Raw genomic sequence first — 56,092 nt, 5'->3', positions numbered from 1 at the left:
AGGTACGGCCTCGCCGGTGCCCGGACAGGGGCCGGTGATCACGAAGGCCGAGCCGTGCGCGTTGCTGACGCAGGACCACGCGAACGCGCTGGGCGTCACGTACCCCGGTGAGGAACGCGCCGCCAAGCCCGATCAGAAGACCCCCGCGGTCTGCCGGTTCCGGAAGCTGGAGGACGTCAGGAAGGCGTCGAACCTCGAGGTCTCGTTGAGCAAGGACCTGTCCTTGAACGAGTACATGAACGGCGCGCAGTCCGGCGAGAAGTTCGGGATCGGCGGTTTCACCTGGACGCGGTACGCCACCATCCTCGGCCCGGACTACTGCTCGCTGAGCACGGAACTCACCCCGGACTCCTTCGTGGAGATCGCCAGCGAGAGCCCCGATCACACCGAGGGCAACGCGTGCGACCTGGCCAAGGCGGCGGCCCCGGCCGTGGCGTCGAAGCTGCCGGGCGGACAGCAGGATCCGCAGATCACCGCTCCGCCCGGACAGAAGCCCGCCGAGCCGGGCGGGCCGCTCGTGACCACCGACCCGTGCGCCATGCTCAAGCCCGAGCAGACCGCCCAGTTGCGCCTCGGCCCGACCGGTGAGCCGATGAAGTCCAGTTCCGACCCGAACCAGACCGGCTGCGAGTGGGCCGACACGGACGGCGACAAGGGCGAAAAGGCCTTCGACCTGTGGTTCTACACGTCGAAGGCGATCGACGAGGCGCCATCGCTGATCACGCAGGGCGAACCGCAGGACTTCGACTCCGGCGACCGCAAGTGGAAGCTCTACACCGAGTCGGGCAGCAAGCTGTGCGCGGCCGGTCTCGCGATCACCGCGACGTCGACGGTGGCGATCATCGCGGGCAACCTCGACGACCCCGCGAAGGCGTGCGACGTCATCAAGGCCGCCGTGCCGCTGCTGAACGCGAACCTGCCGCCGTCCTCCTAGGAGCTCACCTCGTCGGCGATGTGCTTCGCGATCTCCAGCGCGCTGGTCGCCGCCGGCGAGGGCGCGTTGAGGACGTGCACCTGGTTCCGCGCGGTCTCGATCAGGAAGTCGTCGACGAGCGCGCCGTCCGGGCGCAGCGCCTGTGCCCGGACGCCGGAGCCGTGCCGCACGATGTCGTCCTCGGTGACGGCGGGAACGAGCCGCGCGAGGCTTTCGGCGAAGCGGCGGCGTGAGAACGACCGGCGGACCTCGTCGAGCCCCGTCGGGTACGCGTACTTGCGCGCGAGCCGCCAGACGCCGGGGAAGCGGGCGACCTCGGCGAGATCCTTCGCGGAGAAGTCGCGCCACGTGTAGCCCTCGCGGCGCAGCGCCAGCACGGCGTTGGGGCCGGCGTGCACGCTGCCGTCGAGCATGCGGGTCAGGTGCACGCCGAGGAACGGCAGCGACGCGTCCGGGACCGGGTAGATCAGGCCGCGCACCAGATGGCGGCGTTCGGGCTTGAGCTCGTAGTACTCGCCGCGGAACGGCACGATCCGCGCGCTCGGGGTGAGCCCGGCGAGCCGCGCGACGCGGTCCGCGTGCAGGCCCGCGCAGTTGACGAGCGCGTCCGCGTGGATCACCTCGTCGCCGGTCGCCACCTCGACGCCGCCGGTGCGGCCCGGGCGGATCCCCAGCGCGGACGTGCCGAGCCGGAGGTCGGCGTCGGACTCGTCGAGCAGCCGCACGAGCGCGGAGCAGACGGCGGGGAAGTCGATGATGCCGGTGGATTCCACGCGCAGCGCGGCGACGCACGAGACCTCGGGCTCGTACTCCCGGGCCTCGCTCGGCGTGATCAGCTTAGCCGGGACGCCGTTCGCTTCGGCCCGTTCGGCGAGCACCTTCAGCGCCGGGAGCTCCGCTTCGGAGGTGGCGACGACGAGTTTGCCGCACACCTCGACCGGCACCCCGTACTGCCGTGCGAAGTCCACAATGGACCGATTGCCCGCGGTGGACATCCTCGCCTTGAAGGATCCCGGCTTGTAGTAGAGCCCCGCGTGCACGACGTTCGAGTTGTGCCCCGTCTGGTGGGCCGCCCAGCGGTCCTCCTTTTCGAGCACCGTGACGTCCAGGCCTCTTCTGGTCAGTTCCCAGGCTGTGGCGAGACCGACGATCCCGCCCCCGATGACTACGACTGTGCGCACGATCGACCAGGTTACCCGGAGCGCTACCTGACAAGTGTCAGGTTGACTGGTAGCGTACCTGACCGATGTCAGGTAAGCGGTTGAGCAAGGACGAACGCCGGGAGCGGATCCTGGCCGCGGCGGCGCGGGTGTTCGCCGCGTCCGGGTACGACGCGGCGGGAATGCGCGAGGTCGCGACGGCGGCCGGGATCAGCACGCCCGTGCTCTACGACCATTTCCCGTCCAAGGCGGCGCTGTACGCGGGCCTGCTGGAGTCCGAAGTGGACAGTCTGCTGGCCGGCTGGGCCGGCCTGCCGCCGTCCGAGACCGCCGAAGAACTGCTGCGCGGCCGGGTGGCGGCGATCTTCGCCTGGATGGAGACGAATGAACGCGGCTGGCGGATGATCTTCGCCGAGACGCCGTCCGACGAGGGTGTCGCCGAGGTGCACCGGCGCGGGCAGGCCAGGGCGACCGGGCGGCTGACCGAGGTGTTCGCCCGGGTCCCCGGCCTGGCGCTGACCGCGGACCTGCCGCGCGACCGCGCGAACGAGGCTCTCGCCGAAGCGGCGAAGAGCGCACTGAACGCCATCGCCACCTGGTGGTGGAGCAACCGCGACATCCCGCGGGAGCAAGTCGTCGCGCTCACGACGGATCTGTTGTGGCGCGGTCTGGGGAATCTGATCCAGGAGGACGTATGAGCACCGAGACCACCGAGCGGTACCGCCGGGCCCTCGAGACCCGGGACGTCGAACTCGCGCTGAGCGGTTTCGCGCCGGACGTGATCGTGCATTCGCCGCTGACGAGCCGGGTCCGGTTCACCGGGCACGCGGAACTCAAGCCGCTGCTGGAAGTCGCCTACACGCATCTGCGCGACGTGCGGTTCCACACCGACACCGGCGACGCGACGACGCGGGTGGTCGTCTACACCGCGCGGATCGGCGCGGAGGAGATCGAAGAGGCGGCGGTGCTGAAAATCGGCGAGGACGGGCTCATCACCGAGGTGACCTTGTTCGTGCGGCCGCTGCCCGGCCTCGTCGCGCTGATGGACGCCTTCGGCCCGGACATCGCGCGCCGCAACGGGCGCGAGTTCGCGGCCAGGCTGCTGAGCCTGGCCGCGAAACCGTTGCTGGCCATGGTGCGGATGGGCGACCGTCGCGCGGTCCCGCTGGCCGGACCGAGGGGCTGAAGGACGCTTTCCCCGCATCTCATGCGGGGAAAGCGCCCTTCACCGCGTCCCATGCGGTGAAGGGCCCCTTCAGCCCGCCGGGACCGGAACCGGCGCGAGCTCCTCTTCAGGGTCTTCGAGCTCCTTCGGCACCCCGCGCAGCGTGAACAGCGCGCTCACCGCCAGCAGCGCCATCAACCCGGCCGAGCACAGCATCGTCACCTGCAACCCGTCGACGAACGCCAGTTTCGCACTGGCGAGCACCGAAGCTCCTTGATCGGGCGGTAGCTGCGCCGCGACCTGGACGGCGCCGCCGAGCGTGTCCGAGATCGCCCCGGCGGCCTCCGGTGGCACCCCCGCCGGGATGACGAGTTCGCGGCGATACAGCGCGCCGAGCGCACTGCCGAGGATCGCGATCCCCAGCGCCCCGCCGAGTTCGGTCGCCGTTTCGGAGATCGCCGACGCCGCGCCCGCCCTGGTCTTCGGCACGACGCCGAGCACCGTGTCCGTCGCGACGGCGAGGATCAGCGAAAGCCCGATCCCGAAGACGATCATCGCGAACAGCAGGTCCGGGTAGTCGATCGTCACGCCGATACCCGAGTACAGCGCGAACCCGGCCGCCGACGCCGCGCAGCCCAGCGCGATCGTGACCGCCCGTCCGAAGGCCTTGATCGCCAGCGGCGCGAGCACACCGCCGAGGATCGCGCCGCCCATCCCGGGCAGTCCGGCGAGCCCGGACTTCAGCGGAGACCAGCCGGCCACCAGCTGCAGGTATTGCGCGAACATCAGCGACACCGCGAGCTGCGCGAACATCGCCAGGATCGTGGTGCCGACGGTCGCCGAGAACGCGCGCCGCGCGAACAGCTTCAAGTCCATCAGCGGCTCGGCCAGCCTCGGCTGCCGCAAGACGAACGCCACCAGGCAGCCGAGCCCGAGCACGGCGGCGAGCGCGATGTCCCAATGCGCCCAGCCCTTGTACGCGATTTCCTTGATCGTGTAGACGATCCCGACCATGCCGACGAGGGACAGCAACACGCTGGGCACGTCGATCCGGCCCGGCGCCGGGTTCTTCGATTCGGGCAGGATCAGCGCGCCGGCGATCACCAAGACCAGCACCACCGGCACGTTGACCAGGAACACCGAACCCCACCAGAAGTGGTCGAGCAGGAAACCGCCGACGAGCGGGCCCATTCCGAAACCGAGGATCGTCAGCCCGCTCGAAACCCCGATCACCGCCGCGCGTTCCTTGCCGGTGAACACGTTCCGCACGATCGACAGCGTCGACGGCATCACCGTCGCGGCGGCGATCCCGAGCAGCGCGCGGGCGGCGATCAGGAGTTCCGACGTCGGCGCGTACGCCGTGATCACCGAAGCGACCCCGAACAGCGACGCCCCGATCAGCAGCAGTTTCTTCCGGCCGATCCGGTCGCCGACGTTCCCCATCGTGATCAGCAGCCCGGCGAGCGCGAAGCCGTACGCGTCGGCGATCCACAGCAGTTCCGTCGTCGACGGGTGCAACTGCTCCGAAAGCGACGGCAGCACCAGGTGCAGCACGGTCAGGTCGATCGCGATCAGCAGTTGCGCCAGGACGCAGACCGCGACGGTGCCGATCTTGCGGCCTTTGCCGATGGCGGTCACCTCGAAACGCCGAAGGTGAGTTCCGGTGAGTGCCGCGCGGTGCCGTTCTCACCGTCGCCCAGGTAGAACCGGGTGCTCATCGTGCGGGCCGCCGGATCGAGGACGCTGCGCCACAAGGTCCGCCACGGCGCGCCGGGCTCGATCGCGACGGACACCGCGTCGAGCGCGTCGCGCGGCTCGGCCACTTCCGCCTCCTTGGTGAGGGTGCGCAGCCGCTGGTAGGTGAGCATCGTCTCCGGCGTGTCCTCCGGCAGCGCGTCGAGGTCCGGGTGGCGGTGCAGCGGATGATTCGTGACGCACAGCGGCCCGTCGGCGACCTCGACGAAGTACTCGATGTCGTGCGCGCCGCGCTCGTAGACGAAGCCGCGCCCGGAGGCGTCGGCGACGATGTAGTGGCAGGGCGCGCCGTGCGCGTACTGCTTGGCGAGCATCAGCGCTTCCTTGGCCTCGTCGACGGTTTCGCACGTGTCGAGCAGGTACCGGCAGACCTGGGGCACCGACAGACCCGCCTGCGGACCGGGGTCGTGCTCCAGCGGTGTGGCCGCTTCGAGGTCGGCCATCAGCAGCGCGACGACGAGCCCGGCCTCGTTGACGCCCTCCATCGCACCGTCCACTGTGGACATCGAAAGTGACGTCGAGGCGATGCCGTCGTCGGGGATCGTGGTCAGGACGTACGGCCGCGACGCCATCGGCACGGTCCCGTCGTCGACGGGCTCCGCCCCCGCCATCACCGCGCCGAGCTGGCTCCAGCTCAAGGTGAAGAAGTCGTAGTTCCGGCCGAGCGTGCTCCCCGTCCACAGCGCCGAACAGCCCGATCCGGCGGGCAGGGCGGAGGCGTTGTCGAAGGAGACCGCCGCGTCGGCAGGGAGTCCGTAGGCCTCGGCGAACCCGGCCACGCGTTCGGCGTACTGCGGCCAGTTCCGCTCGAACCAGACACGCCGGGCCTTGGCCACGATCGGATCCGCGGGTGGCGGAGTCCAGTCCGAACGCTCCTTCGTTTCGACGCCGAGGGCGTGGCCGATCTCGGCCTGGGTGCCGCGCAGCGTCAGGTGCCGCACGGCCAGGAAGTCTTCGGGTGATCCCGCGAGGTAGGTCATGTCCGGGAGCGTGTCCGCCGCCGCTGACCGTCCGCGCACCACGCGCTGACGGCTTGTCATCCGAATGTCATGTGCCCCGCGCGAAAGTGCTCTCACCACGGCAAACGACAAGCGAGGGAAGCCATGCTGAGCAACAAGGTGTACATCATCGGCGGAGGAGTGTTGTGCGTCCTCTTCATCGCGCTCGCGATGGTCGAGTTCTCCACCGGCTACCCCGAGGACGGGGCCCAGGACCTGCTCTACGCCGCGCTGAGCGCCATCGCCGGCGGCGTGCTCTACGTCCTCGACCGCCGTCAGCGCGAGCGCCGCGCGGCCGAACGGCGTGACGCCCGATGAGGAACATCGACGGAGGTTTCCCCGCCACCGGAGACCAGGCCGCGCTCGACCGCCGCGAACAGGACGTGCGGAAGGGCAAGCTCGCGCTGGCGCTGACCGTCGTGGGCGGATTCGTCGCACTGATCGCCGGTTACAACGTCCTCGTCGACTTCACCCCGGGCTCGCTGGCGGTGACGCTGATCGCGCTGCCCGTCGCGGTCGGCGGCGGCGTGCTCACCAAACATCTGATGCGCAACGTCCGGTTCCGGGTGTACAAGCCGAACGCGGGCCTCGTCGGCGCCGCGAAGCTGACCGGGCTCCTGGTGGCCTTCTTCGGGCTCGCAGCCCTGCTCGGGTCGATCGGGGCGCCCGGTCCGCTGCGGATCGTCCTGATCGCGGGCGGCGTCGGCACCATCGCCTACGTGCGGTCGTTGCACGATCAGCAGTGGGTGCTCTTCGAACTGGACGCGGTGGGCGTGCGGGTCGAGCGGACGGTCGTGCCCTGGCGTGAGGTCACCCGGCTCACCACCGACCCGGTCGGTCCCGGGATGACCAGGCTCGGCGCGATCGGAGTCAACGCGGAACCGTTGTACGTCGCTGTCCAGGACAGCGAACTCGACCCGCGTCTGCTCACCGAGGCCATCGGCCGCTTCGCGCCGCAGGGGATCCGGCTGACCCGCGCTCAGGACTTCCTGGGCAACCCGGCCAGTTGAGCGGCGCCGCGCGTGGCGAGTCCCCGGCGATAGGCCCGGTCGAAGTCCTCGCCGAGCCGCTCGCGCGCGGTCGTCCGGAGCAGGGCGGCGTCCAGATCGACGGCGAACGGGGTGCCCCGGACGGTCACCGCGGCGCCGATCAGGACCGCCGCCCGCTCGGGGTCGCCCCGGAGCAGCGCGACCCCGGCGAGGCCTTCGACGGCGCAGGCCAAGGTGGTGCTGTCGTGCCACTGTTCCGCCGAAAGGAGCGCCTGCCGGTGCAGTTCTTCGGCCTGGTCGGCGTCGCCCTCGGCGGCCGCGACCCAGCCGAGTGAGATCCGCGCCCCGGAGCGGCCCCCCTCGGAGGTGAAAGAGCCACCTGAGCACTCCGAAAGCGCGAGTTCGCTCAGCGCGCGAGCCGTGGCCAGATCCCCTCCGTGCCGGGCGAGGGTGGCGAGGCCGACGTACCCGAACGCCCGGCTTTCCGGCATCCCGGCGCGGCGCGCTATCTCGACGGCGAGTTCGAAGTCCGCCCGCGCTCCCGCCGCGTCGCCGTGGAGCAGCTTGCTGGTGCCCCGGCGGCACAGAAGGTCCGCGTTGTCGTCGGACGCGCCGAGTTCCCGCATCAGCCGGAGCGCCTCGTCCATCAATTCCAGGGCTTCGGCCTGGCGGTTCGTCCAGATCAGGATCTGCGACAGGTGGTCGAGCGTCATCGAAAGGCCCCAGCGTTCCCCGATCGCGCGGAACGCGGCCTCCCCTTCCCGCAGAAGTCCTTCCGCCGTTTCGAGTTCGCCTTGCATCAGCATGCGCAGCCCGTAGCCGGTCGGCACCAGCGCGAGGCTCCAGGCGTCACTGTGCGCCAAGAGTGCCTGACCGCGTTTGAGCAGTTCGTCGTCGTCACCGGGCGGCCCGGTCACCACCCCCATCAGCATCAGGAGCGCCGGGTTCCTCGGCGCACTGACCATGTTCCGCACGAGGCTGTCCACCTCGGGAAAGTGACGGCCGAGGGCTTCGTGCTCGCGGAGTCCCGCGGCGGCGCTGAGCACGCAGAGCTGGTACTCCTCTTCGAGGCCGTCCGGCGGCTTCGGGCCGAGGTTCTTGATCACTTCCAGGCACAGCGTCGAACCTTCGAACCGGCGACCGCGCATCCACCAGTACGTCACCAGCGAGGCCGAAAGCCGGAGCGCGATCCGCGTGTCGGTTTCGGTGGCCCAGCGCAACGCGGCCAGGAGGTCGTCGTAGGCCGCGTCGAGCCGGTCGAGCCAGGCGAGCTGGTCGCCGGTGCGCAGGAGCGGGTCCGCTTCCTCGGCGAGGGCGAGGAAATGCTCGGCGTGCGCGCGCCGAAGCCGTTCCGTTTCACCGGCTTCGGCGAGCTTCTCGGCGAAGAACGCCCGGATGGTTTCGAGCATCCGGTACCGATCCCCGGTGCGTTCGACCAGCGATCTGTCCACAAGGGACGGAAGCAGGTCCTCGATGTCCGGGACGGCACAGACCGTTTCGGCGTCGGCGAGGGTCGTGCCGCCCGCGAAGACGGTCAACCGTCTGCCGAGCAGGCGTTCGTCGTCCTCCAGGAGATCCCAGCTCCATTCGACGACGCCGCGCAGTGTGCGATGCCTGCTCTCGGCGCCCCGGCTGCCCCGCGAAAGCAGCTTGAAGCGGTCGTCCAGCCGCGTGGCGATCTCGCCGACCGGCAGCGTCCGCACGCGCGCGGCGGCGAGCTCGATGGCCAGCGGGAGCCCGTCGAGCGCGGCGCACACCCGCTGGACGTCGCCCGCCGTCGTGTCGTCCACGGCGAACCCCGGATCGTTGGCCTGCGCGCGGTCGGCGAACAGCCGGACGGCGGCGAACTCCAGCGACCGGTCGGGCGGAGTGCCCGGCGGCGGCACGGCGAGCCTCGGCACGGGAGAGACGACCTCGCCGGTGATGCCCAGCGGCTCCCGGCTGGTGGCCAGCACACGCAGCGCCGCGGCCGCGCCGAGCAGCCGGGCGACCAGCTTCGCGGCGGCCTCGACCAGATGCTCGCAGTTGTCGAGCACCAGCAGCACCGCCCGGTCGGCGAGCGCGTCGATCAGGCGCTCCACCGGCGCGTTCTCCACGGTGACCGTCCCGAGCGGGACCGTCCGCAGGCCGAGCGCGGTCAGCACGGCGTGGGCGACGTCGGCGTCCTCGCTGTAGGGCGCGAGCTCGACGAAGACCGCCGGGAGGTCCGCCGCCGCCGCGGTCTCGACGGCCAGCCGGGTCTTGCCCGCGCCTCCGGGCCCGGTGAGCGTCACCAGCCGCGAGCGATCCAGCTGGCCGAGCACGTGCCGGAGGTCGCCTTCGCGGCCGATGAAGCTGGTGAGCTGCGCGGGGAGCGGCGCCGTCGTGGCCTTGACGGTCGGCGCCTCACCGCGGAGCACGGCGAGATGCGCGGCGGCGAGTTCCGGCCCGGGGTCCGCGCCGAGCTCGTCCGCCAGGACGCGGCGGGCGTCCTCGAACGCGGTGAGCGCGTCGGCCTGACGTCCGGCGGCGTGCAGCGCGCGGATCAGCAGCGCGCGGGGCCGCTCCCGCAGCGGCTGGTCGTCGATGACCTCGCGAAGCCCGGCGAGGACGTCTTCGTGTCTTCCGAGCTTGAGTTCGGCTTCGGCACGGTCTTCGATCGCCGACGTCTTCAGCTCGTTCAGCCTGGTGACCTGCGGATCGCGGAACGGCGCGTCGGTGATGTCCGCGAAAGCGGGTCCCCGCCAGAGACCGAGAGCGTCGCGAAGCAGTTCCGACGCCTTCGCGGCGTCTCCCGCCGCGAGAGCGCGTCGGCCTTCGGCGGCGAGCCGTTCGAAGCGGTGCACGTCGACGTCGCCAGGGTCCACGGCCAGCCGGTAACCCGCCGGGCTGAACTCGACGGGCGCGAGGTCTTTCAGCGCGCCGCGCAGCCGCGAGACCTGCGATTGCAGCGCGTTCGCCACGCCTTCGGGCGGCTGTTCGCCGTAGAGGCCGTCGATGAGCCGCTCCGCCGGGACGACCCGGCCCGCCTCCAGCGCGAGCAACGCGAACAGCGTCCGGACCCTGGGGCCGCCGACTCCGACGGCGGTGCCGTCCTCGCGGCGCACCTCCGTCGCCCCCAAGACGCCGAATCGCATGCCGCCAGATTAGGGCGTCCGGTGGTGTCCGTGGTTTGACCTGGGTGGATCCAGCCCGCCCGAGATCGGCCGAATGGCGTCTATACACTTCGCCGGGTCCCCACGCAATGGGAGAGGTATGTCTGAGCAGGAACCCGTGGTCCTCGGTCAGCCGACCGTCGGCGACGAAGAACTCGCCGCGGTGGCGGAGGTGTTCCGGTCCGGCTGGCTGGCCGGTGCCGGCCCCGCGTGCCGCCGTTTCGAGGAACGCTTCGCGAAGACCGTCGGCACCGCGCACGCCCTGACCACCAGCAACTGTGGGTCGGCACTCTTCCTCGGGCTGCGTGTGCTCGGCGTGAAGCCGGGTGACGAGGTCATCGTCGGCGACTACACCTTCCCCGCCACCGGCCACGCCGTGCTCCAGGCGGGCGCGACGCCGGTGTTCGCGGACATCCGCCCGGACGTCTGGAGCGCCGACCCGGCGTCGATCGAAGCCCTGATCAAGCCTCGTACGGTCGGCATCCTCGCCGTCGACGTCGCCGGTCAGCCGGGTGACTTCGACGAGTACCGCGCGATCGCCGACAAGCACGGCCTATGGCTCTTCGAGGACGCCGCCTGCGCCGCGGGCGCGACCTACAAGACCCGTCCCGCCGGCAGCCTCGCCGACCTGGCCGCGTTCTCCTTCCACGGCCGCAAGGGCATCACCGCGGGCGAAGGCGGCGCGCTCGTCTCGGACCGCGAAGACCTCATCGCGCACGCGCGCAAGCTGCACACCTACGGCATCGAGCCCGCCATCACCCGCGAGGGTTCCGGCGCGCTGCCGATCCCGGAGTTCCACGAGCTCGGCTACAACTTCCGGCTCTCGGACGTGCAGGCCGCGATCATGAACGTCCAGCTCGACCGCCTCCCGGACCTGCTCTCGGCCCGCCGTTCGGTGGCCAAGCGCTACCACGAGGCGTTCGAGAACCTGCCCGGTCTCGACGTCCCGGTCGAACTGCCGGACCGCGAACACCCGTGGCAGGCCTACATCCTCACCGTGGCCCCGGAGATCGACCGCGACGCGCTCGCGCTGCGGATCCGCGAGCAGGGCGTGCAGTGCAACTTCGGCACCTACGCCTCGCACCTCCAGCCCATCTACGGCAAGAAGCAGACCTTGCCGGTTTCGGCGGACCTCTTCGCCCGTCATCTCGCCATCCCGATGCACGCCAACCTCACCGATGACCAGGTCGACCGGGTCATCGGGACCGTCAGCGCCGCACTGCCGAGCTAGGAGAGAAATGCCCGACAAGAAGGTCTTCTTCACCGGGGGCGGTGGCTTCATCGCCGCGCACGTGATCCCGATGCTGATCGAAGGCGGCTACACCGTCCGCGTCTTCGACAACATGACCCGCGGCGACCGCGCCCGGATCAACGAGTTCGTCGCCACCGGCAAGGTCGAACTGGTCGAGAAGGACGTCCGCTACGGCGGCGCCGTGCGCGAGGCCATGCGCGGCTGCACGCACGTCATCCACTTCGCGACCGTGTCGATCAACAAGTCGGTCGCGGACCCGCACGAGTCGATCGACATCAACATGGTCGGCAACCACAACGTCTTCGCCGCCGCGGCGGACGAGGGTGTCGAGCGGGTCGTGTTCGCCTCGACCGCGTCCGTCTACGGCGACCCGAAGCGGCTGCCGATGCACGAGGACGACGAGCTCAAGCCGCTCACGCCGTACTGCATCTCGAAGCGCGCGGGCGAGGACATGCTCGGCTTCTACGAGCGCACCAAGGGGCTGTCCTGGAACGCGCTGCGGTTCTTCAACGTGTACGGCCCCGGCCAGAAGATCGAGGCCTACTACACGTCGGTGATCAACCACTTCATTCAGCGCCTGCGCGCCGGCCAGCCGCCGATCATCGACGGCCGCGGCGACCAGTCGATGGACTTCGTGCACGTCACGGACCTGGCCCGCGCCGTCGTCGCCGCGCTCGAATCGGAGCAGGCGAACCTGCCGATCAACATCGGCACCGGGATCGACACCTCCATCGCGACGCTGGCGAAGATCCTCATCGACGCCGTCGGCGTGAACGTCGAGCCGCTGTTCAACGAGCGCGACGTGCTGGTCTCGCGTCGTGCCGCCGACATCACCCGTGCCCGCGAGATGCTCGGCTGGGAGCCGAAGATCTCCGTCGAAGAGGGCATGTACGAACTGGTGAAGGCTTCGGAGGGATGACCGCCGGGCCGGGGGAGAGCCGCCCCATGCGCATCGCTGTCGTCAACAACTTCTTCCCGCCGAGGGTGGGCGGAAGCGCGCACATGGCGGCGTCCCTGGCCGAGCAGTACGCGGCGCGCGGGCACGAGGTGCTCGCGATCACCGCGGCCTACGCCGACGCCCCGGCCGACGAGACGAAGGACGGCTACCGCGTCGTCCGCCTGCCCGCGGTGAAGATGCCGCAGCTGGGCCTGTCGATCGACTTCGACATGAGCTTCGCCTCGTTGCGGCCGGGGAACTGGCGGCGGCTGCGGAAGCTGCTGGACGAGTTCAAACCGGACGCCATCCACCTGCACGGGCAGTTCTTCGACCTGTCGTGGCTGGCCGGGCGGTACGCGCGGCGGCACAAGCTGCCGATGCTGCTGACCATCCACACGCTGCTGATCAGCGACAACAAGCTGTACGGCGGCGTCTTCCGGTTCCTGGACACCGTGCTGGTGAACCCGATCCTGCGCTATCTCAAGCCGCGGTACGTCATCCTCGACAAGCTCGGGGTCGACTACTGCGTCGAGCGCTACGGCACCAGCGACGCGAACTCGGACTACTTCCCGATCGCCGTCGACACCGGGAACTTCGAGAAGCCGCTCACGAAGGATGTGCGGGAGGAGCACAACCTGGGCGACGGTCCGGTGATCGTCTCGCTCGGGCACGTGATCCCGCTGCGCAACCGGCTCCCGCTGGTCGAGGCGCTGCCGTCCATTTTGGACAAGCACCCGGGCGTGAAGGTGGTCGTCGTCGGCCGCGTGTATCACGACGTCTTCCTGAAGCGGGCCGAAGAACTCGGTGTCGCGGACGCCATCATCGTCACCGGCGCCGTGCCGAAGGCCGACGTGCCCGCGTACTTCGCCGCCGCCGACATCGTCACGCACGACCTCAACGGCGGCTGCGGCACCGCGTCGCTGGAGGCGATGCTCTCGGGCACCGCGACCATCGCTTCGGTGACCGAGGACAACTATCCGGGCATCGAACTCCGCAACGGCGAGAACATCCTGCTGGTGCGCCCGGACGACAGCGAGGCGGTGGCGGACACCGTCATCGAACTGCTCGACGATCCCGAGAAGCGGGCTTTGGTGGCACAGCGCGAAAGCGCGATGGTGCGGGCCAACTTCGGCCTCGACGTCGTCGCGGAGGAACACCTGCGCACCTTCGAGAAACTGGTGACCGAGGCCGATGTTCTTCGATGACGAGCGCAGCAACCGGCTGCGCCCGCAGATCCTGACCGAGCTCGTCTCGCAGTACATGAACGACGCCGAGCGCGCCAAGTTCTACGGGCTGCCGGAGTCGACGCGGGTCCGCGAACGGGTCAAGATCATCAGCCCGGAGAACCTGACGATCGGCGAACACTGCTGGATCGGCGAGGGCGCCGCGCTCGACGCGAGCGGCGGGCTGGAGATCGGCGAGCACACCAGCATCGGCCTGAACACGCTGATCTTCACCCATTCCAGCTGGCTCGCGAACATGACGCTGCAGAACCACTCCGGCAGCGACCTGATCGAACGCAAGCCGGTGAAGATCGGGAAGGGCTGCTTCATCGGCGGCCTCGTGGTGATCATGGCGGGCGTGACGATCGGCGATTTCGCCACCGTGCAGCCGAATTCCGTGGTCGCCAAGGACGTCCCGCCGCGCACTCTCGTGGCGGGCAACCCGGCCCGGGTGTTCCAGCGCTACGACGACGAGTACATCCAGTCCGAAGTGGAGCGTGTGCGCGGCGAGAACGCTCGGCGGCGCGCGCTGGCGGAGGAGCGCGGGGACGCTTCTTCGTCCTGGGGCGCTCCGGCAGGCGATTTCACGGAGTCGTGAGTGTTTTGGGTCGTTCTGACGACACGGATCACTCACGAGAGGTGACCCCCGACGACTGGGAGGCGATGCCCCAGAACCGGGCCGAAGTGTCCGGCGGCGTCCTGGTCGAGGCACCGTCCCTGGACACCCGGCACCAACTGGCGGTGACCCGGCTCGCGTACTGGCTGGATGAGAGGCTCACGGATCTGGCCGCCATCGCCGGAGTCGAACTGTTGCTCACCGGGCACCCGTTGACCATTCGGGTGCCGGACATCCTGGTCGCGAACCCGCCCACTCTGGATGTTGCCCGAGTGGCCGTCGCGGACGCACGGCTGGTGATCGAAGTCCTGTCCGAGGGCACCGTCCGCACCGACCGGGTCACCAAGTTCTCCGAGTACGCCGAAGTCGGCATCGAGCACTACTGGATCGTCGACCTCGAAGACCCGGCCAGCATGGTCACCTACCGTCTGGTCGACGGCGAGTACGAGAACTTCGGCGAGCACACCGGAAAGGTGAGCCTCGATTTCGAGGGCACCCCGCTCACCCTGGACCTCGACGCGCTGACCACCCGCCACGCTCAGCGTCCGTAGATGTCATGAAAGACCCTTTCCTGACGAAAAACGTCAGGAAAGGGTCTTTCATGACACTCACCGGCAAGCGGCGCCGCGGTAGCGCGTTGTGAAAGCCACTTTCGCAACCTCCAACGTTGCGAAAGTGGCTTTCGCAACACCACGCTCGGCCGGCCAAGCACGAGACCCGACGCCGACGGGAACCATCACCCCACCCGGACCGACTACTAGGCTCAGCGTGCGAGTTCCCCGCGGGAGGGTGGTCCGATGAGGTTCAAGCGGTTCGGCGCGTCGTTGCTGGTCACCGGGTCGATCCTGCTGGGCGCCGCGACCCCGGCGCTGGCCCATGCGGAGCTGAAGAGCAGCGACCCGGCGCGGGGAGCGTCGCTGGCGACGCCGCCGACACAGATCAAGCTCACCTTCTCCGGCCCGGTCACCCTCGCCGAGAACCCGATCCAGATCACCGGACCCGGGAACGCGTCGTGGACGGTCGGCCGCGCGGAGGTCGCCGGCACCGTCGTCACGGCGCCCGTCCAGGCCGTCGGGCCCGCGGGCGAGTACACCCTCCGCTACAAGGTGACCTTCGAGGACTCGGACGTCGCGAGCGGCTCGGTGAAGTTCAGCCTCAGCAACCCGGCCGCGCCGCCGTCCAGCCAGGCCCCGAGTAGCCAGGCCCAGAGCAGCCCGCCTCCCGCGAGCAGCCAGGCCCAACCCACCGCCACCCCGGCACCGCAGGCCGACGAGACCACGCCCGAGGGGTTGCTGCCGACCTGGGTCTGGATCGTCCTCGCGGTCGCCGTGGTCGCCGCCGGTATCGTCGTAGCGCTCCGGTTCACTCGTCGGAAGGACTGACCCTTCACGCAACGACAGCGGTCGAGGCAACCTTTCGGGTGGTCAACCGTCGAACGGAGATGAGGACCAGGGTGGCTCGCGGCGATGACGAGTTCGTCGAGTTCGTGCGGAACTCGTCGACCCGTCTTCAGCATGCGGCCTACCTGCTGACCAGCGACCGCCATCAGGCCGAGGACGCCGCCCAGACGGCGCTCGCCAAGACGTACGCGGCCTGGTCGCGGGTACGCCGCAAGGACGCCTACGCGTACGCGCGGCAGGTCCTCGTCAACCATGTGATCGACGGCTGGCGGCGCCCGATCCGCGAGAACGCCACCGAGGAGATCCCCGAGCAGCCGAGCGGGATGGACGTCGCCGGGGCCGTTGTCCAGCGGAAATGGCTCCTTGACGCGTTGCGTACGCTCACAGACCGGGAGAGAGCCGTAGTGGTGCTCCGGCACTTCTTCGACTTGAAGGAATCCGATGTGGCCGGTGAGCTGGGTGTCTCGGTGGGCACCGTGAAGAGCACCAACTCCCGCGCCCTGACCAAGCTGCGGATCACCGCGGAGGACGGAACGGAACTGATCGGCGGGCTGGGACGATGACCGACCTCGAGACGCTGCGCTCGGCTTTGCGGGAACCGCCTGCCGAGGAGTTCACCGAGCCCGACCTCGGCGCGATCATGACCAAGGGCAGGCGCATCCGCCGCCGTCGCAGGCTCGCGACCGGCGCGGGCGGGGTCGCCGCCACCGTGGTGACGGTGCTGGTCATCGTCGGCGCGGTCGCGCTGAAGAAACCACCGCCCGGCCGGCAGCCGCTCCCGCCCGCCGCGAGCGCGCCGTCTTCGTCGCTGCCGCAGCCCGCGTCGACGCCACCCTCACCGCAGGCGACGAGCACCCAGGCTCCGTCGACCTCGGTACCGCTCGGCAACATCATCTCCCTCGGCACCAAGAGCGACGACGGCCGGGAGATAGTGCTCTACGCTTCCGCGCTCGACGAACCCGACATGCCCAACATCGAGTTCGGCCTGCGGATCGCCTACCGGAACGGTGACGGTTCGTACGAAGACCTGATGATGAGCAACGAGTACAAGAAGTCCGACCGGTCGTTCGGCTTCCACGCGGTGGACGGCGGGGACGTGGTCCGGGGCGCGTTCGTCCCCGTGTTCGGCTACTTCGCCGGCGGCGCGGCGCGGATCACCAGCACGGTCCGGGGGAAGCCGGTCGAGGCGAACGTGGTCCCCTGGAGCGAAGACCCGTCGGTCTCCATCTTCTGGTTCGACGGTTCCCAGGTGGAGTCGGCGGGAGTGCTGACCCCCCTCATCGCTTACGACGTGCGGGGCCAGCGCCTCACGAAGTAAGCGTTGACCGAGGACCGGTACAACCCGACGATGCCGAGCACGATCCCCGCGAGGACGAGCACGTCGATCACGACGAGGACGATCCCCAGGCCCGACACCTCGACTTCACGGCCCAAAACGGTGGCACGCTCGGCCGCGTCCAGGTAGGTGACCACCGCGGCGATCACGGTGCTCAGCAGAACGAGACTCACGAGGATCGCCGAAACGGTGAGGGCCACCCGTGCCCAGTTCCGGCCCGCCCTGGTCACCACGCACAGTGCCATCTGGACGACGCCGAGCACGAGGAACCAGATGATGACCGGCGAACCCGGATCCTCCTGACGGACGCGAGACCCGTCCACGCCTTGCATGAACGCGAGGAACGAGAGCAGTCCCGAGGTGATCATCCACGTCAACGCCGCCAGGGCCAGAACGGTCGTCGCGCGTTTGAGGGTCTTGGGCACCCGCGGACGGTAGCCGCGCCCACCCGGGACAGGTCCCGACGCAATTAGTCCTCTGGATGCGGTACTTGCCCTGGGCAACTACCGCATCCAGAGGACTAAATGCGAGGGAAGATCAGGCCGCGGCCTGCGTCAGAACCTGGTCGACGACGGCGTGCGAAGGCAGGATCAGGTCGCGCTCGGTGTCGGCGTCGATCTTGCCTTCGAGCAGCTCCAGGAACCGGTCCAGCTGGGTCGCGAGAGGCTCGCGCGCGGTGACCAGTTCCGGGATCTCGATGACGGTCTGCTGGCGGTAGCCGAGGCCGTCCTCGGTGACCGAGTCGTGCGAGACGTGCCGGTAGATGGTGACGTCGCGGCGCAGCAGGTCGATCTCGATCATGCGGTCCAGTTCGGACACCCAGAGCGAACGGACCTTGCGCTGCCCGAGGCGGGACGCGGAAACCGTGGCGAGGCCGGACTCGAACGACAGCACCGTCTCGATGGTGTCCTCGGCGCCTTCGACCGAATTCGGGTGGAAGTAGCCGGCGCCGGAGGCGACCCGCTGCGGGGTCGCGCCACCGAAGAACTGGATCGCCAGGTCGACGTCGTGCACCAGCAGGTCCCACGCGACACCGGTCTTGATACGCGGCGCGTACGGGCCGTGGCGGCGGGCCATCAGGTGGATCGGCTCGTTGACCAGCGCCCGCGCGGTCATCACGGCAGGGTTGTAGCGCTCCAGGAGCCCGCACATCAGCGGGACGTCCTGCTTCGCCGACAGCCCGACGATCTCCTTGGAGAATTCCAGGCTGTTGCAGACCGGCTTCTCGACCAGCATCGGCTTGCCCTGGCCCAGAACCTCCTGCGCCAGCTCATAATGCGCCTCGGTGGCCGAAGCGAGCACGACGGCGTCCACATCGGACAGAGAGCCGATTTCGGGCGTCCACTGGGTTTCGTAGCGTTCGGCGACCTTGCGGCCCGCCTCTTCGCGCGGGTCGATGACGCGGACGAGGTCCACGTTCTCGTTCGCCGCGAGCACGCGGGCGTGCAGGGAACCCATGTTGCCCGTGCCGATGAGGGCGATCTTGTGCGTCGTCATGCGCCGAGTACCTCGCGAACCGTCTCGATGATGGTGTCCAGGTCGGACTCGGAAAGGTGCGGGTGCACCGGCAGCGAAAGCGCCTGCGCGGCGACGGCGCCCGCCACCGGGAAATCCTCGACCTTCGCGTCGGGGATCAGCGGGTTGTTCCGGTAGCAGTCGTAGTCGAAGACGATCTTCGGGTAGTAGATCCCGTTGCCGATGCCCTTTTCCGTCAGCGCGGCGGCGAGTTCGTCGCGCGAGAGGAAGGCGTGCGGGCCGACCAGCACGGTGTACTGGTGCCACACGTGCTCACGGCCCGGCAGCACCTGCGGGATGTCGAGACCCGGGGTGCCGGCGAGGCCCTCGGAAAGGCGCTTCGCGTTGGCCTGCCGGGCGGCGGTGAGCTGGTCCAGCTTCTCCAGCTGCGGGATGCCGACGGCGGCGTGCAGATCGGTCATCCGGTAGTTGTGCCCGGCGACCTCGTACTGGTAGCGGGCGCGCATGCCCTGGTTGCGCAGGACACGCAGGGCGTCGGCCAGCTTGTCGTCATCCGTGGTGATGACGCCGCCCTCGGCGGTGGTGATGTTCTTGGTGGCGTACAAGGAGAAGCAGCCGATCCCGAAGGACCCGGCCTGCTTGCCCTCGAACGAGGCGCCGACGGCCTGCGCGGAGTCCTCGATGACCTTGAGACCGTGCTCGGCGGCCAGCGGCGCGAGCTTGCCCATGTCCGCGGTCTGCCCGTAGAGGTGGACCGGCATGAGGACCTTGGTGCGGTCGGTGATCGCGGCGGCGACGGCGTCCGGGTCGATCGCGAAGTCGTCGCGCCGGATGTCGGCGAAGCGGACGGTCGCGCCGGCTTCCAGGATCGCGTTCAGCGTGGCCACGAAGGTGAACGGCGAGGTGACGACCTCGTCGCCCGGCTGAAGGTCGAGCGCCTGGATGGCGGCGACCAGCGCGGTGGTGCCGTTGTTGACGGCGATCGCGTGCTTCGTGCCGGAAACGCTCGCGAACGCGTCCTCGAAGCGCTTGACCATCGGTCCCTGTGCGATGGCGCCGGATCGCAGCACCTCGACGACGAGGTCCTCCGCGTCACGGACGTCGACCACGGTAATGGGGATCATCTGCAAGTCTCTCTCGACTGGGCGTTCTGGTGCGTCCGGTACAGTGAGCCGCCGGTTCTGCGCCCGGCCGCCCTCTCTGGCGCGGGCCACACGTTACCGGGACCGCCGAAGCGCCCATTACCCCAGGCTGCCTCCCAGCCACAACGAACGGATCTCACGTGGTGAACCGCATCCACCCGACAGCGATCATCGGCGAGGGTGTCGAGCTCGGCGATGACAACGTGATCGGGCCGTTCACGGTCATCGTGGGCCCGGCGCGCATCGGCGACGGCAACTGGATCGGCCCGCACGTGACCATCGGGACCCCCGGCGAGGATCGCGGCCGTGAGCACCCCGCCGCTTGGGAAACCGCGCCGAACGGTGATCCCGATCACGACGGCCACGGCGTCGTCATCGGCAGCCGCAACCGGATCCGCGAATACGTCAGCGTCCACCAGGGCACCTGGCGCACGACCACCATCGGCGACGGCGGCTACTTCCTCCGCGGCTCCCACATCGCCCACGACTGCCTGGTCGAGGACGCCGTCACGGTCGCTTCGAACGTCATCACCGGCGGCCACTGCCACGTCTGGTCCGGGGCGAACCTGGGCATGGGCGCGATCCTGCACCAGCGGGTCGTCATCGGCCCCGGTGCGATGGTCGGGATGAGCTCCGCGGTCCGGAAGGAAGTGGGCGCGTTCACCATCGCCGTCGGCAACCCCGCCCGGGTGACAGGCGTCAATACCGTCGGGCTGTCCCGCCGCGGGCTGGACGAGGCCACCATCGAGGCACTGGGACCGTGGCTGAAGGGTAAGGCCGGTCTCCCTGAGGACGGGCTGGCCGACCGGCTGCCCGGCGACCTCTCTACCTTGGTGAAGGCGTGGGACGCCCGTCCGCGCGACGATCATTAGGAGTACGGACATGGCGGAAGTCGCCGGCAAGCTGCGTGAGGTCTTCGTCGAGGCGCTGGACCTCGATGGCGAGGTCGACGTCGAAAACCTGAAGTACCGCGACATCGAGGCCTGGGACTCGGTCGGTCACATGGCGCTGGTCGCGGCCATCGAGGACGAGTTCGATGTGGAATTCGACACCGACCAGGTGATCGACATGTCCAGCTTCAAGGTCGCCGTCGACATGGTGACCGACCTCCAGTCCAAGTGATGCTGGCAGGCAAGGTCGCCCTGGTCACCGGGGGTACCCGGGGCATCGGGCTGGCCACCGCGCGGGCGCTCGCCGAGGCGGGCGCCACCGTGGTGCTGACCGGCCGTGACGAGACCAAGGCCAAGGAAGCGGCGGCCGCGGCGGGTGCCGCGAGCGGGCTCGCCCTGGACGTCACCGACGCCAAGGCCGTGTCGACGCTGGTCCGCGGCGTGGCCAAGGAGCACGGCAAGCTCGACATCGTGGTCGCCAACGCCGGGATCATGGAGGACGCGCTCCTCGGCATGATCCGCGAGGAGCTCGTCGACACCACGCTGAGCACGAACGTCGCCGGCACGCTGCACACCGTCCAGGCCGCGGCCCGGGCGATGATGCGGAAGAAAACCGGCGCCATCGTCGTGCTTGCCTCGATCGTCGGCGAGCACGGAAGCGCCGGTCAGACGGTGTACGCGGCCTCGAAGGCGGCGGTTGCGAACATCGCGCGTTCGGCCGCGAAGGAACTCGGCCGCTCCGGGATCCGGGTCAACGCGGTGGCGCCCGGCGTCATCGACACCGACCTGACCTCGGGTCTGACGGAGGACGCGAAGGCCGAGAACATCGGCAAGACGCCTCTCGGACGGCTCGGGACGCCCGAGGACGTGGCGAACGCGATCCGGTTCCTCGTCAGTGATGACGCTTCGTTCATCACCGGCCAGGTGCTGGGCATCGATGGAGGACTTGTTCTCTGATGACCCTTTTGGGTGTGGGTGCACGACTGGTAGAGGTCACGAGCGGCAAGACGCTCGCGGGCGAGGAACTCGACGCCGAGGTCACCCGCGTGGGGGCCGCGCTGGGGCTGCTGCCGCCGGGCGCGTTGTTCGCGCGGATGTCGGTGGACCTCGAAAGCGTGCTGAACTACCTCGGCGCGTTCGAGGCCGGGCGCGCGATCGCGCTGATCGACCCGGCGCTGGACGCCGACGTCCTGGCGGGGCTCATCGAGCGTTTCCGCCCGGCCGCCGTGCTGTCCGCGCCGGACGCGCCCGCACCCGAGGGTTACGGCGTCTCCGACGGACACTGGGTCCGGGAGTCCGCCGACGGGGTGGAGCCGCATCCGCATCTCGCGATCCTGCTGCCGACCAGTGGTTCCACCGGAAACCCGAAGCTGGTCCGGCTTTCACGTGGTGCGGTGTTCGCCAACGCCGACGCGATCGCGCAGGTGCTCGGCATCGACCGCGACGAGGTCGCGCCGACCAGTCTCCCGCTGCACTACAGCTACGGCCTGTCCGTGCTGAACTCGCACCTCGTCCGCGGCGCGACCGTCGTCATCGAGCCGTCCGGCGTGCTCGGGCGCGGGTTCTGGGACGCGGTCAACGAGCACAAGGTCACTTCGCTCGCGGGCGTGCCGTACCACTACGAGATGCTGCGGCGCCTGAAGTTCGACCCGGCGAAGTACCCGACGCTGCGCACGCTGACCCAGGCGGGCGGCAAGCTGCGTGACGACCTCGTCGCCCAGTTCAACGACAAGATCCGCGAGGTCGGCGGCCGGATGTTCGTCATGTACGGGCAGACCGAGGCCGCCCCGCGGATGACCACCGTCCCGGCGGACCGGCTCGCGGAGAAACTCGGTTCGGCCGGGCCCGCGTTGCCCGGCGGCTCGTTCGCCGTCCGGCGCGAGGACGGTTCCGAGACCAAGCACCCGAAGATCGTCGGCGAGGTCGTCTATCGCGGGCCCAACGTGATGATGGGCTACGCCGAGGACGAGGCCGGGCTGGCCGCGGGCGACGAATACGGCGGCGTGCTGGCCACCGGCGACCTCGGCTACCTCGACGAAGACGGCTTCCTCTACATCACCGGCCGTCTCAAGCGGATCGGCAAGGTCTTCGGCAACCGCGTCAGCCTGGATGATCTCGAGCACGCCGTGCGTTCAGCCTCGGTGGGGATCGACGTCGTGGCCGCCGTCCCGGCCGGGGACAAGGTCGTCCTGTTCGCCGAGTTGCCCGAGGGCGACGGAGCCAAGGCGATCTGCAAGGACGCCGCGAAGGCGCTGTCCGAGCGGCTGCACCTGCACACGAGCGGGTTCGACGTCCGTCCCATCGACACCGTGCCGTTGCTCGCCAGCGGCAAGATCGACTACCGGTCGCTGGAGGCCCAGGTATGAGCGTCTTTACGTTGTCTCAGGCGGAGCGCGAGAAGCAGTTGCTTCCGCAGCTCGCCGAGCTCACCGCGCACCACCGCGAGAACTCCGAAGGCTACGAGCGCATCCTCTCGTCGCTCGGCATCGCGCGGGACGCGTCGTTCGCTTCCATCGCGGACCTGCCGTGGCTGCCGGTGCGGATGTTCAAGACGCACGACCTGCGCAGCATCCCCGAGTCCGAGATCTTCAAGACGCTGACCTCGTCGGGCACCACCGGCGCGGGCGCGTCGCGGATCTACCTGGACAAGGCCGCCGCCGGCGCGCAGACCAAACAGCTCGGCGCCACGCTGCAGGAGGTCCTCGGCGGCGAGCGGCTGCCGATGCTGATGGTCGACACGATCGGCATCATCAAGAACCGCCGCTCGTTCTCCGCGCGCGGTGCGGGAGTGCTGGGCATGGCGAACTTCGGCCGCAAGCACACCTACGTGCTCGACGAGAACGACCAGCCGGACGTCGAGGCGGTCAAGACGTTCCTGGCGACCTACGGCGACAAGCCGTTCCTGATCTTCGGCTTCACCTTCATGGTGTGGCAGTACCTCTACGAGGTCGCGCGCGATCACAAGCTGGACCTGTCGAACGGGATCCTGATCCACTCCGGCGGCTGGAAGAAGCTGATCGACCGCGCGGTGGACAACACCGAGTTCCGCCGTCGCTTCAAGGAGGACACCGGCCTCACCCGGATCCACAACTACTACGGGATGATCGAGCAGATCGGCACCGTGTTCCTCGAAGGACCGTCCGGGAACTCGTTGTACTGCCCCGATTTCGCCGACGTGGTGATCCGGAACCCGGAGACCTGGGAAGAGCAGCCGGTCGGTGAGCCGGGGGTGATCGAGGTCGTCAGCACGCTGCCGCACTCGTACCCCGGCCACGTCCTGCTCACCGAGGACCTCGGCGTCTACAACGGGATCGACGACGGCGACTGGCCGGGCAAGCACTTCTCCGTCATGGGCAGGCTGCCCAAGGCCGAGGCTCGCGGTTGCTCGGACACCTTCCAGGGGGCTGCGGCATGACTCTCAACCAGCGTTTTCCGCTCGGCGACGCGATCGAGGTCTCCTCGTTGGTCGAAGAGCTGCGGGCCGAGCCCGTCGGCGGACGGCTGCGCGTCGGTGACCCGCGTGTCGTCGAGTTCCTGACGAAGTTCGCGCGCAAGCTGCTCGCCCCCGCGACGGCTCGCCGCTTCCCGGAGCTGGCGTCGCTCGGTTTCTTCCTGCGCAAGGGAGAGATCGCCAAAGCGCTGTCGACTTTGGAGACTTCCGGCGACGCGCTGCGCTTCCCGCGCGGTCTCGTCTTCCACGTGCCGCCCGCCAACGTCGACACGATTTTCGTGTACTCGTGGGCGCTTTCGGCGCTGGCGGGCAACCACAACGTCGTCCGTGTGTCCTCCCGTTCCGCCGGTGCAGCCGAAACGGTGCTGGAAGCGCTGAACGCCGCACTGTCCGAAGTGGACGCCGAAACCGCCGCCGCGATCACCGCGACGCAGCGCATGGTCACCTACGACCGCAGCGACGCGATCAGCGGCGCGCTGTCGGTCGCCGCGGACCTGCGGGTCATCTGGGGCGGGGACGCGTCGGTCGCGGCGCTGCGCAAGTACCCGCTGGCGCCGCACGCGCGCGACCTGACCTTCCCGGACCGGTCGTCGTTCGCGGTCGCGTCGGTGCGCGGCTGGCAGAACGCCTCCGAGGCCGAGCGCCGCGGTGCCGCCGAGGGCTTCTACAACGACTCGTACTGGTTCGACCAGGCCGCCTGCTCGTCGCCGCGAGCGGTGTTCTGGGTCGGCGACGAGGACGGCGCTCGCGAGGCCGGGCAGGAGTTCCGGAAGCTGCTGGCCGAGGTGCTGGCGACGAAACAGCACGTCACCGAGCCCGCGATGGCCGTCCAGAAGCGGGTTTCGGCGTATGGCGCGGCCGTCGACGGGCTCGTCAGCGGCATCGAGTTCCAGGGCAACGGCATCGCGACCCTGGAGCTGGCCGACCCCGCGATCCTGCCGCGTGAATGGCTTGGCGCCGGCACTTTCGCCAACGCGCGGGTCGACACGCTTTCCGACCTCGTCCCGATCGTGCTCCGCAAAGATCAAACCGTCGGTCAATTCGGCTTCAGCAAAGAAGAATTGACGCAATTCGTGACGGAATTGGCGGGGCGCGGAGTCGACCGTGTCGTTCCGTTCGGATCGGCCCTGACGTTCTCCGCGATTTGGGACGGCTACGATCTGCTGACCGAGTTCAGCCGCTTGGTGACCGTACAGGCCTGACCTGCGGTGACGGAGGTTGTCAGCGGTACAGCAGAGGAGGTTCAGTGACGACGGTCGAAACGCCCGAAGAGGACACTTCGGTATCTGTAAAGCAACCGAAATCCACCAAGGCGAAGATCCTCGACGTCGTCCGCTGGGTCGCCATCCTGCTGGTCGTCGCATTCGCGGCGAAGACGCTCGTCACCAATTGGGGTGAATTCTGGCGGACCTTGTCCGAGGTCGCGTGGGAATCCTCCACGTTGAGCCTGCTCGCGCTCATCGCCGCGATCATGGTGTCGACCTACGGCTGGCAGGTCATGGTCGACGACCTCGGCAAACCGATCGGCTACGCGAGGGGCGCGCAGATCTGCCTCGTCGGCTCGCTCGGCAAATACGTGCCGGGTTCGGTGTGGGCGTACCTGCTCCAGATGGAACTGGGCCGCAAGGCCGGGCTCGCCAGGGCCCGGATCTTCACCGGCTCGCTGATCCAGCTCGGCGTCGGCGTGGTGTCCGCGCTGGTCGTCTCGCTGCTCGCGGCCCCGGCGGTGTTCAGCAACAGCCCGCGGGCGATGTGGCTGTTCGTGCTCATCCCGGTCGGCCTCGCGATGCTGCATCCGAAGGTGCTGACCTGGGGCACGTCGCTCGTGCTGCGGATCCTGCGCCGCCCGCCGCTGGACCACCAGCTGAGCTGGTCGGTCGTCGGGAAGGTCTTCGGCTCGTCGACCGCCGCGTGGGCGTTGCAGGGCGTGCACCTTTGGCTGCTCGCGAACTCCGTCGGCACGCCGGGTTTCAGCGGCTTCGTGCTGTGCGTGGGCGCGATGGCGGTCGCGATGACCGTCGGGACGTTCGCGTTCATCCTGCCCAGCGGGGTCGGTGTCCGCGAGGTCGCGCAGGTCGCCGTGCTCACCGCGTCGGGCCTCACCGTCGGCCAGGCGACGGCCTTCGCCATCGCCTCGCGCGTCATGTTCACCGTCGCCGACCTGATCACCGCCGGCGCCGCCGCCCTCTCGGCCCGCCTCGTCACTTCCCGCGTTTAGTCCTCTGAACGCGGTCTTTGCGCGGGGCAACTACCGCATTCAGAGGACTAAACGCGTCAGGGGTTCAGCCGGTAGATCACCGCGTCGGCGTTGCGGTACACCTCGGTCACGAAGTTCAGCCCCTCCAGATCGCGCAGCCCGGCCTGCCGCGGGGCGCCCGTCGGGTAGCCGTACTGCCCGAGGATCACCCACCGCACGTTCAGCCGCGCCACCGCCGCCCGCACGTCGGGATTCGACGGGTACTCGCGGAAGTGCCACTCCAGCAGCCGCGCGTCCGACGGCGACAGCGTCTCGTCGAAATGCCCGGAAGTCGTGCGGACGCCGGAGAGCGCGTAGGTCCACACCGTCCCGTCCAGCCGGTCGTTCAGCGCCCGCTCGCCGGGCTTCGCGAACTCGGCGAGCTTCTCCATCGCGACGACCTCGTCCGGGCTCACCGGCAGCTTGTGCGGGTTGATGCCGGGCGTGTTCGCGTAGCCGGACGCGACCTTCTCCGCGTTGGACCGCGCGTAGAAACCGTTGCTCAGGAAGGCGAACCCGCCGAACACCGCCAGCGCGACGACGAACGCGGGCACCTTCCGGAGCGCCACGGTGTCCCGCAGCCACGCCTGCGTCTCGGCGAGGCCGTGCGCGGCGATGATCGACAGCGGGACCGCCGCCATCGACATGAACCGGTACGGGTCGTTCCACCACGGCCGGGACAGCGCCAGCACGAGGGGCTGCTCCGACGACGTCACCGCGATGTAGGCGAGTCCGGTGATCAACGCCGTCACGCCGATCCACCGCAGCCCGCCCGCCCGCGAGAAGAAGATGAAGCCCAGCAGCAACGCCGCCGAAAGCCAGATCTGCGGATAGGGCTCGTAATGCTGGAAGCCCAGCAGCGCGCCGAGCGCCGTCGTCGCCCGCCATTCGACCGGCCAACTGCGGTAGGGCACTTCGCCGTTCGCGAGGCCGATCGCGCCGAACAGCTGGAGCCCGGCCACGGCGACCGCGAGGACCCCGACGATCGCCAGCGCCCGCAGATCCCGCCCGATCCGCCGCCACCGGTCACCGGGCGCGACCCAGCGTTGCAGCAGCAGCGGACCGGCGAACAGGATCGCGCCGAACAACGCCGACGAGTGCACGCATAGCAGCCCGACGGCGCCGATGAGCAGCACGAAACCGGTGTCGGGCGCCGGGCGGTCGAGATAGCGCTTCACCGCGACGGCGGCCAGCGGGGTCAGCGCGAGGCCGAGCAGGAACGGGAGCAAAGGTCCCCTGCTCATCGATTCGTACAGGCCCATCACCGGGGCGATGGACACGAGCGCGACCGCGCCCGCGAACACCGCGCGCCCCCGGAACACGCGCACCATCGTGACCAGCGACAACGCCAGCAACGCGGGGAGCAGCGCGGTGTTCACGTCCAGCGTCAGCGGGATGCTCGCCGGGCTGAGCAGGTACACCACGGACGCCAGCAGGTGGTAGGCGTTGGGGTAGAACACTGGCGCCCCGTCGCCGTACCAGTTGACCTCGCCGGTGCCGAACAGGCTGCCGTCACCGGTCTCGGCGATCTGCCGGACGCCGTTCGCGTGGTACACGGCGTCGAACCCCTGCGGGATGGCGTCCAGCCTGCCCATCCCGCGGACCACCGCGTACATCCCGACGGCGGCCGCGAGCAGCAGGCAGGCCCCGACGGCGAGATGCCCGGACCGGCCCCACAGCGGTTCCTCCGGCGCGGGCGGCCACCGGCGCAGTGTGAGCCGCCGCAGGCCGTAGGCGACACCGGCGAACAAGGCCGTCGCCACCGCGTAGGTCACCGGGGTGAACGGGAGCCCGAGCGCGGCCGACCACGGCCCGGCGAGACCGCCGATGGCGTAGCTCAGCAACGGCGTCATCCCCGCGAGCACCCAGCCGCGCAGGCCGGCGGCGAGACCGGTGAGCAGACCGGGCAGGCCGATGGCGAGCAGTGCGACACAGACCGTGACGATGTCGGTCAGGAGGGAGGTCTGGGTGGGCACAAGGTGTCCTCAGCGTCTGAAAGCGGAGTGGGGTATCCGCACGGAACTCCCGAGGTGCGGAACGGAATGGGCGGCCAGATTAACCGCTGAGGGCCGTTACCCGAAGGAGTCACATCCCGCGGGGGAATTCGGCGGAGCACCGTCTACTCCGCGCACACTCGACTCACCCGTTCGTGTCAATTGACTGCGCCGAAAGAAACACCTTGGCGCGGCGTTCGATACTTGACCGTAGTCTTTTTCGCATACGGAGCGGCTCGGCCCGGGAGGGTGGGATCAGGTGGTGATCGCGCTTGCCGTCGCCTGGTCCGTGCTCGCGATCTTCGTGCTGGTGGCCTGGCCCAAGATCAGCGCCGACAAGAACTGGCGCGCGGTCGCGCTGCTGCTCACCCTCGGTTTCTCCGCGGCGCACCAGCTGTTGTTTTCGACCATCGCGGAAGACGCGTACATCACTTTCCGCTACGCCCAGAACATCGCCGACGGCAATGGTCCGGTGTTCAACACCGGCGAGCGGATCGAGGGTTACGCGAATTTCCTTTGGATGATCGTGATCGCGTTGCCGAAGGCCGCTTTCGACGCCGATATCGAAACCTCGGCGATCGTGCTCGGCGTTCTCGCCACCCTCGGCGCCGTCCTGCTCGCGCACGTGACGGTGAACCGGGTGGTCGAGCGGGCCGCGGGGGAGCCGCGCCCGGCCGCCGGGGTGGCCGCCGCGGTCCTCGTCGCGGGCGCCGGGGGCCTCGCCGCGTACGGCGGATCCGGCACCGAGACGCCGTTGTTCGTGCTGCTGGTGTTCGGGGTCTTCGCCTCGCTCGCGGCGCGGCGCCCGGTCGTCGCGGGCGTGCTCGTCGCCTTCGCGATGATGACGCGCCCGGCGGGGGTCCTGCTCGCGGTGCTCGTCGGCGGCTGGCTGGTCGTCGCCGCCCTGCGCGGCCGCCACTCCTGGTGGGCCCCGGCGGGCTGGCTGCTCGGCGGGCTCGTCTTCGCCGCGCCGTGGACGGCGTGGCGGATGACCTACTACGACCATGTCCTGCCGACGTCGGTGGTCATCCCCTTCGACCTCGACGTTCCGGATCGGATCGACCACGGCTGGCGGTACCTGTCGGGTTTCTCGGTGGTCCACCAGGGTTTCGTGCTGCTCGGCCTGGTCGCGGCGGTGGCGCTGGCACTGCGTCGCGCCGGCCGGACACCGGGGGAGGCCGAGGCCAGGTCGCTGACCTGGCTGATGCTCGTCACCGCCGTCGCGCTCACCGGTTTCGTGGTCTTCTTCGGCGGCGACGCGAGGCCTGCCTGGCGCCTGCTCGCGCCGATCCCGCCGCTGCTGTCGGTGGCGGCCGTATCGGTCTACGGCGTGCTCACCGCGACGGCGAAACCGAGTCCGCGGCCGCGTCCGCGGGGCAGGCGGCTGATGCCCGCCGCCGCGATGGCGCTGTCCGGGCTCGCGGTGCTGGTCTCGGTGTTCAGCCCGGAGATGCTGGCCCGCGTGCGCGCCTGGCACGACCACGGAGCGCAACTGGAGGAGATCGGCCGCTGGCTCGACGCCTACCTGCCGCCCGGTTCGATCGTGAGCACGTCCGCGCCCGGCGTGCTGTCCTACCACGCCGGAACGCAGCTCCAGATCGTCGGCGTCCGAGGGCAGACCGAGGAAGCGGGCGAGACCCTCGTCACCCGGCGGCATCCGACGATCGCCGTCATCACCGACAACGGCTACTCGCCGACGCAGTCCTGCGTGATCGATCCGGCGTACGTCGCGAGGTACCGCGTCGCGACCTTCGCGCGTGAAGGAACGCCGTCCTGGCTCACCGTGTTCCTGCGGGCGGACGTCGAACGCTCGGTGAGAGCGGCCCTCGACCGCTCACCCGATTTCCGCCACGTACCGTGCCCTTCGTGAGTGTCGACGAACGCGTTTCCCCCAGCCGACCAGCAGCGCTTGGCTCCTCTTCGCGCCTGTTCGGCCTCGGCGTGTTCGCCGCCGCGCTCACCGTGTTGCTCGTCCGCTTCCTCGTGCCGAGGCCGGTCGGGATGGCCGACAACGGCGACGGCTTCCGCGTGCTGTGCGGCGCGGGTATCCCGTGGAAGGGCAAGCCGGAGCCGTTCGTGCGCCTCTCCTACACCGCGCCGGCGGGCGAATGCGACGCCACCTATCTCCTGACCCAGAGCTGGTTCGCGCGGATCGCGCGGTCGATCGGCGGGCTGCTCGGCCTCGAATCGACACTGAGCCTGGTGGTGCTCGGCGTGCTCACCAGCGTCCTCGCCGCCGCCGCGGTCGCGTTGATCGTCGTCGGGCTGCCGTACTCGCGTCGCGTCCGAGGCTTCGCGGCTGTCGGGCTGCTGCTGGTCGTCGCGGACTCCGCGTTCTTCGGCTACTTCGCCTCCGTGCTCGGCGAAGGCGCCGCGTTCCTCGGTCTTCTCCTGGCGGTCGGCGGCCTGCTGGTGTCCGCGCGACCCGGGTGGTGGCGCTACGCGGGCTTGGCCGTGCTTCTCTTCGGCGGCGTCATCGCGGTCAACGCCAAGGTCCAGACGCTGATGATCCTGCCGCTGCTCGCGCTCGCCGCGTTGCTCGTCCGCCCGGCCGGAGTCAGGGGTTTGAAGCGCTGGCTTCCCGCGGTGTTCGTCGTCGGCGCGCTCGCCGGAGGCACGGCGTACGCCCAGCAGACCGTCGAACCGGCGAAGCTTCCCGACGGCTCACTCGCCGCGCGTCCTGGTGACGATTCGCGCGAGATCAACATGTTCAACACGATCTTCTTGACCATTGTGGACGGTCGGCACGACACCGGGGCCGACCTCGCCGCGCTGGGGCTGCCCGCTTCGTTCGGCCAGTACGCGGGCAACGGCTGGTGGCATCCGAAACCCGCGACGATGGACCCCGAATACCCGCGGTACCGCGAACAGATCAGCAGGCGCAACGTCGTCGAGTACTTCGCGACGCATCCCTGGCGCACCGTCGGGATCCTGGACCGCGCGGCGGGCGATCTGCTCACCGCGCGCCCGCCCTACCTCGGCAGCTTCGACCAGTCGGCCGGGTTCGCGCCGGAGGCACAGGAACACCGCGTCCCGGTGGCGTCGACCATCACGAAACTCTTGGCGCCACTGGGTTTCTTCGCCCTGCTGCCGATCTGGTTCCTGCTCGGTTGGCGCGGCTGGAAGGCCCGGCGTGACGCGGTGGGCATCGCGCTGGGCTTCCTGCTCGCCGTCGCCGTCGGCCAGTTCGCGCTGGCCGCGCTGGGCGACGGCTTGGAGAACGTCAAGCACCAGGCGATCGCCTTGTACTGCACGCTGCTCGGCGTCGTCCTGGCGCTGGTGACTTTCGCGCGTCAGGAGGATTTGACGTCGTCCTCGACGTCCAATCTCCCTTGATGCGGCCGGAAGCCGTTGAAGCCCTTGAAACCCGCCTGCCGCGTTGTCGCCGGGAACGACACCAACGCGGCGAAGATCAGGAGCGCGACGGCGTCGACCCAGAACACCGCCGCACCGCCGACGAACCGCAGGTTCACCGCGATGTAGAGGAAGAACAGCGCGCCGACCCAGAGCCGCCGTCCCTCGCCTCGCTGCTGGTCGAGCACGACGGCGACGAGCGCGATGAGCAGCGGCGCCATCATCACGAAGACCCGCGCCGTGTCGGTCGCGACGAGCCGTCCGGCCAGGCAGCAGGCGAACAGCCAGATGCTGGCGATCAGCAGTTCCGCGCGCAGACCGTGACGGCGGTACTGCTGGTAAAGGCCGTAGCCGAAGATCAGCCAGAAGAAGTGGAACGTGGTGAACAGTTCGACCTGGCCGGTGCCCTTGCCCGCGTTGAGCGCGAAGCGGATGTTGTCGAGCAAGCCGCTGTTGGACTGCCCCGCGCCGAAGCCGTAGTCGCCGCCGATGAGGTTCTGAGCCCAGATCCGGTAGCCGACGTAGATCCCGGCGGCGACCACGAACACGCCGATGCCCCCCAGGACATCGCGATCACGGAACGACCGGCCGCGCGTCCACGCGATCAGCGGGTACAGCGGAGCCAGCAGGAGCGTCGTCTCCTTGTTGATCGCGCCGAGCACGATGACGATCGCGAACGGGATCAGCTTGCGGTTGAGGATGAACCAGATCGCGAGCAGGTAGAGCAGGTTGTTGAGCGGGTCGACCAGCCACGGGTTGCTGAAGGCGTACGGCGCGTACCAGAACGTGCAGGCCAGCGCGACGGCGGCGAGCACCGACGTGAACAGCTGCAATTTCAGGTACGAGCGCAGGAATTCGAAGAAGACGATCACCGTGGCGAGCGTGACCACGAAGGTGAAGGCCACCCAGAGGACGTCGAGCGAGAGTCCGGTCAGCAGGTTGCCGCGGTGGATGATCCACGGGCTCAGCATCCGCAACGCGAAGGGGTTGTCCACGGCCGCGCCGGTCTGCTCCGACATGCGGTAGTAGTTCAGCGCGTCGCCCCAGGCCGCTTCATGCGGTTTGGGGAACTTCGGCATGAAGGAGATCAGATTGATCAGGGACACCGTGCCCAGCGCGAGATAAGCCCAGAGGCGCTGAGCGCCGGGTCTTCCTCGCGGCATGAGCGTGATTTCGGTGGTCTCGTGCGTCACGAGCACATTTTAGGGCAGTGACCTGGGGTGATGACGTCAGCAGCCGCTTGTGACCTACGCGACCGTAGGTTGGTTACCCTACGGTAGCGTAACCTGGACGAATGGCCGAACTCGTTTACCCGCCCGTCATCATGGCGGCGAAGCTCATGTTCCGGGTGCTGGACAACCGCATCCGGGTGGAGGGGACCGAGCACATCCCGTCGACGGGCGGGGCGGTCATCGCCTGCAACCACGTCAGCTATCTCGACTTCATCTTCTGCGGGCTCGGCGCGCAGCCGGCGAAACGCCTGGTCAGGTTCATGGCGAAAAAGGAGATCTTCGGCAACCGGATCGCCGGGCCGCTCATGCGCGGTATGCACCACATCTCCGTCGATCGCGGCGCGGGGCTCGCGTCCTACCGCGAAGCCGTCGAGCGCCTGAAGGCCGGAGAGGTCGTCGGGGTGTTCCCCGAAGCCACGATCAGCCGGTCCTTCACCGTGAAGGACATCAAATCCGGCGCAGTCCGGATGGCCGCCGAAGCCGGCGTCCCGGTCGTGCCGATGGCGCTGTGGGGCACGCAGCGGCTGTGGACCAAGGGCCGTCCGAAGGACCTCACGAAGCGCCACGTCCCGATCTCGATCCTCGTCGGCGAGCCGATGCACCCGAAGGCCGAGGAGGACGCCGAAGTCCTTTCGAAGGACCTTCGCGTGCGGATGTCCGCGCTCGTGGAGCGCGTCCAGGCGGACTACCCGGAGAAGCCCGGCTCCGACGACGAGCGCTGGTGGCTGCCCGCGCACCTCGGCGGTACCGCGCCGACGCCGGAAAAGGCCGCCGAGCTCGACCGCGAAGGCCGCTGATCACGCGAGTTCCGCCTCCAGACACGCGTGTTCCGCCTCTACGCACGCGAGTTCCGCCTGTAAGCACGCGAGACCCGTCCCCGGTCACCCTGACCGACGCGGGTCAGAACCAGCGTTCGAGCACCTGCGCGACGCCGTCCTCGGAGTTCGGCGCGGTCACCTCGTCGGCGACGTCCAGGACGTGACGGTGCGCGTTCGCCATCGCCACCCCGTGCCCGGCCCAGCCGAGCATCTCGATGTCGTTGGGCATGTCACCGAACGCGATCACCCGCCCGGCCGGCACCCCCAGCCGCTCGGCGACCTCGGCCAGCCCGGTCGCTTTCGTGATGCCGTGCGCGGAGACCTCGATCAGGCCGGAGTTCGTCGAGTAGGTGATGTCGACCGAACCTTCGAGCACCTCGCGTGCCGCCCTCGCCATCTCGTCCGAGGTCATTCCGCGCCTGCTGATCATCAGCTTGATCGCCGGATGCCCGAGCACCTCGGCCCGCGGCGCCTGCGTGCCCTCGTTGTCACCCCACGGGTTGTGGTAGTCCGGTTCGATCACGAAGTTGCGCATTTCCTCGTCGAGCGCGGACTCGCCGATCCGCTCGGCGGCGTACCGGCAGCCGGGAAGAGCGTGATCAAGAGCACTCACGGCGTCGTGCAGCAGCGTCGGTTCCAGCATGCCGTGGACGGCCACGATCCGGTCCGCCCCGATGTCGTACAGCACCGCGCCGTTCGCGCAGACCGCGTACCCGGTCAGGTCCAGCGGGTTCGCGATAGGGGCGATCCAGCGCGGCGGACGGCCGCTGACCAGCACGAAGGGGACTCCGTCCTCGGTGACCCGCCGGACGGTGCCGATCGTGCGTTCGGTCAGGGCCTCCATCGGGCCGAGCAGGGTTCCGTCGACGTCGGAGGCGATCAAGAGGGGTTTTTCCACTCGCGCATTGTCCCCGAAGATCCGCCCATCGGGCGAAGGGTCGGTCTGGACCAGTACCTTCCCGGGTGTGCGCGTAGGCATCGTGATCCTTCCGGAAGATCGTTGGTGGGCGGCCGAGCCGAAATGGCGGGCCGCCGAGGAATACGGCTTCGACCACGCTTGGACGTACGACCACCTCGGCTGGCGAAACCTCGTCGACGGCCCGTGGTTCAGTGCGATGCCAACGTTGACGGCGGCCGCCATGGTGACGTCGCGGATCAGACTGGGCACCTTCGTCGCGTCGCCGGTCGCGCGGCACCCGGTGCCGTTCACCCGCGAGCTGACCACCCTCGACGACATCTCCGACGGCCGGTTCATCCTCGGCGTGGGCGCCGGCGTCCCGCACACCCACTACGACGCCGCCGTGCTCGACGGCCCCGAACTGTCGGCCAAGGAACGCACGGACCGCTTCACCGAGTTCGTCGAAGCGCTCGACGGACTGCTGATGACCGACGGTTTCGACTTCGAGGGCGACTACTACCGGGCCAAGGGTGCCCGGAACCTGCCCGGCTGCGTGCAGCGGCCACGGCTGCCGTTCCTGGTGGCCGCGAACGGCCCGCGCACGATGACGCTCGCCGCGCGGTTCGGCGCGGGCTGGGCCACCACCGGCATCAAGGCGGAGACCCAGGACGAGTGGTGGAAGGGCGTCGCGGAACTCGTGAAGACCTTCGACGAGCGGCTCGACGCCGTCGGCCGGGACAAGGCGGGCGTTCAGCGGTTCCTGAGCCTCGACTCGGCGCCCGTCTTCTCCCTCTCCAGCGTGGGCGCGTTCACCGACGCCGCCGGGCGGGCCGGTGAACTCGGGTTCACCGACATCGTCACGCACTGGCCGCGGTCCGGGGACTATTACGTCGGCCGCGAGTCGACCCTCGAAGAGGTCGTCAGCGACGTACTCCCGGTACTACAGGGCAGGAACCTCTAGGCCGATCGGGTGACATCGGCGGCTCCGCTCAACCAGGTCCGTCCCACGGTCGTCTGAGGGATGAGTACAGCGAGTGGGTGCGGCCCTTCAGCGGCTGCCCCTCATGGGTCACCCCGGGGGTGAATGGGGGACTGAGGCTCGCGTGGTCGCGGCAGGGGCAGTCCGCGACCACGCGAGCCTTGAACTTTCGGCCCGCGAGTCACGCGAGTCACGTCCCCAATCACGCGAGTGACGTGTCCGAGCACGCGAGTCACGTCTTCGAACCCGGCGATCGAGACGTTAGTGCTGTGGACTGAGGCTCGACGGTGGTGTTTCGGGCGCGTTGGTGACGCGGCACGTCACTCGCGTGATCGAAGCCGGATCTCGCGTGATTGGAGCCGGATCTCGCGTGCTCAGCGGCGGAACACCCGAGTGCTGCATCCAGATACGCGAGGACGGTCAGAGCGGACCGGTGTTTACCTACCCACGCCTGAACTGGGCGTGAGTGATGGTTCCGCGGCTGCCAGGGCGCGACGGTGAAGGAATTGGGACGTTCAACGTCCCGGATCCTCCACGCTCGCCAGCCACACCAGTGGGTAGTCAAACACGCGTCCGCCAGAACCGTCCTCGCCTCTCACGCGGCGAAGGGCGCTTTCACCGCGTCGCATGCGGGGAAAGCGCCCTTCAGCCCACGTCGACGGGTCAGGTCGTCTAGCGGGTCAGGGTGTAGATCGAAGCGCCCGCGTTGCCGAAGTCCTTCCGCAGGAAGTTCAGCCCGTCCAGATCCCGGAGCCCCGGCGCCGGCGGCTCGCCGATCTTGATCGGCGTGCTCCCGATCAGCACGTGCTTGATGTTCAGCCGCTTCACCGCGGCCTGCACCTCGGGGTCGGTGTCGTAGTCCCGGAAATGCAGCGCCAGGTACTTCGCGTCCGGCGGCGGCACACCGGGGTCGTAGTGCCCGGCGACCGGGTGGATGCCGGTGATCGCGTACAGCCAGGCCGTCCCGTCGAAGCGCTCGTTGAGCACCTTCTCGTCCGGTCCGATGTTCATCTTGGTCAGCTCGTTCATCGCGGCCAGTTCGTCGGCGCTGACCGGCGGCGTGACCTCGCCCTCGGGCCCGTTGTAGTACAGGAACGACACCGCGTGCGCGTTCGACTCGGTGTAGAAGCCCTTGGTCAGCACGGCCGACGCGGCCACGACGAACACGGCGGTCGCCAGCCCGAGCCGGGCGGGCAGCGCGGGACGGCTCTTCACCCAGGAGCGCCCGCTCGCCCACTTCGCGAACCAGCGTTGCAGCTCCGCCATCCCGTGCCCGGCCAGCAGGCAGAGCGGGATCGCGGCGAGCGCCATCAGGCGGTACCGGTCGTTCCACCACGGCCGCGACAGCGAGATCACCCACGGTTCCGCGCCGAACGAGGCGACCAGCACGAACAACCCCGAGAAGCCGATCGCGGAAAGCCCCACCCAGCGCATCCGGCCGAGCCGGAACAGGCTCAGGACACCGATCGCCAGCAGCACCGTCAGCCACACCTGCGGCGCGCTCAGCACCTGCCGGAAGGTCACCAGCAGCCCCAGCGACTTCAGCACCGGCAGCTGCGAGCCCCACGCGTAATAGGGGTATGAACCCGAAGTGAATTTCAGGGCGCCCAGGATGTGCGGCGCCGCGAGCAGCGCGCTCCCCGCCATCACCGGCACCATCTTGACGACGTCGCCGCCGATGACCCGCCAGCCGCGGCGGCCATCCGGCACGCCGTCGAGCGGTTTGTGCCGCAGCGCGCGGTACCAGCGCTGCACCACCAGCGGAAAGGCGAACAGCAGCGCGCCGAACAGCGCCGACGAGTGCGCCGCCAGCAACCCGACGGCGGTCAGCGCGAGCACGTAGCCGGTGTCCAGGCCCGGCCGCGCGAGGAACCGGGCCAAGGCGACCACGGCCAGCGGCGTCAGCACGATCCCGAGCGCGAACGGCAGCAGCCCGCTCGACACCGACTCGTACGCGCCGGTGGTGGCCGCGGCGGCCACCAGGGCCGTGCACCCCGCGAACACCGCCCGTCCGCCGAGCTGGCGGATCAGGGCGACCATCGACAGCGCGAAGATCCCGGCGACCGGCATGGTGATGGCGTTCAGCGTGACCGGGATCGTCGTCCCCGAGATCGAGTACACGAGCGAGCCGACCAGGTGGTACGCGTTCGGGTAGAACGAGCCGTCCGGGTACCAGTTGACGGTGCCCATGCCGGTCAGCGAGCCGTCGCCGGTCTCGGCGATGTAGCGGATGCCGTTCGCGTGGAACACGGTGTCCCAGCGCTGGAACACCGCGGTCGTCCCGCCGCGCGCCGAGAGCACCACGAGGATCGAGATGCCGACGGCCAGCGCGACGCAGGCCGCGACGGCGTAGTGCGCACGCGGGTGCCACTTCGTCGGCGGATCTTCGGCGCCCGGCTTGATCCAGCCGCGGCTCTGCCCCAGCTTTCTGAGACCGAACCCGATCCCGGCGAGCACGGCCGTGACCGCCGCCACGGTCAGGGGGTTGTACGACACGCCAGCGAGTGCCAGCCACGGACCGGCCAGCCCGGTTACCGTGTAGGACAACAGCGGGGCCAGCCCGGCGAGGGCCCAGCCGCGCAGGCCCGCGGCCCGGCCGACGAGTCCGCCGGGGACCGCCAGCACGGCGAGGTACGTGATGGTCGCACCGAAATACGACCAGAAGGTGTCCGGAGTAGGCACTGCTTCCTAAATGTGTCTGTCGAAGGTGAAAACCGGTGCTCGGTGCAGGGCACGGAGGTGACCTGCGTACCCTCGACGCCCGTGAGCGCGCACACGAACCCCGACAAGATTACTGAAGCCGATTTCGCCGGCTACGACCTCATCGTGGTCGGGTCCGGATTCTTCGGGCTGACCGTGGCCGAACGGGCCGCGGCCGAGCTCGGCAAGAAGGTCCTCGTGCTGGAGCGGCGCCATCACATCGGTGGCAACGCCTACTCCGAAGCCGAGCCGGAGACCGGGATCGAGGTGCACCGTTACGGTGCGCACCTGTTCCACACCTCGAACAAGCGTGTGTGGGAGTACGTCAACCGCTTCACCGACTTCACGAACTACCAGCACCGGGTGTTCGGCAAGTACCAGGGCCAGGTCTACCCGCTGCCGATGAACCTGGCGCTGATCAACCAGTTCTTCGGCAAGTCCCACACGCCGGACGAGGCCCGCGAGCTGATCGCCAAGCAGTCGTCGGAGTTCGAGACCGCGAACGCGCAGAACCTCGAAGAGAAGGCGATCTCGCTGATCGGCCGCCCGCTGTACGAGGCGTTCATCCGTGGCTACACGGCCAAGCAGTGGGAGAACGACCCCAAGAACCTCGGCGCCGACATCATCACCCGGCTCCCGGTCCGCTACACCTTCGACAACCGGTACTTCAACGACACCTACGAGGGTCTGCCGGTCGACGGCTACACCGCGTGGCTCGAGAAGATGGCCGAGCACGAGAACATCGAGGTGCGGCTGAACGTCGACTACTTCGACGTCCGCGAGCACATCCCCGCCGGCACCCCGACCGTCTACACCGGGCCGCTGGACCGCTACTTCGGCTACTCCGAGGGCCGGTTCACCTGGCGCACGGTGGACTTCGAGTCCGAGGTCGTCGAGACCGGCGACTTCCAGGGAGCTTCGGTCGTCAACTACAACGACGAAGAAGTGCCCTACACCCGGATCATCGAGTTCCGGCACTTCCACCCGGAGCGCAAGCACTACCCGAACGACAAGACGGTCGTGTTCCGCGAGTACTCCCGCTTCGCCGGCGAGGCCGACGAGCCGTACTACCCGATCAACACCCCGGAGAACCGCGAGAAGCTCGAGGCCTACCGCGAGCTGGCGAAGGCCGAGGCCAAGGACAAGAACGTGCTGTTCGGCGGCCGTCTCGGTACCTACAAGTACCTCGACATGCACATGGCCATCGGCTCGGCGCTGTCCGCGTTCGACAACAAGATCGCGCCGCACCTGACCGATGGCGCGCCTCTCGACGGGTCCCTCGATGCTTGAGAAGGGCGCGCCCACGGGTGAAGTGGCTGTCCTGTCGAAGGTGCAGGGCGTCCTGAAGAGCGATGTCACGGTCAAGGCGGCACGGGGTCTTTCGCACTTCGGCGAGCACAGCGCGGGATGGTTCGCGCTGGGGCTCGTCGGGGCCGCGGTGGACAAGAAGCGGCGCAAGGACTGGCTGGTCGCGGCGGCGGGCGTCGTCGGCGCGCACGCCGCGTCGATCGCGGTGAAACGCGTGGTCAGGCGGCCACGACCGGACCACGGAAGCGTCGAGGTCCTGGTCTCCACGCCGAGCAAGCTGAGCTTCCCGTCCTCGCACGCGACCTCGACTACGGCGGCGGCGGTGCTCTACTCCGGATTGACCGGGCGTAACCTGGTCCCGGCCCTGGTACCGCCGATGCTGGCCTCCCGGCTCGTGCTCGGCGTCCACTACCCGACCGACGTTCTGGCCGGAGCGGCCCTTGGGGGCGTAGTCGGCGGCTTGATACGTAGGAAGCTGAAGCGACGATGAGTGAAACGACCGAGAAGGCCGATTCCAAGCCTGACGACGTAGAACCCGTGGCCGAGGCCGCCGAACCGAAGAAGATCGCCGGCGGTCTCGTCGGCGGCATCATCAAGACGGCACGGCCGCGTCAATGGGTGAAGAACGTGCTGGTGTTCGCCGCGCCGTTCTTCGCCTTTTCGAAGTCGACGGACCGGACCGGCCTGCTGATCGCCGCGCTGATCGCCTTCGCGGCGTTCTCGCTGGTGGCCTCCTCGGTCTATCTCATCAACGACGCCGTCGACGTCGAGGCCGACAAGGCGCACCCGACCAAGCGGAACCGGCCGATCGCGGCCGGGATCGTGCCGGTCCCGGTGGCCTACGTCTCGGCGGTCGTGTTCTTCGCCCTCGGCCTCGGCATCTCGTTCTTCGCCAGCTGGCAGCTCGCGGTCGTGCTGGCGGTCTACGAAGCCGTCCAGCTCGGCTACTGCTTCGGGCTCAAGCACCAGCCGGTGGTCGATCTGGCCATCGTCGGCTCGGGCTTCCTGATGCGGTCGATCGCCGGTGGTGTGGCCGCCGGTATCGCGATGTCGCAGTGGTTCCTGCTGGTCACCGCGTTCGGCTCGCTGTTCATGGTGGCGGGCAAGCGCTACGCCGAGATCATGCTCTTCGAGCGCACCGGGGCGAAGATCCGGTCTTCGCTCAAGAAGTACTCGGCGAGCTACCTGCGGTTCGTCTGGGCGACGTCCGCGGCGATCCTGATCATGTCGTACTGCCTGTGGGCGTTCGAGATCCGCCAGGTCGAGCACGACTCGGTCTGGGCGGTCGTCTCGATGGTCCCGTTCGTGGTCGCGGTCCTGCGCTACGCCGTCGACGTCGACGGCGGCAACGCGGGCGAGCCCGAGGAGATCGCGCTCAAGGACCGCGTGCTCCAGGTGCTCGGCGCGAGCTGGGTCGTCACGCTGTTCCTGTCGTTCTACCTCTGATTCGACAGCTCGGACACAGCGCATCCACAGGTTGCGCACGCATCCTCGGTGGTGGGAGCGGGTAGGACACCTGCTCCCATCGACCTAGGAGCGAAAGATGAGCGACCCGCAGCGGCCGTCCGAAGACGAGGACAAGACGGTCGAGCAGCCCGCCGTCGGTGACGAGACCGCGAAGAAACCCGACGAGCGTCCTGCCGAAACCTCCGCCGCGCCCGCCGGGCCGCCGCCCGGGTGGGTGCCCGCGCAGCAGGCTCCGCCGAAGAAGGGCGGTTTCCGTCGCTTCGCCGGGCACCGCGCGACACAACTGGCCGCGGTCGGCCTCCTCGGCTTCATCCTCGGCGGCGGCGTCATCGGCACCGCCGTCGGCCTGGCTTCCCGTGACGGCGACCGGCCCGGTTTCTCCCGTGAACACCGTGGTCAGGACGGTCCCGGCGCACACCGTGACTTCCATGGCGGCCCTGGTGACCGCGGCTGGCGTCACGACGGGAACCGATGATCATCCGTCCGTGGGACCGTCGCAGGTGACGAGTCCCACGGAGGGTAGATAACGGAATCATCACGGCAGCGTGTACCGTACTCGTGATGCGAAGCGCCTCCGCTGAACTGCCCCAGGCCTCCGGTGCGCTGCCGGGAGTCGCCGTCCTGACCCGCCCCTGGGTGCTGCCCGCCGGGGCGGCGGTCGCTTCGGCCCTGGTGTTCGTGCTGGTCAGCGGGCATTTGATCGACGACACGTACATCACGCTGTCGTACGCGAAGAACCTCGCCTTCCACGGCCATTGGGGCCTGATCGAGGACGGCACCGCCAACACCGCGACGTCGCCGCTGAACGTCCTCGTGCTGGCGCTGATCACGTTCATCGTCCGGGACGCCGTTTTCGCCGCCGGGATCGTCTTCGTCGCGAGCCAGGTGGCGCTCGTCCTCGGACTGCGCTGGATCGGCGCCGCGACCGGTCTCCCCGGCGGGTTCGCCCCGCTGGCGCTGGGCCTGCTGCTGGTGAACCCGCTGCTGCTGTCGTCGGTCGGCCTCGAAGTCGCCCTCGGCGCGGCGGCCGTCGTCTGGCTGATGGTGCTGCTGCACGAACGCCGTCCCGCCGCCGCGGGCGCGGTGATCGGCCTGATCGCGCTGATCCGGATCGACCTGCTGCTGATCGCGTTCGTGCTGTTCCTCGCGCGCCGCGAATTCTGGGTGGGCATCTGGCGGATGACGTTCGCCGCGCTCGCGGTGATGCTGCCGTGGTTCGGGTTCAGCTGGCTGACCCTGGGTTCGGCGGTGCCGGACACCCTGGTCATCAAGATCATGCAGCGCTCGTGGGGACCGTTCAGCTTCACCAACGGCCCGCTGCTGTACTGGCGCAACTTCCCACTGGCGGCGACACTTTCCTTTCTGCCGCTCGTGATCGGCGGGCTCGCCGGTCTACTGTGGACGTTCCACTACCGTCGCGGTTCGGAGCGGGCGAAGCGCCTGGCGCCGTTCGCGACCCTCGCGATCGCCGGTGCGGCGCATTATCTGGCCTACTGCTGGCTGAACGTCCCGCCGTATCACTGGTACTACGCGCCGAGCATCGTCGGCGCGACGGTCTTCCTCGCCGCGGCCGCTTGCGCCGTCCCTGGCCGGGCTCGGCTCGGCGCGGGGATCCTCGCCGGCGCGTTCCTGCTCTTAAGTGCCTTCGCCTACGCCACTCCCGAGCTGCCGCGCCGGTTCGCGCCCATCACCAGTAACCACGCGGCGTCCGACGAGTACCGCCGGATCGGCTCGCAACTGGCCGAACTGACCAAGGGGCGCAAGGTGGAGAGCGCGGGCGAGGTCGGCGCGCTCGCCTACTCCTGCGACTGCGACATCGTCGACCAGTTCTCCGACCGCGGCTCGGTCGACCCGGCGATCACCGAGACGAAGAACCGCAGCAGCGAGCTCGGCAAGGCGCTGCTGGCGGCGAACTTCCGGTTCTTCGACCACAGCGTCCCGCCCGCGACCCCGGATCTGGTGCTGGCCACCACCCGCAAGGCGCCGCCGGCGAACGCCCTCGCGACCTGGACGATCCACTCGCCGTGGATGGGCACCCAAAGCCTCTACCTGCTCTCGGCCCGCTAGCCCCTTACGCATTTAGTCCTCTGAATGCGGTAGTTGGGTTCGCGAACTACCGCATTCAGAGGACTAAATGCGTGAGGTCAGCGGCGTGAGTGGGCGCGGTCGGCTCGCGTGACCGCCAGCAGGTCCCGCTGGTAGACCACGGACCCGTCGGCGAAGACGAACTGGAGCACCGGCCGCGGCGGGAAACTCCGACCCAGGTACAGCGCGGTCACCGAACGCACGACCCCCGACGGCATCTCTTCGAAGGTCCGAAAAGGCTGGGCCGGATCCTCGCCCTCCAGCAGCTTCGCCGGGTACACGACGGCCAGCCGCCGGTCGGACAGCGTCAGCCGCGCCTCACCCTTGCCCCCGGCGAGGTGGTCCGCGAGCCGCGCGGCTGTCTGCTCCGTCGAACGCGCGACGACCCAGTAGGCGATCGTCGGGTCGTCGGTCCAGTCGCCTTCGAGGACGTCCGGCGCGGGCAGCGGCCACCGCGTTTTCCCTGTCACCGCAGGGGTTTCCCGTGACGGCTCGTAGGGCAGCGTGAGCTTTCCGTCCAGCAGGAGGCCCACGTAGCCGTGCGCGGGCGGGCAGCCGATGATCAGGCGTTCGCCGGGCGCGAGCCAGAACTGGTGCAGTTCCCGTTCGACGATCTCGTCGACGGACTTCGCGATCGGAAGGGTGTTCTCCATCAGTTCACCGTCACCGAATAGAGCCAAGCGAACTGCCGGGGATCGTCGCAGTCGAACAAGAAATCCATCCCGGATCCGTCCACAAAGGACGCGCGCAGACACGGACGCTTCTTCTTGCCGTGTTCGGCGACCGCGAAACCGGCGATCCGATCGCGCGGGATCCCGGCGCGCGGCACCATCTCGTGCCGCGCGATCGGGACGCCCGCGGCGTTCTCGCCGTAGGTCTTCGTGGTCATGATCGCGGCGATGTCCTTGCCGAACCCGATCGCCTTCGACATGAACGACTTCTTCGAGGGCGTTTCCGGCGGCGGGACGACCCGCTCCAGCACGAGCAGCCGCGTGCTGGTCAACGCCCACAGCCGCGAAAGCGAACCGCTGGTGGACAGCTCCCGCACCGCCGCGTGCGCGATGCCGCCCTGCTCACCGAGGACGATGACCTGCGGCGACGGCGGATTCGACGCGCCGCCGTCATCGCCACCGCCCAGCGCGGCGCTGACCATGTCACCGGCGAAGTTCGCCGCGCCCGAGCCGAACTTCCCGAGCACGCTCTTCTTCGGGACACCCCAGGGATCGAGGCCGCGTACGTCGTAGTTCAGCGTGCGGCCGTACGCGGCCCACAGCAACCGTTCGCCCGGGTCCAGCGAAGGCAGGGCCTGCGACGCCGCCCCGAGCGGGTAGCCGAGATTCATTCTTCGATCGTGAACCCTCTGTCGGTCGCCGCGCGGCGCTCTTCCTCGGACGACGAATCCTGCGACTCGTTGTAGCCGGCCTTGACGCCTTGCTCGACGCCCAGCTCCGTCAGGTTACCGGCACTGCCGCGGAAAGCGGCCTTTCCGACACTGGTCGTCCCGCTCATGCCCATCGCCCGGAGCCCGGCCTCGGTGAGGTTCGTGGTGAGCGCGTCCGAGCCCTCGCCGCCGACGCCGAACCGGTCCGCGAACTTGTTGGCCGTCTTCGAGGCCCCCGTCGTCGGGTTGGCCTTCGTGACGATCTTCGCGAGGGGGTTCTTGTCGATCTGGTCGGCCAGCCGCTTCTGCAGCCAGTTGCCGTCACGCAGGCCCTCGGCGCGCTCGACGACCTTCTTGAGCGGCCCGTTGCGGAGCATCTTCAGGATGTCTTCGAGCTTCTCGATCAACGGCTTGAGCTTGCCGAGCAGCTGCTTGACCTTCATCCCGAGCCGTCCGCCGGTCACCGCGACCTGGCCGGCCGTGGCCGCGCCCGCCGCGCCGACCGAGGCGCCCGCCGTGATCCACGAGGCGGCCAGCGCGGCCAGCCACTCGATGATCAGGCCCATCACCAGTTCCTGGATGATGTCGATGACGATCTCGACGAACGCGTCGAACAGGTCGGCGGCGATCTCCAGGATCTGCTGCAATCCGCGGACGTCGTTCGCGAACGCCTTGGCGCCGCCCGAGAATTCGGTCATCTGGCCGCGGAACGCGTCGCCCGCTTGGCCCTTCCAGGCCTCCTTGGTGCCGTCGGCGCGCTTCTGCTCGTGCTCGGCGACGCCGTCGAGCCACTTGGCCGTCTGCTCCCAGCCCTTGGCGGTGCTGCGCATCTGCTCGGGGTCGCCGATCGCGGGCTCCAGCACCAGCTCGACCAGCGGACTGATCACGATCCCGATCAGGAAGCCGAGCCCGTTGTCCAAAAAGGACTGTCCAGGGCTCATCACGAGCTGGAGCTGTTCCATCCGCGCGTGCACGGCCGCGATCGCGACGTCCGGCGGGCTGCTCGCCCTGGCGACGTCCGAGGACGTGCTGACCCACGAGCTGCCGTAGCCGCCGTTCTGCTCCCAGAAGCCTTTACGGCCCGAGTCGCCCGCGCTGTTGAGGTCGCTCAGGCTGCCGGGGCCGCTGCCGCCGTCGTCCAGCCCGGCGCCGAGCCCGGTGATGACCTCGGCGGTGCCCTGGTTGTGCTCGAGGTAGGTCTTCGCCGCGGTGGTGGTCTTGTCGGCGATCTGGTCCATGAAGGACTTCGCCTGCTCGGCGAGGTCCTGACATTCCTGGAGACTCTCGAAGTACTTGAACGCCATCAGCTCGCCGAGCGGGCCGAAGCAGTCGTCGGAGACCCTGGCCTGCTCCAGCAGGCTTGCGAGGCTGCCGAAGTTCCCCGAGGCCTCTTTGGACCCCGTGGAGTGCGCGGTGAGCGCTTCCGTCTGGACGCCGAAGCCGGTCATGAGTCCCTCCGCAGGATCGGGCCGCCGAAGTCTTCGTCGTCGCTGGGTGCCGGACGCGAGGGACGCTGGGTGCGGACAGGCTGCTGCTGAACGGGCGCGGCGGGTCCGGCGAGGGTTTCCGCGGGCGGGGGAGTACTCGGCCCGAGCGGTTCGACGTGGGCGTTGAACGCCTCTTTGAACTGCTCCGCGCGATCGCCGAGGATCGGCTGGACGGTCTGCTGCATCGCGGCCGCGGCCTGCTGCGTCGCTTCCCTGATCGCGTTCAGGATGTCCTGCTGCAGCGCGGTGTGCGTGCGGTTCATCGCCTTGGGGGACAGCTGGAGTCCCAGCAGCGCGCCGGACGGGGCGACGGTCACCGTCACCGAGCCGTCGGCGTTGCGCGCGGATCCGCGCAGCCCGGCGATCTTGTCCTTCAGTTCCGCTGCTTTGGCGGCCTGCTCCTGAAACGACCGGATGGCCGCGTCGAGCTTGGCTTCCTGGTCAGCCATCGATTCCTCTCAACCCGGGGACGGATTTTCTCCGTGCCCGGGTGAGACGAATCGAGGTGTGAGCTCGTTCCCTAGATCGGGAGTTTCCGGAAGATCGGCCGGGGGATGTGCCGCAGGGCGGACATGACCAGGCGGAACGGCGCGGGCGACCACACCAGTTCCTTGCCGGCCCGCGAGGCGGCGACCGAGGTCTCGGCGACCTGCTCGGCGTCGACCGTCAGCGGGGCGTCCTTCATGCCTTCGGTCATCTTGGTCCGGACCTGGCCCGAGCGGACGACGGTGATCTGCACGCCGAACTCCGCCAGCGCCTCGCCGAGGCCCAGGTAGAAGCCGTCGAAACCGGCCTTGGAGGAGCCGTAGACGAAGTTCGACCGGCGGACCCGCTCACCGGCGACCGACGACAGCGCGATGACCTTGCCGTGGCCCTGCTTCTTCAGCTTGTCCGCCAGCGCGACACCCACCGAAACCGCGGCCGTGTAGTTCACGGTCGCCGCCTCGACGGCCTTCGCGTGGTCCTGCCACAGCTCTTCCTGGTCGCCGAGCAGGCCGAACGCGACGACGGTGACGTCGATGTCGCCGCCCTCGAACGCCTTGTCCAGCACGGCGGGGTGCGAGTCCAGGGCCTTGGCGTCGAAGTCCACGGTGGACACTTCGGCGCCCTTGTCCTTCAGACGCTGCGCGGCCGCGTCGAGCCGGGAGGACTGTCGTCCGGCCAGCACGACCCGGAGGGGGCGCTCGGCCAGGTACTTCTCCGCGATCGCGAGCGCGATGTCGGAGGTGCCGCCGAGCAGCAGCAGGGACTGGGGGTTGCCCACAGCGTCGATCACAGTTCCAACCTTCGGGACATGTCAGAGGCGAAAACGCCTTCGGGGTCAACGGAAGCGCGGACCTTGCGCCATTCCTCGAGACGCGGGTACATCTTCGCGAAGTTCTCCGCGGAGGTGCGCGAGTCCTTCGCCGTGTACAGACGGCCGCCGAGCGCGAGCACGTCTTCGTCGAGCTCCTGGCAGAACCGGCTCAGCCCGTCCTTGATCGGGAAGTCGAGGCAGACCATCCAGCCGGGGTGCGGGAACGACAGCGGCGCCGGGTTGCCCTCGCCCATCTGCTTGAACACGTTGAGGAACGACACGTGCCCGGAGTCCGCGACCTTCTGGATGATCCGGCGCAGCGGTTCGTGCGCGTTCAGCGGCGTGCTGAACTGGTACTGGAGGAAACCCTTGGAGCCGTAGGCGCGGTTCCACTCGCCGAACAGGTCGAGCGGGTGGTAGAAGGCGGTCAGGCTTTGGATCTGATCGCGCGCGTTCTTCGCGGTCTTGCGGTAGTACAGCTCGCCGATCGCGGAGAACGACAGCTTGTTCGCCAGCCCGTTCGGGAACACGTCCGGCAGGGTCGCCAGCGTGCCCGGGTTGAACTTGAGCGGGTCGGCCCGCAGCTTGGGCGGCAGTTCGTCCAGCTTGGCGAGCGAGCCGCGCTGGAAGGCCGCGCGGCCGAGCTTCGCACCCCTGGAGATCGAGTCGAACCAGCCGGACGAGTACGTGTAGTTGTCCTCGGAACCGTCGGTGACCAGCGCCAACGTCTCGTCGAGGTTCGCCGTGCGCTGGATGTCGGCCTTGAAGTAGGCCGTCTCCGTCTTGGTCATCCGGATCTTGGCCCGGACGATGATGCCGGTCAGGCCGATGCCCGCCACGGTCGCCCAGAACAGCTCCGCGTCGGGGCCGTCCGGCGTGATCGTGCGCACCTGCCCGTCGGCGGTGACCAGGTCCAGCGACACCACGTGGTTGCCGAAGCTGCCTGCCGAGTGGTGGTTCTTGCCGTGGATGTCGTTGGCGATCGCGCCGCCGATGGTCACCTGGCGGGTGCCCGGCAGCACCGGGACCCACAGGCCGTACGGCAGGCCCTCGCGCATCAGCTTGTCGAGGCTGACCCCGGCGTCGAGGTCGACGATGCCGGAGTCCGGGTCGATCGAGTGGATGCGGTCCAGCGCGGTCATGTCGACGACCAGGCCGCCCGCGTTCTGCGCCGGGTCGCCGTAGGACCGGCCGAGACCACGCGCGATGACCCCGCGTTCCCCGGCCTGGGTCACCGCCTTGGCGATGGCCTCCACGTCGGGGGTGCTCAGGACGTCCGCGATGCTCGGCGACGTCCTTGCCCAGCCCATGAGCGACTGCCGCTGTGTCTTGGGTGCTTGGGTCACGCCGACCAGGGTAACCACGCCGAACACTGCCCGGAACGTGACCCTGAAGTGCTCGCTTCTACACTTTGCGCATCAGCCCCAGCAGTTTATGAGGTAGAGCAGTGGTGGCGACCGACCCGAAAGCCGGTGCGACGGCAGCAGAGCCGTCCTCCCCTGGGCTGCTCGGGCAGCTCATCCGCTTCGGCCTCATCGGCGGCTTCTGCGCCTTGGTCGATTTCGGCGTCTACCAGGGGCTCCGTGCCCTCGGAATGGACGCGACGCCGTGGGTGGACATCGCCCGCGCGCTCAGCTTCATCGTGGGCACCACGACCGCGTTCTTCCTGAACCGCAAGTTCACCTTCGCCGGTGGACGCCAGGAGGGCGCACGTCAGATCGGTAGCTTCGTGGCTCTGTACGCCGTGACGTTCCTCGTCGCCGTCGGCGTCAACCGCACGATGCTGCACGTCCTGCCGGACTCGGCCTGGAAGGCCACTTTCGGTTGGGTCGTTTCGCAGGCAACCGCGACCGTGATCAATTTCGTCATGCTCAAGTGGGTCGTCTTCCGCGAGCCCCGCGCCACCGTCAGCACAGTCGTGTCAAGCACAGAGGAGAACTGAGGATTCATGCCCGGTAAAGCCGCCGTCACCGGAGAGGCCCCGAGCGCCATGGTGAGCACTGTCGACGACACCCGCTTCGCGGAACGCACCCCGCAGGGCCGTCTCACCGCGCAGCGCGGGCTTTACGCCGGCCCGGCCCCCATCGTCAGCAAGGACCTCTACGCCGAGCTCGAATGGGGCAGTGCCGTGCGCGAGCGCGCGGGCATCGCCATCGAGCCGGCGTCGAAGGTGTCCGGCAACACCTACTTCGGACGCTTCCCCGCGAGCTACTGGCAGCGCTGGACCGACGTGACCGAGGTCCAGGTCGAGGCCGTCGTCACCGGTGACGGTCAGCTGTCCGTCGGCGCTTCGGACATCGAGGGCGACTCGCGCGTGGTCGCCGCCGAGGTCGTCGCGGGCGCGAAGCAGCAGAAGGTGACGCTCGCCGCGAAGCTCGACAAGTTCTACGACGGCGGCGCGCTCTGGCTCGACCTCGAGACCGAGGGTGGCCAGTCGCTGCGTGTCGAGAAGGTCCGCTGGACGGTCGAGGCCCCGGAGAAGATCCGCCCGACCGCGGTGACCATCTGCACGATGAACCGTGCCGACGACTGCCTGTCGAACCTGCAGGCGCTCGCCGCCGACGTCTCCTCGCTGGAAACGCTCGACGCGATCTACGTCGCCGACCAGGGCACCGACCTCGTCGAGTCGCGCGACGGCTTCGAGCAGGTCGCGAAGGACCTCGGCGACAAGCTGCACTACATCAAGCAGCCGAACCTCGGCGGCGCCGGCGGGTTCACCCGCGGTCTCTACGAGGTCGCCGGGCACACCGAGACCGAGCACGCGAACGTCCTGTTCATGGACGACGACGTGCTGCTGGAGCCGGATCTGGTGATCCGGATGACCGCGTTCTCCAACCGCACGGTCAACCCGGTGATCGTCGGCGGGCAGATGCTGAACCTGCTGCACCCGAACCAGCTGCACGTCGGCGCCGAGTACGCCCGGCTGAACACGCTGGAGCCCGGCCAGCCGGTGACGCACTCGCTCTCGACCGCCGACCTGCTCGGCGTCGACGAGGAGACCCTCAAGCCGAACCGCCAGGAACGCCGCCTCGACGCCGGGTACAACGGCTGGTGGTCGTGCCTGATCCCGTACGAGGTCGTCAAGGCCACGGGCTACCCGCTGCCGTTCTTCTTCCAGTGGGACGACGCGGAGTACAGCTACCGCGCCCGGGGCGCGGGCTTCCCCACGGTCACCCTTCCGGGCGCCGGCGTCTGGCACGCCGACTTCCACTGGAAGGACTGGGACGAGTGGCACCGCTACTTCAACCTGCGGAACTCGATCATCACCGCCGCGCTGCACTCGCCGTTCAACCTGAACCTGCTCTCGCGCGTGCTCGTCGCGCAGCTGGTCCGGTACCTGCTCGGCATGCAGTACGGCCTGTCCGCCACGCTGATCAAGGCCGTCGAGGACTTCCTCGAAGGGCCGGAGGTCCTGCGTGACGGCGGCGTCGCCGCCATGAAGGAGATCCGCCGGATCCGCGACGAGTACCCCGAGACCAAGCGGCACAAGGCCACCGACGTCCCGGGTATCGCGTCGAACGACATCGGCATCATCAACAGCGCGCCGCGGCCCAGCATGCAGCGCCTGGTGCTGATCAAGCGGATCCTCGACCGGGTGCTCGGCCGCAGCCGTCACTCGCTCGGCGCTATCCCGATCGACGAGGCCCACTGGTGGCACGTCGCGACCTTCGACACCGCCGTCGTCACCGACGCTTCGCAGGAAGGCGTGCGGGTCCGCTCGTACGACCGCGCGAAGATGTTCGACCTGGCGCGGAAGGGTGCCAAGGTCATCCAGCGGCTCCGTAAGGAAGGCGCGGCGGTGCAGGAGCAGTACAAGCGCTCCATGCCCGAGCTGACGTCGCGGGACAACTGGAAGCGGCTCTACAAGCTGTAGTCCCCGCTTCGCTCCAGAGAGTGTCATGAGGGGTCCCCATAGGACGAAATTCGTCCCATGGGGACCCCTCATGACATCCGGAGACGCCTCACGGCCGAGTGAAGTTAGGGTAGCCTTACTTCATGACGGATCCGGTCGCCCGAGCCCAAGCCCTCGCCGATGACCTTCTCTTCCCGGCAGCCACCGAAGTCGACCTCAAGGGCGAAGTCCCTTCGAGTCACTTCGACGCCCTAGCCGCCGAAGGTTTCTACGGCCTCGCGGCGCCCCAGGAAGCCGGCGGTCCCGGCGTCGACCTCCCGACGATCGTCGGAGTCCTCGAAGCCCTGGCGGGCGGCTGCCTCAGCACGATGTTCACCTGGGTCCAGCACCACGGCCTGGTCGCCGGGCTGTCCGCCACCGACCGCGCGGACCTGCGCGAACGCTACCTCCCGGCCCTGCTCAAGGGGGAACTCAAGGCGGGCGCCGCGTTCGCCGCGGTGATCCCGACCCCGCCCAGGCTGCGCGCGGAACGCGTCGAGGGCGGCTACCTGCTCGACGGCGAAGCCCCGTTCGTCAGCGGCTGGGGTGTCATCGACCTGCTCCAGCTGTGCGCCCGGGACGGCGACACCGTGATCAGCGCGGCCGTCGACGCGGTTGCGGCGGAGGGAGTGGAGGTCCAGCCGCTCGACCTCGTCGCCGCGCAGGGCACGTCCACCGTGCACCTCGGCTTCACCCGCTATTTCGTGGCCGACGAACGCGTCTACGGGAAGACCCCGCACGCGGAGTTCGTCGCGGGCAACACCTTCCCGTCCCGGCTCAACGGCTGCGCCCCGCTCGGCCTGGCCGCCCGCGCCACCCGGCTCATCGACGACCTCGGGAAAGCCGACGTCGCCGCCGGGATCAGGGCCGAAATCGACGCCGTCCGCGGTCGGCTCGACGCGGGCCTCGCCGATCCGCCGTCCCTGCCCCCGGCCCGGGCGGCCGGCGCGGAACTCGCGTTCCGTGCCGCGGGCGCGCTGGTCGCGGCCAACGGCAGCACGTCGGTCCTCGGCGGACGACACCCCCAGCGGCTCGTCCGGGAGGCCACCTTCCTGCTCGTCGCCGCCAGCCGCCCGGAGATCAAGACAGGTCTGCTGGAGCTGTTTTCCCGGAGTTGACGGCCGGGGCGAAGGCGTGACTCGCGTGCTCAAACCCGGAACTCGCGTGTTTGGAGCCGGAACTCGTGTGTGCGGTGTCCAATCACGCGAGTTCCGTCTTCAGACACGCGAGTTCCGTGTCCGATCACGCGAGTGCGGCGCCGCCACCCGGGCACCGTCGGCGCTAGTGGAGGCCGAACACCCGGGTCTTGCGGTTCAGGTCGTCGATGTAGGCGGCGGCGACGTGGGAGAAGTTGATCGCCACCTCCGACTCGTCCTTGGTCTGGATCGACTGGACCGAGCCGGTCCGTACGAAGTGCGAAAGATCCTTGGTGAGCCGTTCGGTTTCTTCCGTCGTGAGCGCGAAGAGGAGCGGCTCGCCACCGGCGGCGAGATGGAGTACGAGCGCGGGTTTCTGGTCTGCCATGAACCCATGGCACCAGCACTGATCACGGCCGGGCAAGCGGGTTCGCTGCGGGCGTACCGGGTGCGTGGACTACGTTCATCCCGACGAACAAGACACCCGCGGGGGGAAATGGCGATGCCGCATTCGTTCTCGTTGTCGCTGGCGGCGGTGGACATCCTGCTCGAACACGGCCGGTTCGGCCCGGCGCCGGTCCCGTTCGAGGTCCCGCACATCGGCACCACGACCGATCAGCGCGCGATGGTGCGCGAGGCCGTCTTCCGTGACCTCGAAGGCCGCGGCATGATGCGCGGCGGAAGGCTCGACGCCGACGTCGAACTCGCGCTCGCCACGTTCGTCCAACCGCAGCTCGCCGTATGGGCGGTCGCGCAGATGGACAAGGACAAGCAGCTGTTCGCGAGGTCCGCGACGAACGGCCAGTTCGCGGTCGTCGTGCGCCAGGACGAGAACCTCCTCGTGTTCGAGGAGACCAGGCCGACCGCGATCGTCGCCGCGATCGTCGACCTGCTGCCGCTGACCCCGGCGGGTCCCGGGCAGTCCGTCACCATCGCGAAGCCGGCGAGTGCGCCGAAGCGTCCTCGCAACGACGACGCGTACGACCCCTTCGCCAAGGTCAGCGGTCCCCGCTCCCACGGGTCGAACCCCCAGCAGCGCCACGTGGAGCGGATGTTCGAGAAGCCGAAGACACGCGTGGGCCAGTTCAGCGTGTTCATCCGCGGCGGCCAGGCCTTCCCGCCGCTGGCGTGGTTCGACACCGAAGCCGGCCGGTTCATGATGACCTCGCGTCAGGCGGCCGACGGGCAAAGCTGGCTGACCTACGCTCCGGCCGACAACGCGAGGATCGCGCAGCAGCTGTACACCCAGCTCGAAGGCCAGTTCTGAGCAGCCGGGAACCGGGGTGAAGCCCGTTTCGTCACAGTTCGGGCGCGTTCCGCGGTGATCGGCGAATAGGCTCGATCGGCGTTGCGCCGAGTGCTCGGCTAGTAGACTGCCGGGCGGTACGCACGGGCGAGCAGACGATGCAGTGGGGCGGACGATGGCTTTCGAAGCGGACGGCGGACAGGCGGCACCGAACTTCTCGATCGGCGCCGCCGTGGGCGCGGCGGCCAACTACGTGGAGGCGGGTGGCCTGAACCAGGCCGCGATCGCCAAGGTCAGCGCCGAAACGCAGAAGCTGGTCTCGGCCGCCAAGAGCGGCGGCTTCAAGATCAGCGAAGAGGGTGTCAAACCGCTTCGCGAGGCCCTGGCGAACATGTCGGAAGAGCTCAGCGCGCTGAAGATCAAGACCATGGCGCTCAACGACGCCCCGCAGCTGGGTGGCCACCCCTACGGCAAGGCCGTCGCGGCCCACGACCACAAGGGCGCCGCCCAGTCGGCCAACTCCGCGAACGCGATCATCGGGCAGTTCGAGCAGGTGGTCAAGGACGCCGACGAGGCGCTGGCCAGGGCCGCCGGACTGTACAAGGGCGTCGAAGACCGCGCGATCGACGCCACCAAGAAGATTCAGGCCTGAGGACGATGAAGAAGCTCTACATGGTGCCGCTCGCCGCGGCCGCCCTGGTACTGGCCGCGTGCTCCAGCGAGAAGCCGGGGAGCGCCAGTCCCGCGCCGTCGGCCCCGCCCGCGCAGTCGAGCGCGTCCAGCGCCCCGGCCACCTCCGGTGGGGACACGGCGTCGGTCGACCCCTGTTCGCTCGTCAGCGCGGCGGACCTGGCGTCCTATGGGACGTTCAAGCCACCGACGAACGAGAACGCGGGTGGAGCCCGCCTCTGCACGCTGAACAAGGAAGCGGCGTCAGCCTCGGAAAGCCTCTCGATCGGTATCGGCGTCCGTGACACACAAGGGCTCGACTCGGTGAGCGACGCCGGGAACGGCAAGACCACCGGCAACGTCAACGGGCGCAAGGCGATTCTCGCGCCCAGGCCTCCGGGAGGGTGCTTGATGGCTCTCGAACTCTCGGCGTCGGCACGGGTCGACGTCCTGATCGCGGGCGGAGACACGGAGAAGGCCTGCGGGACCGCCGAGAAGGTCGCCGACATCGTCGAACCGAAGCTTCCGAAGGGCTAAGGGGGAATCAGGATGACCACGAAGACACCGAACCTGAGCGAAAAGCAGGTCTCCGACCTTTCGCCCGCGGCACGCGACGCGTACTTCCAGCAGAAGGCCGATGAGGGGGTCAACCCTCACGACGGCTGGCTGTTCGGTGCGGTCAACGACTTCATCGCCGCCGGGAAGGCCCGGCAACAGTCTCAGAAGGTCGGCGAACAGAACGTCGACCAGCTGACCAAGAACGGCGACGTCCAGTACGTCGAGGGGCTGGAGCCGTCGAACGCGGACTACCAGGGCTACGACCACACGAAGCTCGAACAGTTCGTCAACAGCAATCTGAACGTCGAGCAGGTCACCGAGGTCTCCACGGCGTACCACGACCTTCACAAGGCGTTCAACACTTTCTCGACGACCATGGACAAGGCCGTCACGGCGTCGCAGGGCACCTGGGAAGGTGACGCGGCGGGCAACGCGCAGGGCTACTTCAAGAGCCTCAGCAAGTGGTCCGAGGCGAACTCCCAGAACGCGAAGCTCGCCTCCGAGACGATCTACGACCAGGGCACCGCGGCTTCGACCGTGAAGAACACGATGCCCAAGCCGATCCCCTTCAGCTGGAAGGAGGAGGTCGGCGGCTGGATGACGTCGAACCCGTTCAACCTGGGCGACAACATCGACAAGTCCATCCAGAAGCAGAAGGACAGCCAGGACGCGCACACCGAGGCCGCCTCGGCCATGCACAGCTACGACAAGGCGCTGTACGACGCCGCGTCGAAGCAGCCGGCGTTCGCCGAGCCGCCCAAGTTCGGTGTGGACGGCGGCGGTGGCGGCGACGACACGGGCAGGTCCGGTCGCTACGAGGTGCCGCCCGGCTCGTCGACCCCGCCCGGTTCCGGCTCGAACCCGCCCGGCAGCACCTACATCCCGCCGGGCAACGGCGGTGGCGGTGGCGGCGGGGGTAACGGTGGCGGAGGCGGCGGTGGCGGCAGCCACATCCCCGGACCCGGCAGCAGCACGGGTGCGGGCAGCATCCCGTCGAGCACTACGCCGTCGGGCTTCCAGGGCAACCAGCCCCCGATCAGCACGCCCGGCCCGAACAACAACATGAACTCCATGCCGATGGGCCCGATGCCGATGTCGCCCATGATGGGCGGCGGCATGGGCGACTCGGAGTACAACGGCCGAGGCGGCCGCAGCGGCGGCGGAAGCGGCTTCGGCCCCGGTGGCGGTTCGGGCTCCACGCCCGGTTCGGGTTCCGCGTCCGGCGCGGCCCGTCCTGGTGGCGTCGGCGCCGCCGAAGCCGCGGCGGGTCGCGGTATGGGCGGTCTCGGCGGTGGCGCCGCCGGCCGTGGCGGACCGGGAATGGGCGGCGGCATGGGTGGCCGCGGTCAGCACGCGGACGGGGACGAGGACACCGAGCACCAGCGTCCGACGTACCTCGTCGAGGGCGACCCGGACGAGGTCTTCGGTACCGACATGCGCACCGCGCCGCCGGTCATCGGCGAGTAGGGCAGCGCCTCGGCAAAACTGAGATGAAAG

At 69.0% G+C, this 56,092-nt stretch carries 54 protein-coding genes (1 of these 54 cut by a window edge); 36 read left to right on the top strand and 18 right to left on the bottom strand.

Going from position 1 to position 56,092, the window contains the following annotated elements; translation table 11 throughout:
- Positions 1-934: the 3' portion of a DUF3558 family protein gene (locus CFP71_RS25050; protein ID WP_093936383.1), read on the top strand. 71 nt of this gene lie to the left of the window's left edge; only the last 934 of its 1,005 coding nucleotides appear in the window; the start codon falls outside the window, past its left edge; its stop codon occupies positions 932-934.
- Here the strand turns inward: CFP71_RS25050 and lhgO are convergent.
- Positions 931-2,187, bottom strand: coding sequence for an L-2-hydroxyglutarate oxidase (lhgO, locus tag CFP71_RS25045; RefSeq protein WP_341866901.1), 1,257 nt, complete (start codon positions 2,185-2,187; stop codon positions 931-933). The two genes, CFP71_RS25050 and lhgO, sit on opposite strands and share 4 nt — an antisense overlap.
- 8 nt (positions 2,188-2,195) lie before the next feature.
- Between lhgO and CFP71_RS25040 the strand changes: the two genes are divergently transcribed.
- Complete coding sequence (locus CFP71_RS25040; protein ID WP_093936381.1) at positions 2,196-2,792, top strand: TetR/AcrR family transcriptional regulator; 597 nt, start codon at positions 2,196-2,198, stop codon at positions 2,790-2,792.
- Entirely contained in the window at positions 2,789-3,280 is a 492-nt protein-coding gene (locus CFP71_RS25035) for a nuclear transport factor 2 family protein (RefSeq protein WP_093936380.1), read from the top strand. Before CFP71_RS25040 ends, CFP71_RS25035 begins: the two co-directional genes overlap by 4 nt.
- Positions 3,281-3,349: 69 nt before the next feature.
- Here the strand turns inward: CFP71_RS25035 and CFP71_RS25030 are convergent, their stop codons facing one another.
- Entirely contained in the window at positions 3,350-4,897 is a 1,548-nt protein-coding gene (locus tag CFP71_RS25030) for an MFS transporter (RefSeq protein WP_093936379.1), read from the bottom strand.
- Entirely contained in the window at positions 4,894-5,994 is a 1,101-nt protein-coding gene (locus tag CFP71_RS25025; protein ID WP_093936417.1) for a C45 family autoproteolytic acyltransferase/hydrolase, read from the bottom strand. Before CFP71_RS25025 ends, CFP71_RS25030 begins: the two co-directional genes overlap by 4 nt.
- 123 nt (positions 5,995-6,117) lie before the next feature.
- Here CFP71_RS25025 and CFP71_RS25020 point away from each other — a divergent pair, with 123 nt between their 5' ends.
- Together CFP71_RS25020 and CFP71_RS25015 are read left to right on the top strand one after the other, a co-directional pair.
- Positions 6,118-6,330 carry a hypothetical protein gene (locus tag CFP71_RS25020; RefSeq protein WP_093936378.1) on the top strand — a complete coding sequence of 71 codons (213 nt, stop codon included), beginning with the start codon at positions 6,118-6,120 and terminating at the stop codon, positions 6,328-6,330.
- On the top strand, positions 6,327-7,022 hold the full coding sequence (locus tag CFP71_RS25015; protein WP_093936377.1) for a hypothetical protein: 696 nt from the start codon (positions 6,327-6,329) through the stop codon (positions 7,020-7,022). The genes CFP71_RS25020 and CFP71_RS25015 overlap by 4 nt, the downstream gene beginning before the upstream one ends.
- On the opposite strand, the gene CFP71_RS25010 is transcribed toward CFP71_RS25015, so the two are convergent.
- A complete protein-coding gene (locus CFP71_RS25010) occupies positions 6,992-10,117 on the bottom strand; it encodes an AfsR/SARP family transcriptional regulator (RefSeq protein ID WP_093936376.1) in 3,126 nt (1,041 codons plus the stop codon). The genes CFP71_RS25015 and CFP71_RS25010 overlap by 31 nt on opposite strands.
- A gap of 118 nt (positions 10,118-10,235) precedes the next feature.
- On the opposite strand from CFP71_RS25010, the gene CFP71_RS25005 reads away from it, so the two are divergent.
- The 8 genes from CFP71_RS25005 to CFP71_RS24970 all read left to right on the top strand — a co-directional run bounded on the left by CFP71_RS25005 (position 10,236) and on the right by CFP71_RS24970 (position 16,881).
- Positions 10,236-11,366, top strand: a complete 1,131-nt coding sequence (locus CFP71_RS25005) for a DegT/DnrJ/EryC1/StrS family aminotransferase (protein ID WP_093936375.1) — start codon at positions 10,236-10,238, stop codon at positions 11,364-11,366.
- 7 nt (positions 11,367-11,373) lie between these two features.
- Entirely contained in the window at positions 11,374-12,306 is a 933-nt protein-coding gene (locus CFP71_RS25000; protein ID WP_093936374.1) for an NAD-dependent epimerase/dehydratase family protein, read from the top strand.
- Positions 12,307-12,332: 26 nt separating this feature from the next.
- Entirely contained in the window at positions 12,333-13,529 is a 1,197-nt protein-coding gene (locus CFP71_RS24995; protein ID WP_093936373.1) for a glycosyltransferase family 4 protein, read from the top strand.
- Complete coding sequence (locus CFP71_RS24990; RefSeq protein WP_093936372.1) at positions 13,516-14,145, top strand: acyltransferase; 630 nt, start codon at positions 13,516-13,518, stop codon at positions 14,143-14,145. Before CFP71_RS24995 ends, CFP71_RS24990 begins: the two co-directional genes overlap by 14 nt.
- A 41-nt stretch (positions 14,146-14,186) precedes the next feature.
- Positions 14,187-14,714, top strand: a complete 528-nt coding sequence (locus tag CFP71_RS24985; protein WP_244199820.1) for a Uma2 family endonuclease — start codon at positions 14,187-14,189, stop codon at positions 14,712-14,714.
- Positions 14,715-14,960: 246 nt separating this feature from the next.
- Positions 14,961-15,545: a copper resistance CopC family protein gene (locus CFP71_RS24980; RefSeq protein WP_093936371.1), complete on the top strand. Its 585-nt coding sequence runs from the start codon at positions 14,961-14,963 to the stop codon at positions 15,543-15,545.
- A 71-nt stretch (positions 15,546-15,616) separates the two neighbouring features.
- Positions 15,617-16,126 (top strand): SigE family RNA polymerase sigma factor, encoded by a 510-nt coding sequence (locus tag CFP71_RS24975; RefSeq protein WP_093936370.1) that lies wholly within the window; start codon positions 15,617-15,619, stop codon positions 16,124-16,126.
- Entirely contained in the window at positions 16,123-16,881 is a 759-nt protein-coding gene (locus CFP71_RS24970) for a hypothetical protein (protein ID WP_093936369.1), read from the top strand. The genes CFP71_RS24975 and CFP71_RS24970 overlap by 4 nt, the downstream gene beginning before the upstream one ends.
- Here the strand turns inward: CFP71_RS24970 and CFP71_RS24965 are convergent.
- The 3 genes from CFP71_RS24965 to CFP71_RS24955 all read right to left on the bottom strand — a co-directional run bounded on the left by CFP71_RS24965 (position 16,848) and on the right by CFP71_RS24955 (position 19,499).
- On the bottom strand, positions 16,848-17,324 hold the full coding sequence (locus CFP71_RS24965; protein WP_093936368.1) for a hypothetical protein: 477 nt from the start codon (positions 17,322-17,324) through the stop codon (positions 16,848-16,850). The two genes, CFP71_RS24970 and CFP71_RS24965, sit on opposite strands and share 34 nt — an antisense overlap.
- 112 nt (positions 17,325-17,436) lie before the next feature.
- Positions 17,437-18,396: a Gfo/Idh/MocA family protein gene (locus CFP71_RS24960; protein WP_093936367.1), complete on the bottom strand. Its 960-nt coding sequence runs from the start codon at positions 18,394-18,396 to the stop codon at positions 17,437-17,439.
- A complete protein-coding gene (locus CFP71_RS24955) occupies positions 18,393-19,499 on the bottom strand; it encodes a DegT/DnrJ/EryC1/StrS family aminotransferase (RefSeq protein ID WP_093936366.1) in 1,107 nt (368 codons plus the stop codon). Before CFP71_RS24955 ends, CFP71_RS24960 begins: the two co-directional genes overlap by 4 nt.
- A gap of 158 nt (positions 19,500-19,657) precedes the next feature.
- Between CFP71_RS24955 and CFP71_RS24950 the strand changes: the two genes are divergently transcribed.
- Genes CFP71_RS24950 through CFP71_RS24920 form a run of 7 tightly spaced genes read left to right on the top strand, consistent with a single transcriptional unit; the run spans position 19,658 to position 26,076 of the window.
- Complete coding sequence (locus CFP71_RS24950; RefSeq protein ID WP_093936365.1) at positions 19,658-20,389, top strand: acyl-ACP--UDP-N-acetylglucosamine O-acyltransferase family protein; 732 nt, start codon at positions 19,658-19,660, stop codon at positions 20,387-20,389.
- Between the two features lie 10 nt (positions 20,390-20,399).
- Complete coding sequence (locus CFP71_RS24945; protein WP_005149592.1) at positions 20,400-20,639, top strand: acyl carrier protein; 240 nt, start codon at positions 20,400-20,402, stop codon at positions 20,637-20,639.
- The gene (locus CFP71_RS24940) at positions 20,639-21,364 is read left to right on the top strand and encodes an SDR family NAD(P)-dependent oxidoreductase (RefSeq protein ID WP_208636031.1); all 726 of its coding nucleotides are present in this window, start codon (positions 20,639-20,641) and stop codon (positions 21,362-21,364) included. The genes CFP71_RS24945 and CFP71_RS24940 overlap by 1 nt, the downstream gene beginning before the upstream one ends.
- Positions 21,364-22,773 carry an AMP-binding protein gene (locus CFP71_RS24935; RefSeq protein WP_093936363.1) on the top strand — a complete coding sequence of 470 codons (1,410 nt, stop codon included), beginning with the start codon at positions 21,364-21,366 and terminating at the stop codon, positions 22,771-22,773. The genes CFP71_RS24940 and CFP71_RS24935 overlap by 1 nt, the downstream gene beginning before the upstream one ends.
- A complete protein-coding gene (locus tag CFP71_RS24930; protein ID WP_093936362.1) occupies positions 22,770-23,822 on the top strand; it encodes a LuxE/PaaK family acyltransferase in 1,053 nt (350 codons plus the stop codon). Before CFP71_RS24935 ends, CFP71_RS24930 begins: the two co-directional genes overlap by 4 nt.
- Positions 23,819-25,060: an acyl-CoA reductase gene (locus tag CFP71_RS24925; protein WP_093936361.1), complete on the top strand. Its 1,242-nt coding sequence runs from the start codon at positions 23,819-23,821 to the stop codon at positions 25,058-25,060. Before CFP71_RS24930 ends, CFP71_RS24925 begins: the two co-directional genes overlap by 4 nt.
- Before the next feature lie 44 nt (positions 25,061-25,104).
- Positions 25,105-26,076 (top strand): lysylphosphatidylglycerol synthase transmembrane domain-containing protein, encoded by a 972-nt coding sequence (locus tag CFP71_RS24920; protein WP_093936360.1) that lies wholly within the window; start codon positions 25,105-25,107, stop codon positions 26,074-26,076.
- A gap of 56 nt (positions 26,077-26,132) precedes the next feature.
- Here the strand turns inward: CFP71_RS24920 and CFP71_RS24915 are convergent, their stop codons facing one another.
- Positions 26,133-28,070: a DUF6541 family protein gene (locus CFP71_RS24915; RefSeq protein WP_093936359.1), complete on the bottom strand. Its 1,938-nt coding sequence runs from the start codon at positions 28,068-28,070 to the stop codon at positions 26,133-26,135.
- 277 nt (positions 28,071-28,347) lie between these two features.
- Here CFP71_RS24915 and CFP71_RS24910 point away from each other — a divergent pair, with 277 nt between their 5' ends.
- Together CFP71_RS24910 and wsfD are read left to right on the top strand one after the other, a co-directional pair.
- Positions 28,348-29,958, top strand: coding sequence for a hypothetical protein (locus tag CFP71_RS24910; protein ID WP_093936358.1), 1,611 nt, complete (start codon positions 28,348-28,350; stop codon positions 29,956-29,958).
- Entirely contained in the window at positions 29,955-31,424 is a 1,470-nt protein-coding gene (wsfD, locus tag CFP71_RS24905) for a glycan biosynthesis hexose transferase WsfD (RefSeq protein ID WP_093936415.1), read from the top strand. Before CFP71_RS24910 ends, wsfD begins: the two co-directional genes overlap by 4 nt.
- Here the strand turns inward: wsfD and CFP71_RS24900 are convergent.
- Positions 31,382-32,635 (bottom strand): hypothetical protein, encoded by a 1,254-nt coding sequence (locus CFP71_RS24900; RefSeq protein WP_244199819.1) that lies wholly within the window; start codon positions 32,633-32,635, stop codon positions 31,382-31,384. The genes wsfD and CFP71_RS24900 overlap by 43 nt on opposite strands.
- A 101-nt stretch (positions 32,636-32,736) precedes the next feature.
- Between CFP71_RS24900 and CFP71_RS24895 the strand changes: the two genes are divergently transcribed.
- On the top strand, positions 32,737-33,471 hold the full coding sequence (locus CFP71_RS24895; protein ID WP_093936356.1) for a lysophospholipid acyltransferase family protein: 735 nt from the start codon (positions 32,737-32,739) through the stop codon (positions 33,469-33,471).
- A gap of 103 nt (positions 33,472-33,574) precedes the next feature.
- Here CFP71_RS24895 and CFP71_RS24890 read toward each other — a convergent pair whose 3' ends face one another.
- The gene (locus tag CFP71_RS24890) at positions 33,575-34,375 is read right to left on the bottom strand and encodes an HAD family hydrolase (RefSeq protein WP_167406263.1); all 801 of its coding nucleotides are present in this window, start codon (positions 34,373-34,375) and stop codon (positions 33,575-33,577) included.
- A gap of 82 nt (positions 34,376-34,457) precedes the next feature.
- On the opposite strand from CFP71_RS24890, the gene CFP71_RS24885 reads away from it, so the two are divergent.
- Positions 34,458-35,351 (top strand): LLM class flavin-dependent oxidoreductase, encoded by an 894-nt coding sequence (locus tag CFP71_RS24885; protein WP_093936414.1) that lies wholly within the window; start codon positions 34,458-34,460, stop codon positions 35,349-35,351.
- Between the two features lie 690 nt (positions 35,352-36,041).
- Here CFP71_RS24885 and CFP71_RS24880 read toward each other — a convergent pair.
- Positions 36,042-38,051 carry a DUF6541 family protein gene (locus tag CFP71_RS24880; protein ID WP_093936355.1) on the bottom strand — a complete coding sequence of 670 codons (2,010 nt, stop codon included), beginning with the start codon at positions 38,049-38,051 and terminating at the stop codon, positions 36,042-36,044.
- An 81-nt stretch (positions 38,052-38,132) separates the two neighbouring features.
- On the opposite strand from CFP71_RS24880, the gene glf reads away from it, so the two are divergent.
- From glf to CFP71_RS24855, 5 genes are all read left to right on the top strand, one after another.
- The gene (gene glf / locus CFP71_RS24875) at positions 38,133-39,359 is read left to right on the top strand and encodes a UDP-galactopyranose mutase (protein WP_093936411.1); all 1,227 of its coding nucleotides are present in this window, start codon (positions 38,133-38,135) and stop codon (positions 39,357-39,359) included.
- Positions 39,352-39,867, top strand: a complete 516-nt coding sequence (locus tag CFP71_RS24870; protein WP_093936412.1) for a phosphatase PAP2 family protein — start codon at positions 39,352-39,354, stop codon at positions 39,865-39,867. Before glf ends, CFP71_RS24870 begins: the two co-directional genes overlap by 8 nt.
- Positions 39,864-40,823, top strand: a complete 960-nt coding sequence (locus tag CFP71_RS24865; RefSeq protein ID WP_093936354.1) for a decaprenyl-phosphate phosphoribosyltransferase — start codon at positions 39,864-39,866, stop codon at positions 40,821-40,823. The genes CFP71_RS24870 and CFP71_RS24865 overlap by 4 nt, the downstream gene beginning before the upstream one ends.
- Before the next feature lie 97 nt (positions 40,824-40,920).
- Positions 40,921-41,319: a hypothetical protein gene (locus tag CFP71_RS24860; RefSeq protein ID WP_093936353.1), complete on the top strand. Its 399-nt coding sequence runs from the start codon at positions 40,921-40,923 to the stop codon at positions 41,317-41,319.
- A gap of 86 nt (positions 41,320-41,405) precedes the next feature.
- A complete protein-coding gene (locus tag CFP71_RS24855) occupies positions 41,406-42,911 on the top strand; it encodes a hypothetical protein (protein ID WP_093936410.1) in 1,506 nt (501 codons plus the stop codon).
- Positions 42,912-42,988: 77 nt separating this feature from the next.
- On the opposite strand, the gene CFP71_RS24850 is transcribed toward CFP71_RS24855, so the two are convergent.
- From CFP71_RS24850 to dprE1, 6 genes are all read right to left on the bottom strand, one after another.
- Positions 42,989-43,582 carry a hypothetical protein gene (locus tag CFP71_RS24850; RefSeq protein WP_093936352.1) on the bottom strand — a complete coding sequence of 198 codons (594 nt, stop codon included), beginning with the start codon at positions 43,580-43,582 and terminating at the stop codon, positions 42,989-42,991.
- Positions 43,582-44,271, bottom strand: coding sequence for a hypothetical protein (locus CFP71_RS24845; RefSeq protein WP_093936351.1), 690 nt, complete (start codon positions 44,269-44,271; stop codon positions 43,582-43,584). The genes CFP71_RS24850 and CFP71_RS24845 overlap by 1 nt, the downstream gene beginning before the upstream one ends.
- Positions 44,268-45,758, bottom strand: coding sequence for a WXG100 family type VII secretion target (locus CFP71_RS24840; protein ID WP_093936350.1), 1,491 nt, complete (start codon positions 45,756-45,758; stop codon positions 44,268-44,270). Before CFP71_RS24840 ends, CFP71_RS24845 begins: the two co-directional genes overlap by 4 nt.
- Positions 45,755-46,246, bottom strand: coding sequence for a YbaB/EbfC family nucleoid-associated protein (locus CFP71_RS24835; protein ID WP_093936349.1), 492 nt, complete (start codon positions 46,244-46,246; stop codon positions 45,755-45,757). Before CFP71_RS24835 ends, CFP71_RS24840 begins: the two co-directional genes overlap by 4 nt.
- A gap of 71 nt (positions 46,247-46,317) precedes the next feature.
- Positions 46,318-47,073, bottom strand: coding sequence for a decaprenylphospho-beta-D-erythro-pentofuranosid-2-ulose 2-reductase (dprE2, locus tag CFP71_RS24830; RefSeq protein ID WP_093936348.1), 756 nt, complete (start codon positions 47,071-47,073; stop codon positions 46,318-46,320).
- Positions 47,070-48,440: a decaprenylphosphoryl-beta-D-ribose oxidase gene (gene dprE1, locus CFP71_RS24825; protein WP_093936409.1), complete on the bottom strand. Its 1,371-nt coding sequence runs from the start codon at positions 48,438-48,440 to the stop codon at positions 47,070-47,072. The genes dprE2 and dprE1 overlap by 4 nt, the downstream gene beginning before the upstream one ends.
- A gap of 101 nt (positions 48,441-48,541) precedes the next feature.
- On the opposite strand from dprE1, the gene CFP71_RS24820 reads away from it, so the two are divergent.
- The 3 genes from CFP71_RS24820 to CFP71_RS24810 all read left to right on the top strand — a co-directional run bounded on the left by CFP71_RS24820 (position 48,542) and on the right by CFP71_RS24810 (position 52,104).
- Positions 48,542-49,036, top strand: coding sequence for a GtrA family protein (locus CFP71_RS24820; RefSeq protein ID WP_093936347.1), 495 nt, complete (start codon positions 48,542-48,544; stop codon positions 49,034-49,036).
- A gap of 6 nt (positions 49,037-49,042) precedes the next feature.
- A complete protein-coding gene (locus CFP71_RS24815; RefSeq protein ID WP_093936346.1) occupies positions 49,043-50,968 on the top strand; it encodes a glycosyltransferase in 1,926 nt (641 codons plus the stop codon).
- A gap of 122 nt (positions 50,969-51,090) precedes the next feature.
- Entirely contained in the window at positions 51,091-52,104 is a 1,014-nt protein-coding gene (locus tag CFP71_RS24810) for an acyl-CoA dehydrogenase family protein (RefSeq protein WP_093936345.1), read from the top strand.
- Positions 52,105-52,267: 163 nt separating this feature from the next.
- Here the strand turns inward: CFP71_RS24810 and CFP71_RS24805 are convergent, their stop codons facing one another.
- Positions 52,268-52,510: a hypothetical protein gene (locus CFP71_RS24805; protein ID WP_093936344.1), complete on the bottom strand. Its 243-nt coding sequence runs from the start codon at positions 52,508-52,510 to the stop codon at positions 52,268-52,270.
- 114 nt (positions 52,511-52,624) lie between these two features.
- On the opposite strand from CFP71_RS24805, the gene CFP71_RS24800 reads away from it, so the two are divergent.
- The 4 genes from CFP71_RS24800 to CFP71_RS24785 all read left to right on the top strand — a co-directional run bounded on the left by CFP71_RS24800 (position 52,625) and on the right by CFP71_RS24785 (position 56,062).
- Positions 52,625-53,389, top strand: coding sequence for an ESX secretion-associated protein EspG (locus CFP71_RS24800; RefSeq protein ID WP_167406260.1), 765 nt, complete (start codon positions 52,625-52,627; stop codon positions 53,387-53,389).
- Between the two features lie 154 nt (positions 53,390-53,543).
- Positions 53,544-54,020, top strand: a complete 477-nt coding sequence (locus CFP71_RS24795; RefSeq protein WP_244199818.1) for a hypothetical protein — start codon at positions 53,544-53,546, stop codon at positions 54,018-54,020.
- 5 nt (positions 54,021-54,025) lie between these two features.
- Entirely contained in the window at positions 54,026-54,574 is a 549-nt protein-coding gene (locus CFP71_RS24790; protein ID WP_093936341.1) for a DUF3558 family protein, read from the top strand.
- Positions 54,575-54,586: 12 nt separating this feature from the next.
- Complete coding sequence (locus CFP71_RS24785; protein ID WP_093936340.1) at positions 54,587-56,062, top strand: hypothetical protein; 1,476 nt, start codon at positions 54,587-54,589, stop codon at positions 56,060-56,062.
- Positions 56,063-56,092 lie beyond the last annotated feature (30 nt).

It is taken from the genome of Amycolatopsis thailandensis (assembly GCF_002234405.1).
Lineage (GTDB): Bacteria > Actinomycetota > Actinomycetes > Mycobacteriales > Pseudonocardiaceae > Amycolatopsis > Amycolatopsis thailandensis.
This window is presented reverse-complemented; position numbering and strand designations above follow the sequence as displayed.

Bases quoted from the DNA above. Each gene is read 5' to 3' on its own strand.
- CFP71_RS25035 (WP_093936380.1), top strand. From the start codon at position 2,789: ATGAGCACCGAGACCACCGAGCGGTACCGCCGGGCCCTCGAGACCCGG.
- CFP71_RS25025 (WP_093936417.1), bottom strand. From the start codon at position 5,994: ATGACCTACCTCGCGGGATCACCCGAAGACTTCCTGGCCGTGCGGCAC.
- CFP71_RS25020 (WP_093936378.1), top strand. From the start codon at position 6,118: ATGCTGAGCAACAAGGTGTACATCATCGGCGGAGGAGTGTTGTGCGTC.
- CFP71_RS25015 (WP_093936377.1), top strand. From the start codon at position 6,327: ATGAGGAACATCGACGGAGGTTTCCCCGCCACCGGAGACCAGGCCGCG.
- CFP71_RS25010 (WP_093936376.1), bottom strand. From the start codon at position 10,117: ATGCGATTCGGCGTCTTGGGGGCGACGGAGGTGCGCCGCGAGGACGGC.
- CFP71_RS25005 (WP_093936375.1), top strand. From the start codon at position 10,236: ATGTCTGAGCAGGAACCCGTGGTCCTCGGTCAGCCGACCGTCGGCGAC.
- CFP71_RS25000 (WP_093936374.1), top strand. From the start codon at position 11,374: ATGCCCGACAAGAAGGTCTTCTTCACCGGGGGCGGTGGCTTCATCGCC.
- CFP71_RS24995 (WP_093936373.1), top strand. From the start codon at position 12,333: ATGCGCATCGCTGTCGTCAACAACTTCTTCCCGCCGAGGGTGGGCGGA.
- CFP71_RS24990 (WP_093936372.1), top strand. From the start codon at position 13,516: ATGTTCTTCGATGACGAGCGCAGCAACCGGCTGCGCCCGCAGATCCTG.
- CFP71_RS24980 (WP_093936371.1), top strand. From the start codon at position 14,961: ATGAGGTTCAAGCGGTTCGGCGCGTCGTTGCTGGTCACCGGGTCGATC.
- CFP71_RS24970 (WP_093936369.1), top strand. From the start codon at position 16,123: ATGACCGACCTCGAGACGCTGCGCTCGGCTTTGCGGGAACCGCCTGCC.
- CFP71_RS24960 (WP_093936367.1), bottom strand. From the start codon at position 18,396: ATGACGACGCACAAGATCGCCCTCATCGGCACGGGCAACATGGGTTCC.
- CFP71_RS24955 (WP_093936366.1), bottom strand. From the start codon at position 19,499: ATGATCCCCATTACCGTGGTCGACGTCCGTGACGCGGAGGACCTCGTC.
- CFP71_RS24945 (WP_005149592.1), top strand. From the start codon at position 20,400: ATGGCGGAAGTCGCCGGCAAGCTGCGTGAGGTCTTCGTCGAGGCGCTG.
- CFP71_RS24940 (WP_208636031.1), top strand. From the start codon at position 20,639: ATGCTGGCAGGCAAGGTCGCCCTGGTCACCGGGGGTACCCGGGGCATC.
- CFP71_RS24935 (WP_093936363.1), top strand. From the start codon at position 21,364: ATGACCCTTTTGGGTGTGGGTGCACGACTGGTAGAGGTCACGAGCGGC.
- CFP71_RS24930 (WP_093936362.1), top strand. From the start codon at position 22,770: ATGAGCGTCTTTACGTTGTCTCAGGCGGAGCGCGAGAAGCAGTTGCTT.
- CFP71_RS24925 (WP_093936361.1), top strand. From the start codon at position 23,819: ATGACTCTCAACCAGCGTTTTCCGCTCGGCGACGCGATCGAGGTCTCC.
- CFP71_RS24895 (WP_093936356.1), top strand. From the start codon at position 32,737: ATGGCCGAACTCGTTTACCCGCCCGTCATCATGGCGGCGAAGCTCATG.
- CFP71_RS24870 (WP_093936412.1), top strand. From the start codon at position 39,352: ATGCTTGAGAAGGGCGCGCCCACGGGTGAAGTGGCTGTCCTGTCGAAG.
- CFP71_RS24865 (WP_093936354.1), top strand. From the start codon at position 39,864: ATGAGTGAAACGACCGAGAAGGCCGATTCCAAGCCTGACGACGTAGAA.
- CFP71_RS24860 (WP_093936353.1), top strand. From the start codon at position 40,921: ATGAGCGACCCGCAGCGGCCGTCCGAAGACGAGGACAAGACGGTCGAG.
- CFP71_RS24855 (WP_093936410.1), top strand. From the start codon at position 41,406: ATGCGAAGCGCCTCCGCTGAACTGCCCCAGGCCTCCGGTGCGCTGCCG.
- CFP71_RS24850 (WP_093936352.1), bottom strand. From the start codon at position 43,582: ATGGAGAACACCCTTCCGATCGCGAAGTCCGTCGACGAGATCGTCGAA.
- CFP71_RS24845 (WP_093936351.1), bottom strand. From the start codon at position 44,271: ATGAATCTCGGCTACCCGCTCGGGGCGGCGTCGCAGGCCCTGCCTTCG.
- CFP71_RS24840 (WP_093936350.1), bottom strand. From the start codon at position 45,758: ATGACCGGCTTCGGCGTCCAGACGGAAGCGCTCACCGCGCACTCCACG.
- CFP71_RS24835 (WP_093936349.1), bottom strand. From the start codon at position 46,246: ATGGCTGACCAGGAAGCCAAGCTCGACGCGGCCATCCGGTCGTTTCAG.
- CFP71_RS24815 (WP_093936346.1), top strand. From the start codon at position 49,043: ATGCCCGGTAAAGCCGCCGTCACCGGAGAGGCCCCGAGCGCCATGGTG.
- CFP71_RS24810 (WP_093936345.1), top strand. From the start codon at position 51,091: ATGACGGATCCGGTCGCCCGAGCCCAAGCCCTCGCCGATGACCTTCTC.
- CFP71_RS24805 (WP_093936344.1), bottom strand. From the start codon at position 52,510: ATGGCAGACCAGAAACCCGCGCTCGTACTCCATCTCGCCGCCGGTGGC.
- CFP71_RS24800 (WP_167406260.1), top strand. From the start codon at position 52,625: ATGCCGCATTCGTTCTCGTTGTCGCTGGCGGCGGTGGACATCCTGCTC.
- CFP71_RS24795 (WP_244199818.1), top strand. From the start codon at position 53,544: ATGGCTTTCGAAGCGGACGGCGGACAGGCGGCACCGAACTTCTCGATC.
- CFP71_RS24790 (WP_093936341.1), top strand. From the start codon at position 54,026: ATGAAGAAGCTCTACATGGTGCCGCTCGCCGCGGCCGCCCTGGTACTG.
- CFP71_RS24785 (WP_093936340.1), top strand. From the start codon at position 54,587: ATGACCACGAAGACACCGAACCTGAGCGAAAAGCAGGTCTCCGACCTT.